This window comes from Mucilaginibacter gossypii (assembly GCF_900100945.1).
Lineage (GTDB): Bacteria > Bacteroidota > Bacteroidia > Sphingobacteriales > Sphingobacteriaceae > Mucilaginibacter > Mucilaginibacter gossypii.
Window position 1 is genome coordinate 230,686 of the sequence record NZ_FNCG01000006.1, and the last position, 57,671, is coordinate 288,356.

Below are 57,671 nucleotides of genomic sequence, written 5' to 3' on the forward strand. Positions count from 1 at the left end.
TCCATTTTCGTGGTCAAATAAGGGGTTACCTACGCCCTCTGCCATGCTTACATAATAACTTTCAGTGATTTTATGATTATTTAAAATAAAGCGGAGCTTATCAGTGAGTGATTTATTGAGCACCGAATGATCAAATAGATTTCCGTAATCGGGCGTGGGCTTAACCGCATTATTTATATCGGGTTTGCAATTATCACAAGCATTCACTTCACCAAACTTATCGGTCCACTGCTCAAGCAGCTGGTTTAATTCGCTATTATTCCGGGCTTTTATAACAGCGGGCATTACCCTAAAAAGCTCAGCATCCATATTATAACCCCCCTTTGCAACAGCGGGGTGGTGATATTTCAAAAAACCCCAAACCTGGCCAAGCAATCTTAAGCTATTGATTGTTTGTGGGTTAAGCGTAATGGTATTAATCCCCGAGCCATTTTTAAAAGCAGTATCCAAATCAGCCTTAACCCTGATTATCGCTTTAGGCACAGCATTTTCAATGGGTTTACCATCAATAAATAATTGCAGACCATCAATCCAAATTTTCCCTTTACCTACCAGAAGTGCACCGCCAACTACATTAATCGTCTTTTGGCTATTGTATGGCAATTTGATACTATATTGTTTCCAGCCATTTGTACCATGGATATTTTGGCGTTGCATATTATCAAAAGCAGAAGTACCGTCAATCCGAAGCCACAAACCCGCGAAGCCAGAGCCTACACCTTCCGTTTTCAGATACCCTTTTAGTTCAATCTCACTCCCTTCAAATCTTTTTGGAATAACAAAGCTGATAATACCATACCCGGCGGTATCTACCTCTGAGGCGATTGACAGTGCATATTTACCGTGCTGCGCAGCAATGCTATCTACTGCATATTTATAATCACGACCGTCAGAATGAGTCCAGCCTTCAGGATACTTATTTACCTGATTTATTTTTTCAAAGTCGCCATTTAATAAATCTTGTTGATTTTGGCCATTTGATTTATTACAGCTAAACAAGGATGTTATGAAGCACGAAAGCAGCAGGGCATTTTTCATTGATTTGGATAGGTTAAGTTTATAATGAAACCAAAACGCTATTTTTTATGATTTAATATACAGTAAATCATAAAAAATAGCGTGTACCTGATCTTACAAAAAAAATCCGGGATAAGTAGCTATTTTCCTTCCGTCCAGCTTTTAAAAATAGCAGCTTGCAATTTATCGGGGCCTGGCAAGGGTGTAATTTTAAATGTCTTTTCCCTCAGCCTACCCAAAACAATGGTTACATCTTTCTTTTCGCCGTTCTTTAACAAACCCAACGTTAAACTATCTCCAGTATTTTTTGTTTCGAAGGCCTTGTAAAGTACATCTTTTGTTGCAGGAGCGCCATCAACCGTAAGTATAACCGTGCGCCCCCTGATACCTTTATCCCAGGCGGGGGATTTATAGGCAACTGTATTGATCCTGAGCGTATCGCCCTGCTGCCGCACGTTAAGGCCAGCCCATGATTCCGATACCACTTTAGTAGCAGTATCAACAGCGAGTCCTCCGTAAGCGAAATATTTTGGATAATCAGGCGGCTTAACGGTCGATGCATATTCAAATACCTCTGTTAACGGCACACCCGCCATTTTCTCGCACTCATTCCTGAACTCCTGCTCTGTAAAGCCGCGATTTAGCTTTTTGTAATATTTGTAATAAAGCAATCGCATTACGTCGTCAAGCGTTTTTTTATTTTGTGTTACATGGCGGATGTTGAAATCAAGCATCAAGCCCAAAATCGGCCCTTTATCGTAGTATGAAATGGTTTTATTAAAATCATCGCCCTGCCTGCCGTTTGGCCCGTCATCCCATGTGTTATAACTGGCTTCTGTTGCCGATTGATACAAATGGCCGGGTTCATTTTCATAGTTACGCAGGTTATTCTGAAAATCGCCAAACATATCCTCGTTATTCATTAAACCCGCATGCCTGGTGATCATGTACTCGTAATAAACTGTAAATCCTTCGGATACCCAAAGCATATTAGTGTGGTTCTCCTTTGAGTAATCAAACGGGCCGAGCTCAACCGGCCTGATGCGTTTAACATTGTAATGGTGAAAATACTCATGCGCTATAAAGTTGTACAGCTTTTTACGGGCTTCGGGAGTATTAAACCCTTCACCTCCGCTAAAACTTAACGAGGTTGAGTTTAAGTGTTCGATACCGCCGCCGCCAGCGCCTATCGATAGAAATGTATAGTGTGTATAGGGGATTTCGCCTATGATGTTGCTGCCCGTCACTACTATCTTTTTCAGGTCGTCCATAAACGCCTGCCTGTCAAAAGCAGGCAACTTATAACCGATAAAGTTGTGTGGTTTATTCTGCACGCTGAAAGGTGGCAAAACTTCCAGCTCGCCCATTAAAAAAGGGCTGTCATAAAGCACATCAAAATCGGCGGCTTTGTAAACATGATATTGTCCCTTCAGGGTATCCAGCCCGGTTGCTACCAGATCGCTCCATTTGCTGTAAGGCTTCATTTGGATGGTGACTGGATGGCGTAATTCCTGGTCGAGGTACATGAACAGGCCTCCGGGGGTAATGTAGCCTCTTGTTTCGTCAAGATAAACGTTGCCTACAAACGGCACAACCGCTTTAACATCGTACGAGATCTTTACATCGCCGGCCGAAGGGTTAATAACTTTCCAGGTATCCTTAGTGGGCTTATCAAATTTAAGCGAATTGCCTTTTGCATCGGCAACAGTAAAATTTTGTACAGCTCCGGCAAAATTGATTAGTTGGTAATAGCCCGGCGTCCAAACGCACATCTTAAAATCAAGCGTTTTGAGGTGGGTTTTATTGGTCAACTCAACATGATACAAATGGTCGGCCGCCTTTTCCATCGACACCGAATATTGCATATTAACAGGTTGCTGGGCCCAAACACCGGCACAAAAAAACAGGCAAAATGATAGGGTTAAATTAGATAGTAATTTCATTATCTGCTTGGGTTTTGCCGAATATAATAAACAGCGATTTATTTATTTCACCAATCACCGGAAATTAGCCCAAAAAACACCTGTATTTATCCCCCGGAGATAAATTTCACCAAATGTTTTAGCCAAAGAAACACAGGTTATACTCAGCTTATTTCCCGGGTAAACTACTCCTTCGGCAGCCCATCTTCAAACCCACAATCGCCATTGCTCTCAGCTATATCCAGGTTCCAGGCCGGGGTTGGGAAATAGGGCGTTGTATCATCGGCATTTTTAGTGCTATAGGTGCACTTAATCACCCTGCTTTCGCCCGGTGCCAGTGAGATATAATTATCGCTGAAGATCACCGGTAAAATATCGTCACCACCTTGCTCTTTTAAAGCGCGCAGATGTACAAAAAACGCAATTGCAATACCGGTATTTTGATTATTACTCCCGTCGCCCCTGCACAAATACCCTTGTACTGAGCAGGACTATTACCGACATTAACAATATTTTTTTATGACAGATTAACTTCACTTCTGATAGTCGTAATACAAAGCAGCCGCACCTATGATACCGCTGTTTTCCAGTTCCGAGATCTCGATTTTTATATGTTCAAGCGTTTTTGAATAGGCAAAGGTTTTCACCTGCTGCCACATGGTGTCTTTAAAATACTCAAAGGCCTGGCTTACCGATCCGCCTAAAATAATCAGTTCGGGATCATAAGCATACATGATCATTTTCACGGCATTCCCTACATGGTTTCCTAATTCGGCATACAGCTCCAATGCCATCTCTTTGCCGGCCTGCGCATCTTTAAATACCTGTACGCCATTCAATCCGTACACATTGCCAAAGAATGAGCCGCTGCAATAATACTCAAGGACGTTATCGATATAGGGAAAAAGACCTATCTCCCCGGCGCCGCAATTGTGGCCTGCGTACAGTTTTCCATTGGTGATAATGCCAGTGCCAAGCCCGGTGCCCAGGGTTACGCCAACCATGCTATCGGCACCTTTACCCTTTCCAAAATATAACTCACCTACGGCAAAACAATTTGCGTCATTATTTACATATACAGGAATGTTGTATCGCTCCTGCATCAGTTTTTTCAGGTGTACTTCCTTCCATGAGGGAATATATTGCACATCATAAACAATACCTTCGGCTACATCAACCACGCTGGGCACGCCTATGCCTATGGCGCTGGCCTTATCGTTTTGCAGCAGGACATCAACAACAGCATAAATATCGTTCAGCACATCTTCTACACTGCCTTCGCTTTTTATCCGTTGCGATATGATATAACCGATGGTGTTATTATTAACCACCGCGCCGCGGATATTGGTAGCTCCCAGATCAATACCTATAACTTTTATATTGCTCATTTATTTATTATGCTTTATTATCAAAAATAGTTTTGTTGGTAACCAGCGGCTTAGCCCAAAAGCCGATACTAAGCATGTAGCCGAATGTAATGTACAGCAAAAACATCCCCTGCCTTAAGCCAAACAAGCTGCCCAAGCCACCTATCAGGAGCTTAACCATTGCGCCACCAATAATACCGTCACCCGGGATCCCGGCAAATGAACCGTGATCTTCAGCTATCGACCTCAACGCCAGCGAGAATATAATGAGATATATTACCGACATAAAGAAGCCAACTATTGAAAATGAATACAATGAGATGTAGTAGTTTTTCTTCATCAACTGAAGGGCTATGGTTTTTGGTTCGGTATGAACCTAAATATCGTTAAAAAATCCTTTGGAGGAATAATTTTACAACAGCTTGTTTAAGTTCTCACACTTTCATTTTAAAATATTTCAAAAAGAAAGTGTAACAATCAGTATCAATCTCTTTCATAATATCTTGTTAACTTAATTCAATCAAAACATTTAGAGTACATGAATGTGTTAATGGAACAAATACCTGCTATATGACCCCAAAAAAAGAGAAAGAGCTTACTTATATCGAAAAAGTATGGCACACTGTTGCTATTGTTGCCTTATTGGTTGTAGTAATACTGATAGCCCGGGTGGCTTTTAACGTACTGCTCATGGTACTTTCAGGCGCACTGATCGCGACTTATTTTCACGGCCTTGGCGACCTGATAGAGCGCAACACCAAAATGCCCAGGCGGTATGCCATGATCATTTCTGTAGTTGGTTCATTTTTAATTGTGGCGGGCTTGTTTTATTTGATGGGCACAACCATACAGCACCAGATAGCTTTACTTAAAGATACACTCCCGCATACGGTTAATAATTTTAAGGCTAAACTGGCTTCAAACCCAACGGGGCAGCAAATACTTGATTATTTTTCGGGCGATAATGACCCCGATAAAGTTGTGGTTACGGTACAACACTTTTTTAGTACCAGCTTTGGCGTGTTGGGGGATATTTATATCATCCTGTTCCTGAGTATTTTTTTTACCACCAATCCCGATGTTTACAAAAACGGCATTTTAATGCTGCTATCAGATCAAAAAAAACCATTGGGACAGGATATTATCGACAGGATCAGTCTTTCATTAAAAGGTTGGATTAAAGGGATGCTGCTCTCTATGGTATTATTGGGCTTGCTGCTTACCATGGGCTTAAGCATTATGGGAATTCCGGCAGCATTGATATTAGCCTTATTTGCAGGCATGTTAAAGATCATCCCTAACCTGGGTTCGGTTATAGCCATGATACCGGGTGTATTACTTGCACTCACCATGGGCACAAATACAGCTATCATAGTGGCGCTCATTTATATAATATCGCAAACCGTGGTGAGCAATATCGTAGTGCCTATAGTACAAAACCGTATGATCAACCTGCCTCCCGCGCTTACCATCATCAGCCAGGTGGTTATGGGAACGCTTTCGGGGGTACTGGGTATCATATTGGCAGTTCCTATTGTGGCCATCATTGTGATTTTGGTTGATGAATTGTATGTTAAAAAACTTGGCGATGCCGAGGTAATAGCGCATTAAGGAATATGCCCTCATCAAAAAAATCGATATATAGTGCACTTATTGCCAACCTGCTCATAGCAATAACCAAATTTATAGCGGGCGTTATAGGCCGAAGCGGATCTATGATCTCCGAAGGGATTCACTCGGTAGTGGATACTGCTAACGAATTGCTACTATTGCTTGGTCTGCACCGGGCACGCAAAGAACCCGATAAAACCCACCCTTTTGGCTACGGTAAGGAGCTGTATTTCTGGTCGTTCATTGTATCTATCATGATATTTGGCCTGGGCGGAGGATTATCCATTTACCAGGGCATATTACATATCCGCGAACCCAAACCCCTTGGCGATCCTACTATGAGTTATATAGTTTTGGGATTATCCGTCATATTTGAAGGCTCATCGCTCATCATCGCCCTGAAAGAATTTAACGCCATAAGGGGCGATCAAACCTGGTGGGACGCCGTAGTTAAAAGCAAAGACCCATCAAACTTTTTAGTGATGTTTGAGGATAGTGCAGCCGTTGCAGGCCTTTTTATTGTTGGCATTTGCATGTTCCTGAACCATCGTTACAACATTCCTGTGCTTGACGGTATAGCATCATTATTGGTTGGTTTAATTTTGGTTGGTGTTTCGGCCATATTAGCCCGCGAAAGCAGGAGTTTGCTTATGGGCGAGGGTATTTCGTCTGAATCGAAGACTAAGATAAGCACACTCGTTGAACAGGACAATGCTGTTTTAAAGGTGATGCACATGCTGTCAACTTATCAATCGCCCGATGAAATTATTTTGATGCTGATAGTAGCTTTTAAAGATGATCTGAATACCGAACAAATCAACGAAGCTATAGGCCGGATCCGGGATTGTATTAAGCAGGAGTTTAGTTTGGTGCGCTTTGTGTTGGTACAACCCGAAACATTTTCGGCAGAAATTACTGAAACAGGCAGCGTACTTTAATTGTATATTAGCTATTGATAACAAATACCTATCTCATGGAAGAACAAAAATTTCATTACGCAACGGTAACCGAAGCTATAACCAAATTAAAAGAACAGGGCTATACCCATGAATTTAGCCTGGAAGGTGACCATCTTAAAGCAGGCGCGGAAAACTTCCCGGTAAAAGAATTTGAAATAGTGGACCTATACCGCTACGAAGGCCCCTCCGACCCTGCCGATGAGGCTATTGTTTACGCCCTTGCTTCAGCGGAAGGTGTTAAAGGTACGCTGGTAACGGGCTACGGGATCTCGACAGATGAGGCTACTATCGAAACGCTAAAGAATTTACATTATAAGTATCAGAAGGGCCGGCAATAGTCTGGCCCTTTAATAGTACCAACTTCACTTCCAACGCACATTTCGGCCTTAGCTTTAAAGGAAGGCAGCCATCCGGGATAGCAAACTGACTGAAAGAAAAAAGGAATTATTTTAAATACTCTTCGTAATACTTTGTTATCAGCACCTGCTCATGAAATGTCGTTCGGATAATTTCGCGGCCATGCTTACGGATGTGATCTAATTTTTGCTTTGCAAGGTGAGCTTCGTTCAGCTTTTCGACAATGTCGACTGTATCTAATGTACAAACCCAACCCAGGTTATTTTCACCAACAAAATCGGAAAGACCTACATTTTCGGAAACTAAAACAGCAGTACCCATATGCAGCGATTCAACCACCACATTCGCGAAGTTTTCATTAAAGGAGGTGAGGACACACAGATCAGACTGGTTAAGCCGTTCAAATTTCTCATCCCGGTTCACCCAGCCTATCCAGTCAATTTTTGAAGCTATATTTAACTCAACTGCAAGTTGTTTCAATTGCTGTATATATGCTTCCTCGCCATCGCCGGCAATAACAAGTTTCAGGTTAAAAGAGAGCTTGCTTATAGCAATAAATAGTTTTTCAAGTCCTTTTTTATGATGAATGCGCGACATAAAAATAATCCTGAAGCACTCATTATAGGGTTCCTTTATTTCGATATCAGGTAATGATAAAATATTGGGTAATACAAAGCCCTGCCAGCCCGGAATCAACTTCCTGCACTCCATATATTCAGATTGGGCGGTAGCGTGCAGCACGCATTTCTTTAAAATTTTACGACCACCTAATTTATGGATCAATTTTTTGTAGCTGTTGTTCCCGCTTTCAAATACGTACCCGCTTAGCATGCCGCGGGGCGCCAAAATAACCTTGGCTTTACTGAACAAGGCGATCCGTGCAGCAATTACGTTTAAAATACTCCACCACGAATGAATATGGATCACATCATAGTGGTTGGCAGTTTTAACAAGCCTGCGCCATAATGCCGGACTAACGTGCGTATGATCACCGGTGATCCGTTTAAAATAAATCACATTAACCCCTTCAACATTCGTTTTAGCTCCGGGTATTACATCCAGTTCGGTTTTACCATTAGCGGTAGTGGTAAAAACGTCAACAACATGCCCATTAGCTGCTAATCCCTCGCAAAGCCGCGATACAGATTCAGTTGGACCTCCGTAGCCGTAAGCGGGTTTATAAGCAGGTATAATGTGCAGTATTTTCATAAAACATCATTAGCAATATGAGAATGCAAATATGCATCCCGCGGAGGGGTTATTTAGCCTGCTGCAATTTTAAACCTAAAATTATCGAGGTATAAACGGAGCAGGCAAATCCTGGACGAAACCAAAAGTACTAACTCCCAAAGATTAACTACGCCCCCCGGCAGCACGAAGTAAAAATAAAAAATGTTTAACGCCGCAACTCAATTAAAAGAAGCAGGGTTAAACATTTTTTGCCAGATCTTAATATTTTAACCGGCAACTTTGGTTTGGACGGGTTTAAAATTAACATCGTATAATACCATACTATCTTCTATCACCTGATGGCCGTAACTTACCCCCATCCAGCGTTCAACAGTTACATTTTTACCTTCCAAAACCTTGTAATCTTTAAAGAAACACTCTATCTCTTTAATTGTATGAGGTGGCAGTTCGCTTAAATCATTTATATAATTAACCGACATATCATTATTAGCAACGGCAATGATTTTGTCATCCTGTTCGCCATTGTCAACCATATGCATTACCCCTATCACCTTAGCTTCGATGACAGACAGCGGAAAAACATCAACCGAGCATAAAACTAAAATATCAAGCGGATCCTGATCATCACAATAGGTTTGAGGGATAAATCCATAATTGGCCGGATACATTACTGAAGAAAAAAGCACGCGGTCTAATTTTAAAAGTCCGGATTCTTTATCAATCTCATATTTAGCCTTTGAGCCCTTGGGAATTTCAATAACTGCGTTTACAACATAGGGAATTTTAGGCCCGGTTGAAACTTCATGCCATGGATGCTGTGTATTCATTGGTAGTAATTCAATATTTTGGTTATTTTTTTATGAAAGTACCAACAATTTACCGATTCAATTAAAACATTTTCATTTTATTTCAATCTACTTTATTACTCAAATGCTTCAAAAATCTAATTACCGTTCAGTTTCAAGGGTTTACGGCTTTTATTAAAACGCAGGCGGCATATATGCTCTTGGTACATACCTCAACTACAAACTAACATAATAAACCAGTAATAAATAAACCACAAGAGCCGGCTGGCGGGTTTAAATCAGTGATCTACCCATGCAAAAGCATGTAGTGATAAACCATTTTTATGCATTAACCGTTCTATTTGACAATCAACAACCAGCCTTTACCTTTTTCAACCGGAATCCTGTCGTTTAAGCCAAATGTTTTGCCAGGCTGATAACTTTTTATCTCAGGAGCAGTGATAGTTGCTTTGGCCGGGTCAATGCCTAAATTTTTCCAATCGATATTTAATTGAAAATCGGTATCAGCATCTTCCCAGCTGGCAACTGCTACCATGGCAGCACCATCTTTTTTGTAAACAGTTGCTATCACTTTGGCTTTATCGGTTTTCACCGGGTTATCATCAACCCAATAACCAATCATTTTTGTGCCTTTCATTCCAAAATTATCCCAGGCTTTCCAGATCGGGCGCGGATCGGCACCATCGCTCCACGGCATACGGTTAGTCATGCCGTAAACCATGCCACGCCATTTATTACCGCCGCCTTGCAGCATCTCGCCCATTAAACCAAACGGGATCCCACTCACTTCAGTCAGGAAGAAATCAGGATCATTTTTTTCATAGTCAAAATATTCACCAAACCATAAACGGTTCAGGTAAGGGAAATGCTCCATGTACAGGTTGGCACTGTTGTTAAAACCGTCGCTTTTATTGTACTGGTTAGCAGAGTGCAAGTCAATAATACCCGGGTGACCATCTTTGGTTAATACACGTTTGATACGTTTCATCGTAACTCGGTCAAAAGCCACATCATCCAGGTAAATACCGTCGATACCGACGTTTTGGGTTAACCAGTTCATGCCTTCCACGTAGTAATTATGCCAACGGTTCATGCCGCTGTTGATGATGGCTGCGTCTTTAATCTCAGGCACAAACCAGGCTGCTATATAATCATCCCCCACGTGCTCCTGCAACCAGCTGAAACCGCCGCCCTTGCCCGGCGAATAAATTTCATGCCCCAAACTACGCAATGCGAAAGTTTCATAAGCATGGTTTGATAACTCCCGGATAGTGTTATAGATCTTCACCTTTAACCCGGCCGCATGGGCCGAGTCATCATAGGCCTTCATTTTTTGCCATGCAATAAACGGGTAGTTAATAGTTGGATTTATTGCCGTTGCGTGGTGAATATTGACAAGCGTTGCTCCCGCTTTTTTTATAGTATCAATAGGTTTGTATGAGTGATAAAATCTTGTAGCCCACTGAAAATCGGTATTGATGGTATGGAAAGGCGTTATCAGCAGCGTGAAGTTGTAATAAAGTTCATCACCTTTTTTCAGGTCGCGCTCGCCGCTGTAATTATTGGCCAATACCGCTTTACCGTCAAATGCCACTTTAATACCACCTTTGTTATCGTTACCCCATGAAGTTGGTAACAACAAAGGCTTTTGCAAATAGAAATTAGTATTCAGCGGACGAACATATTTCTCATCCCTTAACGAATACTGCAAACCGCCGTTCACATTGCCTATCCAGGCTCCATCCTGATTTTTATAGGCTACATCCCATTTCCATTCAAAGTTTTCGGGGCGATAGCCGCCTTTTTGTCCCAGGCCCATCATATATTTTGCAAAATCCTTTTTAAAAGGGATGTGCATGGTAACATCTTTCAGACTAACATCCTGCAGGGCTTTTACTTTTACGGTGTAAGCCATAAAGCCATCAAACTCCAGCGAGGCCGTTACGTCCATTTGTAAACTATCATTGGCGCTTATTGCAATCCACTGAACTGTTCCTGCTTCTTTTTTGGTGAACTGTACGCCCTGGCTTTTCAGGTTTATCTTTTTTCCGGCGGCGTTGATAAAATGAAAGTGAATACCCTCGGTAAGCAGGTTATTGGGTGTTGCCGCGTACTCCGTCATCTCCGGGGTGAAATAAGTCTGGATCTGTTTTGGAAAACCATCTTTATTCACTTCCACCTTGCGGCCTAACAAGCTTATGGTATTGCCGCTAATTTCAAGTGGTGTATACGGCGCAATGACCGTATTTTGTTGTGCCATGGTTGAGTTTAACCAGCCCAGGCGGGTCATTTTATAAGGCTCGCTTACACCGCCATCTTTTGAAATTTTGCTATTTACTTTAACCGACAGAGCAATTGTTTTTGCCGGCTTACCGTTAATGCTGACAGTAGCCTTACCGGTATAAACCGAAGGTAATACGGCAGCAGGTACATCAACCCCGCACCATAAGGCCTGGATATCACCTTTGGCCACGTTCACAACCTTGGTAAGCGGCTTAGCATCATAAGTGGTACCGCCGGTATTAATGCAAAACAATGCTGAAGCCGGAATAACCTTACCGGTGACTGATTTAAGGTCACTGAATGTTACCTGTACATTTTCGATATCCTTCAAGGCGTAAATACCCAGTTGAAATGCAAAGTTTTCGCCGCGGGCAGCTTCACCTGTATATTTATTTTGCGGACCAAGTTCAATCCAGCGTTGTGGCAAATCTTTGGTCATGCGGATAGAGTTCATCCTATCTTCAGGGAAAACCAAAAATGCTTCGGATTTGTGCTTGCTCAGCAATGCTTCAGTTTCTGCGTTGGTAGCAATCACCTCCATTGGGTAAAAACTGTTAAAAGCATCTATCGACTGAAATTCTTTCACCGAGGCCAACGGGGCCTGCTTACCGTTTACGGCACTAAGCCACTCGGCCGAAGCTGTATTTTCGGGTTTAAGGTAAACACCTTTAGGATAGTTTGAGCGTCCCTCATTTTTATAAGGCATGTAATACACAAAGTAAGTGCCCTTACCCGATGTTGGCTCAAAATACAGTTCGCCGCTTTCACGGTTTACTGCGCCGATTTTTACATTAGTTATTTTTTGCTTGGTTTTAGCATCTTCAATAATGATCCGCTTGTTTTCGGGCTCATTATCCCTGCGTCTCCAATTAATTACTGCTTTAGCCACTTTACCTGTACCATTAAAGGTTAACACTACACGATGGTTACCTAATGAATCGGCCAGCCAGCATTTATCGCAATTGGTATAAGGTACTTTTTGTGCCGAAGCAGCAAAGCCCGATAAAAGGAAAGTGATAGCTAAAAATTGTTTTTTCATGAAATAAATTTAGTCAGTCTTTTTATAATGTTGTTTCAGAAATTATAATTCCTAAAACCGCCGCCGCTCGGCTCCGCCGAGTGGCAACTATTTCACGGCCTCCGGCCGCAGTGTCAAGCAGGCCAGAGGCCTGGAGATAGCGGTCACTCGGCTGGAGCCGAGCGACCGCATTTGTTATTTATTACTGATCAAATAGCCGGAGTAATCCCTTGCCCTTCCCAATAATCAATGATCGGTTTGTACGGCCCGTATTTATGCTGTTCTTCTGAGAAAGGATCTTTAAAAGGCCCTTTATCATAATCAATCGCTTTTTCTTCGTAATGCGGATAATCAACCTCCTTTGTGGTTTTAGGCAGCGGACGTTTGTGCTTTTTATCGTCATTAACAAAAGCAGCGATATCAAGCGCTTCAGCATCGGTTAAGAAAGGTTTACCTTCGGCTGTTTTATCATAAGGCATATTGCCCTTTAACCATTGCGCTAATTTAACCACGCGGTGCATACTTGAACCGGGACGATATGCCAACAATCCCCATACCGGCGGATATTCATAGGTTACCTTATCAAAACGCATTTTACCTTCACCATTTTTAGCATGGCAGCGCTCACAATTTTGAGCATATAAAACCTCCCCCCTGTCTGATGATGCAGCTACATTTGGGAGCTCAACTTCCATATTTTTTAAACCTTTAGTAGTTTTTGACACATTTGACGAATCACTCAAAAACTTGAGGTAAGCCATTATCGAGATCATTTCTTTTCCATCCAAAGGTAAAGGTTTACCCAGGTTAGGGCGCATTACACAATTGTTGATGCGTTCGGCCAAAGATAAAATCCTTCCCTCTCTTGCCCTGTATTGTGGATAATCACGAAACGATCTTATCAAGTTAAAGGCATACGGCCTGGTGCCTGCATCGCGATGGCAGTTGGTACAGTTCATTTTATTGCCGGTATAGTGTCCGTTAATACCTTCGGGGCCGATATAATATGCGGTATGCAGCATTAGTTCGCGGCCATAACGCACCGCATCGCCGTATTTACCGCCGGGCATTTTGGAGGTATCCACAGCAACCAGGTTATTCACAGCCGCTGAATCAGCTTTATTTGCCTCTTCGGCTTTGCTCCCGCTACATGACACTAACTGGGCAACACTCGCCAAAGCGACTAACAACATCAGCAAAGCTATATATTGATATTTCTTTTTCATTTTTAATGATCTATGGTTTTAAATATGGATCAAGCTGTTCGTATTTTATAAAACCTGCACGGTAAGTTGGCACCGATGTTTCCATCGTCCATTGCAGCACACCTTTATTATTTGCCAGCACCACAATGTGCCTTTTGGAGCAACATACCAATGTGGTTGTATCATTGATCATATAGGCACTGCCCATACGTCCGTTAAAAATTTCTTTAGGTAGTTTAATGTGCATGGCAATGGTCGAAGTTTGATTTTTCTCATCAATTTTCATTGCATACACGCCTGACTGGTGTTTCTCTACCCCGTTATCAAAAAACATCAAGTTGCCCTGTTTATTGACATGAGCTGCGTGGGCCTGGGTAAAGTTGCAATCGGCAGGCATGGCTATGGTACCGCCTTTACCAAACTTGTAGATAACCTTACCATCGCGCGAGTTAATTTTCCAGATCTGCCCGTTGTTGTAGAACGACATCAGGTAATTGCCGTCTGTATCATAGCTGAGACTGTTGGCATGCATCCAGTCTTTTTTGGTTTTCAGGATTTTAGGATCTTTCAGCGGATCCATTACATCAAACACACTCCATTTATAAAGCTGTTTGCCGGTTTTATCCATCACCATAATACCATCGCCATTAACCGTATCCTGTTTGCTCCCTCCAACTGATGTAAGGTCGATAATTCTGTTATCAACGAAAATGGTAACCAGTTGCCCTTTATCATTCTTCAGGATTTCGTGATGAATGGTTTGCTTGAAATCGCCTTGCCCTTTGGTGAGGTGTAGTAGCGTATCGCCAAGCATATTGACCTCCAGTATCTCGCTGCCGTAACTGGTAGGTTCGTCATTTCGGCCTAAAATAGAGAGCAGGGTTTTATCCTTTGTAAAATTGATCACCTTAAAACCCAACCTGTCAATCATGTGGTACCACCTGATTTGCCCTTTTGCATCAACCAAAAACGCCACCCCTGGTGCATAACGTTTATTGATAAGCATCAATCCATCATTAAACTGCGAAGGCAAAGTAGCTTTCGCGGCAATTTTTGCGTTGAACTGTTCCTGTAAAAACAACGGTAGCTGGTGCGATTTGAAGGTATGAGGTTTACCGACAACCGTATCCCCACCGTCAACAGTTACAATATGGTATGAGTAAGTAGTGTCGGGCAAAATATTGCAAAGTACAAGCTTATATGATGTGCCGTTACTGGTAGTAGTCGACCGGTATTTAACCGGCTGCTTGCCTTCTATCCAATACTCGGCATACAGATCAACAGGCTTGCTGGTCATAACATTAAGCTTAATTTTTAGCTCATTGTTATTATACAGGCTTATGTGAATTTCTTTTACCAAGTTTCCGCCCGAACAACCGCAGATGATCGAAACCAACAAACCTCCCGCTAAAACCTTAAACCAATCTTTCATCACTAAAATTTGTAACATCGGTTAAATAATAAAGAATATACAACCCATTGAAGGCTGTATACTCTTTACTAATATTTGAATTGTGTGCTTATTGTTGTCTGCCCGCATTATTCAGCTTAGGGTTAATATTAACCTGGTTAAGCGGATATGGGAAATATTCATCGCGCGGCAATTGAACAGTGTTGGTTTGGCCAATACGTTTCAGATAAGCGTTCACGATCACATCATATTTTCCAAAGCGTTTCAAATCGGCCCTTCTTTTGCCTTCGTAATATAGTTCCCAGCCACGTTCCTGTAACAATGCATCGCGGAAAGTTGCCTGGGTCAAATTAGCCTGCACCAATAATTTGGCATGTGAGCGGCCTTTAACCTGGTTTACTAATGAAACAGCCTCTGCGGTTGGACCATTCAATTCGTTTAAAGCTTCGGCGCGGCTTAACAATACATCGGCGTAACGCAAAACATCAACACTATGGCCATCGTAGTAGGTGTTGGCACCATTAGGATCTGCATATTTCATGGTTGCAACGTCCGGCATATACAATACACCATCCGGCGCTGTCGCACCTAATGAAGGAGCTTGTTTATGAGTTAAACCATCAACGCCCTGGTATTGGGTAAAGAACATTTTTTTACGATCGTCTTCATCGCCATAGCTGTTGTAAAAATCCCAGGTTACAGCGTAGTACTGCCACCTGTCGGTTAAAACCGGATGGCTCAACGGACCAAAGTGGTTCAATAATTCGGTGCCATTAACGTTAGCATCGCTTAATACCGAGAAGATATTTTCAGCACACCAGGTGTTTGATTCTTTAAACAAACCCTCATAAGTTGGATATAACTGGTAAATACCCAAATCCATTACCTGTTTTGTAAGGTCGGCCGCTTTTTGCCATTGGTGCTCACGCAGATAAACCTTAGCCAGCAGGAACATCGCCGCACCTTTGGTGGCCCGGCCAACATCGTTAGTTGTGTAGATATCACTTTTAGTGTAATCTTTAGGCAATACATTGACCGCATTTTGCAGATCGCTGATCATTAACGCGTCAACATCCGCAACAGAGCTTGGCGCGGTTTGAGCTTTGTAATCGGGATTGGCTACATCCTTTTCCGTATTCAGGATCACCGGGCCCCAGGCATCTGTAAGATCGGAGTAAGCTATAGCACGTAAGAATTTCATCTCAGCCAAAAACTGATTTTTCTGAGCATCTGTGATACTTTTCATCGCTGAAATATTATAGATAGCGTTGTTTGCGTTGGCCACCAATTTATAGATCTGCCTATAATCTTCAGCTATCAAACCGTTGGCCGAGTTCCATTGTACCAGTGATAATTGTCCCGGGTCGCCGGCGTAGCTGCAGTGGCCCACATCGGTGGTTAAGTCGGTAAGGGCGAAGTGCCTTACCGTCCAATAATCAAAATTGTCACCAACCGCCGGACCTTTTAAGCGGGCATAAACCGCGTTCACGGCTGCAATAGCATCTGATTTGGTTAAAAATGCATTTTGACTTGTTAAGCTGCTGTATATTTTAGGCTCGAGATTGGTTTTATTACACGAAAACTGTGTAACTACCGCGGCTGCTAAGAGTAGAATATTATATTTTTTCATTTTGACTAAAATTTTGTTGATCCCCTAAATGGATAATTTCATTAATGGATAGATGCTTTAATACCGAATGTTATGGTTCTGAATGCCGGGAACGAGTTAAAGTCTAAGCCGCCGCCGGTAGCACCAGAATGTACGTTAACTTCCGGGTCGGTACCTTTATAGCCCGTAATTGTCCATAAGTTTTGCGCTTCTGCATAAACCCTTATTCCCTGTAAAATTTTTAGGTGCTGAAACAACGATGCAGGGAAATTATAAGCCAGCGTAAGCGACTTTAAACGTACATAAGATGCATTTTCAACAAAACGTGAGTTTACGTAGCTACCATAAGTACTTAGATAATAACCTTCGCGCGGGATTGGGGTATTTTCGTTTTTGCCGACTACAAACCTGTTCAATGCAGCAGCACCTGTGGTTGACTCTAATACCATGGCGTTCATGTTATACAGGTAATAGTCAAATGCGCCCTGAAAAAATATACCCAGATCGATGCCTTTATAATGAAAATCGTTACCAAAACCGGCCATGTAATGCGGGTTAGAGTTGCCCAGGTAGGTGCGGTCGGCCGGGGTAATTACACCATCGCCATTAACGTCTTTATATTTAGGATCGCCTGCTTTTGAGTTTGGCTGAGGTGCATATTTTTCACCGGTTTTCACTACCCCTTCGTAAACATACCCATACAACTCACCTAATTCAATGCCAGGTACAACCCTTGTAAATTCCTGCCCCGAAACAGTACCGCTTGGGTTTGCAGTGTTGGTACTGATCACGGTTACTCCCGGACCTAAATCCAATGCCTTTTGCTTATTGTAGGCAAAAGTAACCGTGCTGTTCCACGACAAATCTTTACCACGCACATTGTTGGTATTTACCGAAAGCTCGATACCACGGTTTTGGATTGCGCCACCGTTTACATACTGATTACTGAACCCCCATTGCTGACCTATGGGGATCTGAATTAACAGGTCGGTTGTTTTTTTACTGTAATAGTCGATACTTGCATTAATACGGCCATTGGCGAAACCCATATCCAAACCAACATCAAACTGCCTGGTGCTTTCCCATTTTAGGTTAGGATTAGCCAATGTTTTTGGTTCTATCCCTGTTTGAAGATTACCGGTTTCATTCAGTACTACACCGTAAGGTCCAAATGTTGAAAGATATAAACTCGCAGGGATACGGTCATTACCAGTAACACCGTAACTAACACGTGCTTTTAAGTTTGAGAAGGTATTCAGATCTTTTATAAAATCATCATCGGTAAGTTTATAAGCTACTGCACCTGCGGGGAAAAAACCTGAACGCTTGTTTGAGCCGAAGTTTGACGAACGATCGTCACGATAAGAGAACGAGGCTAATAATTTATCCCTATATGCATAATTAAACCTTGTAAAATACGAGGTTAACATAGCCTCTGCCTTACTGCTGCCATAACCATTTACCAATGATCCGGCACCAAGGTTGTAGTACAAGAACGCATCGGTTGAGAAGCCTTTAGCACCGGCACTTAGTCCTTCGGTAACATCTTTTTGATTTGATGTACCTAATAAAACAGTGAAGTCATGATCCTTAGCGATGTTGAACTTATAGGTAAAGTAATTTTCAACTATCCATCTGAAAGCCGATGATGTTTGCTCACTGGCAACACCGCCCTGCTTAGCACCTGCGATGGTAGTAGTAGGCAGGTACTGGCCTGCTGTAGTTTGAGTGTATTCGGTACCGGCCGTAAGATGATAAGTTAAGCCGTTAATAATTTTATAATCTAACCCAATATTGGCATTTATCAATTTATTGCCACTGTTGTTTGTTGGTTCCAAAAGGCCGGCCAAAGCGTTGGTCTTTGTGCCCTGGGTAACGTAGTAATTATAAGTACCATCAGCATTATAAGGCTTTACATTAGGTGGTGCTGTCAATAAACTAAATAATGGCGCAGTTATGTCTCCAGAGTACGATTGCAATGTCGAACTTGAGCTGGCACCATAAAAATTAGCGCTGATCTTCAGGTTTTCATTCATTGTTTTCTCAGCACCTATCCTTGCAGTATATCTTTCAAAACCGGTATGCTGCAACACACCAACCTGTTTAATATGATTACCAGCAACATATATCTTTGAATTCTGATCACCTGAACTTAAACTGATGCTTTGATTTTGAACTGTTGCGTTGCGGGTTGCAAGCTTTAACCAATTGGTGTTGGCCACCTGGAAACTTGACGGGTATGGTTGTGGCTTACCATCTTCAATAGCTGTAGCGTTTTGGATATCGGTGTACTGCTGCCCGGTTAACAGGTCCGGCTTATACCTTAGATATTGTGTACCTCCTGATATATCCGCATCTAAAGAAACCTTGCCGTTTTTTCCTTTTTTGGTGGTGATCAAAACAACGCCGTTACCTCCCCTTGCTCCATAAATAGCTGTTGCAGAGGCATCCTTTAATACCTGGATATCTTCGACGTCGTTAGGGTTAACCTGGTTGCCATTATCGCTGATAAAACCGTCAACTACATATAAAGGAGAGGTAGAAGTATTGATAGAGTTACCACCCCTTACAGTGATATTAATCCCTGAGCCCGGTGCAAAACTGGTTTGTTGCACCTGAACACCGGCAGCTTTACCCTGAATGGCCTGCCCGATATTAGTAGTTGTACCACCAAGTGTAAGGTCATCACTTTTTATTGAACTAACCGATCCTGTTATATTTCCTTTTTTAACTGTACCGTAACCTACTACCACTACTTCGTTCAGTTTATTAAGGTCCTCCTGTAAAGTGATAGTAATGTCTGAGGAACCGCTAATTGATACTTCCTGTGGTTTATACCCTACATAAGAAACAACCAACACTGTTGAACTGCCCTTTAATGTAATTTTAAACTTACCATTGACATCAGTTGTGGTAGTATTTTTGACGCCTTTTTGAATAACGGTAGCGCCAATTACCGGGCCGTCTTTATCTTTTACGCTACCGCTGATTGTTGTTTGCGCGTTGGCAAGTACTGGCAATAATAGTAGCAGGCAACAGCATATCAATTTAAAAAGGCCATTGATCTGCCTTCCTAAATAAATGTGTTTGCTGAAGCCCCGATCGGGGTTTGAGTAAATTTTAATCATACGTGGTGGTGTTAGTATTAATTAATTGTTAGCTTTTTAATGTGATTTAGCTCTGTTTTTGAACATTGGAAATTAGAGATAGCGGATTTTGAAAGCAAAAATTCGCCCCTCCAAACACAGCGCAAACGTTTGTTTTGGGCAAAATCGGACCTACGCAAACGTTTGACTCAAAGTATTTTGCGGTGATAAAAATTGATTCTTGAAGGTTTTTGTGGTATTGAGCAGATCGCAACCGGGATGATTCAGGCGCCAATTTTATGGATTCTGCGTATTTGAGGACTAAGCTTGAATAATTTGATTATGAGTGGATTGGAATAAGATCTACAAACACAACCCCACTGTGGTATCAGCCGCCACCCAGCTCCAGCTATAGGCGTTAACTTAGACGGCAAAGGGGGTTAACAGGGTTAACAGATTTTTATTATTTAAACTTAAAAACCTAAAAATCAATAGCATAAACAAAGCATAGGGTTACACTAAAAGCCACTGCTTACCTGTAGCAGGGGTAGCTATACTACTTTAAAAAAAGTAAAGCCCGGCTTTTGGGCCGGGCTAAACATAAAACATGCAAAAAATATAAACGGTAATTAAAAGCCGCTATCATCAAGCGCGAAGGTATTCTTCCGCTCTTTCCATTTACCTTTGGTAAAATCAGGAAATGCCACGCTTGCGTTACCTTCTTTCAATGATTTTGTTGACAAGGGCGTAATTACACTCATGGTAACAGAATCATAAACATCTATAGGAGTTTGGCGTTTTTGCTTAACCGACTCTACGAAAGCATTAAACACAAACCAGTCCATACCACCGTGGCCGGCACCCTCGGCAAACTTTTCGTATTTTTTCCAAAGCGGATGGTCATATTTATCAAACCATTCCTTTGCCGGATCCCATGAATCATCTTCTTTTGATTTATGATCAATATAAACGCTTTTGTTTACATCCATCCATAAACCTTTAGTGCCCTGCACCCTGAAACCTAATGAATAAGGGCGTGGCAGGTGCGTATCATGGCTCAGTAACACCGTTTCACCATTGGCACAATTGATCATCGTAGTGGTAACATCGCCGTTTTTGTAATGGATCTTAGCATTCGGGTGACCGGGCGATAATTCTTCTACATAGGCAGCTAAACCCTTTGCCTTGGTGCTGAACGATACCAGGTTGGTAAAGCGGTTACCTGCATTAATATTAGCATAATGCATACATGGACCGGCGCCGTGGGTTGGGTAAATATCACCATCCACATCGATATTAAACTGCGTACGCCATTGAGCTTCGCTAAGGGCTTTGGGGCCATACTCAACGCCTCCGCCATAATATTGCTTACCGTTATTGAACAATACACCTCTTAAATTATGCTGATATCCGCCTTCCAAATGGATGATTTCGCCAAACAGGTCCTGGCGCACCATATTTAAGGCAGCCATCACATCACGACGATAGCAAACGTTTTCGAGCGTCATGTACGGGATACCTGTTTTTTCTGAAGTGTTAACGATATCCCAGTGATCTTCAACCGTAAGACCGGCAATTACCTCACAACCAACATACTTTCCGGCTTTCATAGCGTCAATAGCCTGTGGGTGGTGAAATTGCCATGGGGTAGCAATAATTACCGCATCGATATCTTTATGATCAAGCAATTTTTTGTAGGCATCCAGTCCGCCAGTGTATTCCTTTACGGGTGCATGGCCTTTTTTGGCGATGTATTCGCGGCAAATTTTCAGCGAGCTTTCCTGCGTATCGCAAATAGCTACGATCTCCACATCATCGCGAAGCAAACCTTCGGCAATATGGCTCATGCCACGGGCACCTACGCCTATGTAACCTAAACGGACTTTTGCAGGTGCCGATGCAAACAGCCTTCCTGACGGTAAAATGCTAAAACCTGCCGCTGCAATTGCGCTGGTTTTCAAAAATTGTCTTCTTTCCATATATAATATTGAGGTTTTTGGGGCTTATTTATTGGGTAATTTTTCAAAGTCAATTACAGGCTTCTTTCCTGTTGGTTTACGATCATAAGGGGTTTTGAGCTGGATATAATTATCAAAGAAACCTCCGTTTTGCAGAAAGAACTTATCACCTTCTTTTCCTCCGGCATAATCTTTACGATAATTAGCATTGGCTGTAGCATCACCAGTATATATGGCATGTGTAAGTTCCAGCCAGTTATTATCGCTATCCCCTATCCACTGGTTGGTAAAATACGCTTTGCGGATCTTATCGCCGTTGTCAGGTTCAAAATTCTCAACAAACGAATACAAATGCGTTAAGTAAGTAGCCTTTTGCGGGCGGGTAAAGCTGGCTATCAGAAACCATTTATCTGCAGCTACATCTTTAAAGTACGCAGTATAAGTGGTTGTATGCCTGGCATTATCAGGCTCGGCGCTAAGCAAAAAAGCGTAAGCTTGCCCGGCTTTCCAGGGGAAGCGCATATAGCTTTGTCCGCCCGAGCCTTCGTTGCCAAATTCGCCGATGTGTACATTACTGCCGCTTTTTACCAGTTTAATACGCATACTATCGGGAATACTTTTCGGATCCTCGGTATTAAAAGGACTCCACACAGAAAATAGCACACGGCGTTCGGTTGCCGAATTTACCTGCATACCAAAGTATCCCTCGCCAAAACCATCGGCCATAAAATAGGAGCCGATCACATCCTGTCCTTTGGGTACTATGATCTCATTATAAAACCATTTTACTTTATTCTCCTTATCGGCCGCAACAGGATAGCGTAAATGTACAGAAGGCCCCCTTCTGCCAAAATGATATGAGCTGCCTTTTGCAACATATGAAATATCATTATCCGGCTTTTGCAAAGTAACTACAAGGTCAGATACATCTGCATAAACAGTCCCGGTTTTACTGATGCCTTTTAAACTGATCTTTACATAACCCGGCCGACTGATGTGAACCTTCCCAAAACTGACAGTATCAAACCTGGTATTGCTTATTTTTTTGACGATCGCATTTTTTCCTACCGATAACAGCAGCGTACTGTTCCCCTGCGGCGCCCGTACCACCAGCGCAAGCTCAAGGTACTGTGCAACACTAACCCTGAAATAAATATTACAGGTTGATTTTATGCTTCTCAGGCCAATCAACCCTTCATCGGTTATGGTATCCGGCGCGTTTACCCAGGCATTACCGCCAAACGGGATAACGTGACGCAGCTTTGAAGCATCAATATGTACCGTCTGCGCAATGGCAGCTCTATTTCCTATGAAAATAAACAATATTGAAAGACAAATTATAGCGGTTTTCTTCATCATTGGGTTATAACACAAGTATCGTTTCATAAATGTACTCGCATTAGTGGCTTTAAGAAAAAATAAATGTTTCAATTTCAACGCAAACGTTTGAAAAATGGGCATAATTATCCCTTAACTGGCATTAATTGAAAAACAAATATTTATCAAACATTATGGGGTAACGACTTCGGCTTCTAAAATTGAAGGTAAATATGCCTGCTAAGCGATTATTTCTTTGTTGCAGATAAGCGGGGCTCTCTAAATAAAATTAAAGGGTACTGTATGCCTCCGCTAATGTTCAAATCTCCACTATACTTACCTGCCAACTTATGCAAACTGATGATTTAGCTACGCAAACGTTTGCAATGCAGTTAATACAAGCTATTTCATAATAATCGCTTAACTTTAACTATAAAAACAACATTAGCCCGTAATTAATGCAAACAAAGCCAACTACTATAAAAGAGATAGCGCAAATATTAGGCATCTCGGTTTCTACAGTTTCAAGGGCCTTGCATGATCATCCGAGCATAGGACTAACCACAAGGGCAAAAGTTAAAAAGCTGGCCGGTGAGTTAAACTATGAGCCTAACCAAACCGCTATTTTTTTGCAAAAGGGCAAAACGCTCACCATCGGAGTTATTTTACCCGAACTTTCGGAGGCTTTTTTCTCCTCGGCCATAAGCGCTATTGAAGATACTGCCTATAAAAAAAATTATACCGTATTGCTGGCACAATCACATGATGATGAGCAAAAGGAAAAACAGCTGGTTGAAAAAATGAAAAACCACCGGGTTGATGGCCTGCTTGTATCGGTAGGGAAAAATACCTCCTCGTACCAGCATTTTGAAAACTTAAAAAAATACAATATCCCGGTAGTCTATTTCGACAGGATCCCGGCCATACCCAACATCCATTATGTAGCCTGCAATATGGAAATCGGTACTATTGAGGCAGTGAGTTACCTGCTAAAAAAAGGTCACCGGGCAATAGGCATGATCAACGGGCCGCAAACCATGGTTGCTACCGGCGAGCGTAAAGAGGGATATATCAAAGCGATGACCAAAAACAGGCTTAAGTACGACCCTTCGCTTATAGTTTCGTGCGATTTGACCGAAGAAGGCACAAAAAAGGCATTAGATGAACTGCTGGCCAGCAAACGTAAACCAACCGCCATAGTAACCTTTAATGATTATGTAGCACTTTTTGCTATTAAACACGCCAGTAAATTAAACATCAAAATAAACAAGGACCTTGAATTTGTAAGCTATGCCAATTTACCGCTAATCAATTATATGGAGAATATTCCCGCCGCTTCTGTTGAACAATTCCCATATTTACAGGGGCAAAAAGCAACTGATATTTTGATGGACCTGCTGCATCACCAGGGTACCGGCGGCAATGAACCAAGTGCCTTTTACAAGGTGATTATTGAATCGCAACTGGTTGAAAACAAAAAATAAACCTAAACAAAAAACACTCAAACGTTTGCGCATGGCTATCGTTTATGAAATTAGCTATGTTTGATGAGTTAACGTCTATAATATGTTTGATGATATCCTAATAAATTTTGGATTAAACGTTTCTGAATACCATATCCGGCCCTTTGGCTCGGGTTTAATAAACTATACTTATAAAATAAGTGGTGCTAACCATTCCTATATTCTTCAGCAAATCAACGTTGCCGTTTTTAAAAGGCCCGATCATATCGACAGCAACCTTGTACTAATCAAAGAATATTTTGATAAACACAATCCAGGTTATTTATTTGTAGCCCCGTTAAAGAATCAAAAAGGGAAATCGATCATTCAAGCCGCCGACGGTAAGTTTTACCGGCTTTTTCCATTTATTGAAGGATCGCATACAGTAAACTTTTTGCAGGATACAAAGGAAGCCTATAGCGCTGCGGTGCAGTTTGGCCGGTTTACCCGTTTGTTAAATCATTTTGACATCAGCAAACTCGAATACACACTTACGGATTTTCATAATCTAAAATTACGGGTTGCACAGTTTGAACAGGCTTTAAAAACAGCCGAACCCCGAAAACTGGAACAGGCTGCTAAGGAAGTAAAAGCTGCTGATGATCATATCAACATATTGCATACCTATAACCTGTTTACAACTAATAACGAAATCCCGCTCCGGGTGATCCACCACGATACCAAAATAAATAACGTACTGTTCGACAAAGACCAAAACGCGCTATGTATTGTTGACCTTGATACAGTAATGCCCGGCTATTATTTAAGCGATGTTGGCGACATGATGCGCACCTATTTATCGCCCGCCAACGAAGAGGAAAAAGATCTGGATAAAATTATCATCAGGACAGATTTTTTCAGAGCGATATATAAAGGTTATATGAGCGAAATGAGCAACATCCTTACTGAAACTGAAAAACAGTATTTCACCTTTTCGGGCAAATTAATGATCTATATGCAGGGCCTCCGTTTTTTAACCGATTTTTTAAATAATGATATTTACTATGGTACCCAATATGAAGGGCATAATTTGATCAGGGCTAAAAACCAGTTTAAACTACTTGAAGGTTACATCAATGCCGAACCTGTATTTGCAGAAATAATTGCCGGTGTAGATAAAGAATTACTGACCACCGCCAACGGCATTTAACAGGTCATTCAATCTGTTGGGCCGCACAATGTTACCAACAAACCTTGCACAGGCCTCGCTAAATTCATACTTTCGACGCCCGTATTAGCAGCACCGGCCTAAACCGGGACACGGGAAACAACATTTATGAAAGTTATTATAGCCGAAAAACCATCTGTAGCCAGGGAAATTGCCAAAGTTTTTGGGGCAACTATAAAGAAAGACGGTTATATTGAAGGCAAGGGTTTCACCTTTACCTGGGCTTTCGGTCACCTGCTGCAGCTTGCCGCCCCGCAGGAGTATGGTTATTACGGCTGGAGCGTTCAGCACCTGCCTATGCTGCCTCAAAAGTTTAAGCTTTCCATTCGCAAGGTTAAAACCAAGGATGGTTTGGTGGATGATCCATCAGTAAAAAAACAGCTGGATACCATTCAAAAACTATTTGACGAAGCCACTGAGATCATTGTAGCAACGGATGCCGGGCGCGAAGGGGAACTCATCTTTCGCTATATTTACTATTACTTAAAATGCAAAAAGCCTTTTAAAAGGCTCTGGATCTCATCGCAAACTGATGAGGCTATCAAAGAGGGCTTCCGTAACCTGAAGCCCGGCAGCGATTATGATACACTGTTCAATTCGGCCCATTGCCGTTCCCAGTCGGACTGGCTGGTGGGTATGAACGCCACGCAGGCGCTTAGTCTTTCTTCGGGCATTCGCGGCGCTGTGCTTTCCTTAGGCAGAGTGCAAACCCCTACCCTTGCCATGATCTGTTCTCGGTACCTCGAAAACAAAAACTTCGTACCCGAAACCTTTTACCAGGTAAGTATCCATCCTGATAAAGACGGACAGGTATTTAAAGCGATATCTGCCGAAAATTATAAAACAAAAGAAGAAGCACAGGCCGTACTTGACAAGGTACAGGATGTTGAAGGCGGCTTTCCGCAGGGCGGCCATATTTTACAGGTGGAAGCCAAGCCGCGCAAAGAGCCACCTCCACTATTGCATGACTTGAGCAGCCTACAGCAGGAAGCCAACAAACGCAAAGGCTATACTGCTGATCAAACCCTTACCATTCTCCAAAACCTTTACGAAAACAAACTGGTTACCTATCCCCGTACCGGCAGCCGCTATATCGGCGACGATGTTTTTGCAGGCGTGCCTGCATTAATTGAAAAACTGGAACAACATCCGCTGTTTGGCAAACAAGCCATTGCGTTGGGCAGCGCTACGCTTAACAAACGAAGCGTAAATGCAAAAAAGGTAACAGATCACCATGCCGTGCTTACCACCGGCGAGAACCCGCACCAGCTTTCGCCCGATCAGCAGGCCGTTTATGATATGGTGGCCGGGCGTATGCTCGAAGCATTTCACCAGGATTGTATTAAGGAGGTTACCAAAATTGTGGTACAATCGGGCGCTAAATTCAACGCCAGCGGAACGGTGATCCATACTGCCGGCTGGCGTTCTGTATTTAACGACAAGGAAGACGACAAAAAGGACGAAGAGAACGCAACGCTGCCTAAAGTAACACAAGGCGAAAACCTCCCGATAACAGCCAAAGCCCTGCTCGAAAAGCAAACCAAACCCCGGCCACTATACAACGAAGCCACCCTGCTTAAAGCATTGGAAACAGCAGGCAAAGAGATTGACGACGAAGAGCTGCGTTATGCCATGAAAGACAGCGGCCTCGGTACGCCGGCAACAAGGGCAGCCATCATCGAAACCCTGCTTAAACGCAATTATATTATCAGGGAAAAGAAAAACCTGGTGCCCACAACTACCGGCATTGCCGTTTATGAGGTGGTAAAAAATCAGCAGATAGCCCAGGCCGAACTTACCGGAACATGGGAAAAACGTTTGGAAGAGATCCGCTCCGGAGCTTCGGTTACCGAATTCCAGAACGAGATCAAAACCTATACACGAGCCATCACTTCCGAATTACTGGCGCAGGGAAAATCATTGAAAATCCCGGCTGTGGAAGCAGTCGGGAGCAAAGTTACAGCATAAAGGATGGCGACATAAATAGCGCTATCGATAAGGATAACAGGACCTTAACTGCAACTACTCCGGCGCTGGTTAAAACGTTAAGTGTCGATTTTACTTTGGTAATACGATAAATTTGATATTTGTATGCATAAAAGCTTACATTCATTGCATTATGGATCTAATCACGCTTATTGTAATTACCATTATAGTTTTTATTATAGCATTTGCGGCTTTCAGGTTATTTGATGTTAAGAAGAAAAAGAAGAAACTTGAATTGGAGCGATCAGCAAGGATTTTACCGCTTTATAAAAAGGCGGAAGCGGCTGCAGGTTTAACCGCCGAAGATGTTTTGCCCTTTGCCAAAAACCTGCTTACCCGCTACGACACCTTTTTGTATTTAAAAGAACTTGAGGAATTACACTTGTTCCCGGAGGCATACCTTACGCTTATTAAAGGAGCGGAAAGCTCACTGGCCCAATGGCTGGAGTTCCCTACCGAATTGGATGCCTGCCCCGACGAAATTGAACATATTAAACGGGTTACCATTGATTTTGACGGCAGAAACAATTTTATCCACTACGAGGTGTTTAAATACTGTGTAAACCCACCCCACTGGGCTGCTAAAAACGGGTGGATGCTTGGCGTTGTCGGTCCGTTTTTTGACGATAGCAAACCTTATGATTTCCCCGGGGCTACTTTTAGCAGGGTAAACAGTACCATTGATAAAGTAACTCCGGAAGAAGAGGCCAAATGGGTGCACGAAAACATTGGTATGCGGAGGTAAGCGCAACAAGTTTTTGAACCAGACTTACGAAGTTTTAAAAACTTCGTAAGTCTTCAATTCTTAAACTCATTCATCATCCTTCAGTTCAATCCAAACCGGTGCGTGATCGCTTGTTTTTTCCCAGCCTCGTACATCCCGGTTTACACCTGCAGCTAAAAGACGTTTTTCCAGGTGAGGGCTCAGTAAAAAATGATCGATCCGTAAACCGGCGTTACGGCCGTAGGCATCGCGGAAATAATCGAAAAAGGTATAAATCACTTCGGTAGGATAAATTTTGCGGATAGCATCCGTCCAGCCCTGTTGTACCAGTGTTTTAAAGGCTTCGCGTGTTTCAGGGCGAAAGAGCGCATCATTTACCCATCGCTCCGGTTTATAAACGTCGAGCTCGGTAGGCATAACGTTATAATCGCCGGTTAATACAACAGGTTTATCGGCTGCAAGTAAACCGGCTGCGTGAATTTTAAGGCGTTCAAACCAGCCTAATTTATAATCAAATTTAGGACCGGGGGCCGGGTTTCCGTTGGGCAGGTACAGGCAGCCAATGGTAATACCATCAACAAGTGCTTCAATATAACGGCTATGCTCATCTTCCGGATCACCGGGAAGTGCCCGGCATACCTCAGTAATTTCCCGGTCTTTTGCCAGTATCGCAACGCCGTTCCAGCTTTTTTGGCCATGCCAGATGGCTTTATAACCTGCATCAAGTATAGCCTGCTCCGGAAAGTTTTCCTGTGGAGCTTTAAGTTCCTGTAGGCAGGCAACGTCAGGGGATGTTTCCTTTAACCAGCGGAGCAAAACAGGCAGGCGCCCATTTACACCATTTACGTTATACGTAGCTATTTTCATGATGCAATTTAAATAGTTTAGGTTATATCATGCATGTTCCAAAATATTAAAAGCACGGCCACCCATCGCAAGCAATTAGTTGCGATGGCTCATGAACAGTAAAGATCCCCTTACTTTTCAAACTCATCCGGGTCTACTTCAGGCTGGCTTGGCTCTGGATCGGGGATTTCATTCGGGATATTTTCCGGCGCTTCTTCGGGCATTTCCGGCTCTCCGGGGTCAGTAGGCTGCCTGATCTCCGGCCGCTCCGGGTTTACCGGCATTTCATCTGGCTCGTTTGGCATGGTTCTCTTCTTTGACATATCTTAATAACTGCTAAGGGAATGATTGGTTTTCAGAAAGATCTTTCTTAACCAAAATATCGCTTGCATTTTAAAAATGTTTAATTACATTTGCAGTGTACTACAACACTAATACACTATAAAATGATTCAAATAAGTAATTTGAATTTTAGCTATAACAGCAGGAAGCCGTTGTTCAAAAATCTGAACCTTTCGTTAAAGGCCGGCCACATTTATGGGCTGCTGGGTAAAAATGGTGCAGGGAAATCAACCCTGTTGAAAAATATCGCCGGTCTGGCTTTTCCGCAATCGGGGCACTGCCTTATTAACGGAACAAAAAGCTCAAAGCGACTGGTATCCACTTTACAAGACCTTTATTTTATTGCCGAAGAAGTTCACGTACCGGCACTAACTCCCGGCCAGTTTTTGGCCCGGACGGCAAGCTTCTACCCTGCCTTCAGCATTACCGACTTTTACAGTTATCTGAAAATATTGGATATTGATCCGGATCTGTTAATGACCAGAATGTCATACGGACAGCAAAAAAAGATGATCATCGCTTTCGGGCTGGCTACCAATACCAGTGTACTGATACTTGATGAACCCACCAACGGGCTTGATATTCCTTCAAAGGTTCAGTTCAGAAAATTGATAGCATCTGTTTTGAATGATGAGCGCTGCATTATTATTTCAACCCACCAGGTGAGGGATTTGGACAGTCTTATTGATACCGTGTTGATTTTGGACGATCACCGCATCGTAATTGAGAACTCGATAGATGAGCTTACTGAAAAGCTGTTCTTCGGTATTTTTAAAGAACTTACCGGGATGAATGTGCTGTACGAAGAAGAAACCCTCGTGGGCAAATACGCTATTGTACAAAACACCACCGGCAAGTACGGAAAAATGGACCTTGAGTTATTATTTAACGCAGCAACAACCAATAGCAGCAAATTACTAAACGCACTAAAACCAAGCACAAATCATGAATAATCACTTCAGTTTAAAGCGCTTTGGCCTGTTGTTTATGAAGCACACTGTTGAGCATTACCGCGCCTATTTGATGTCGGCAGCGGTTTTGGCGGGGGGATTTTTACTTGGCGGTTCGTTTGTGTTTTATATGATCCCGGGCCCGGTAGATGCCGGCTTTCAGATGGCTATGTTCGGGGTACTCATGATTATCGCTGGGCCATTATTTACAAGCACTGTTTTTACTGATCTGGGCGATAAGCGCCGGGCAGTTCCAATGTTAACCCTGCCTGCATCACAACTCGAGAAGTTTATGGTCGGCTGGGTTTATTCGTATGTTATATTCCTTTTGGTGTATACAGGCGTTTTTTACCTGGTATTATTTATCCTGATCAATCTCAAACCCTGGCCCGGGCATCAAATTGAAATACTCTCCCTGTTTCAGGATAAATTTGTACTGGTGATGATATTGTTTTCCTTGCTGCATGCCGTCACGATATATGGAGCAATCCGGTTCGAAAAATTACACTTTATAAAAACAGGTTTCAGTTTCTTTATTTTTTATGCCCTGCTAATCCTTGTGAATACAGTGTTCGTAAGATTTATTGTTGGCAGGCCAATCAAACCGGTAACGCCTTTTTCATTTCTCAATTTCCAGGATGGTATGAACTTTTACTCCATTGGTTTAAATGCGCAGCAATCTGCCTGGGCTTTTATTGTGGTTCCCATTATATCGCTGTTGATCTGGATAGCGGCATATTTTAGGTTTAAGGAGAAACAGGCTTAAAAAAGACGATAATGGAATTTAAAGATAACGAAGCGATATACCTCCAGATAGCAGCTTTTGTGAGCGATCAGATCCTGATGGGCAAATGGCCCGGCGGGCAAAAGATCCCATCAGTACGTGATATGGCGATTGAGCTGGAAGTAAACCCAAATACGGTTATGCGATCGTACGAATTTTTGCAGGGGCTCGAAATTATTTATAACAAACGCGGCCTCGGTTTATTTGTGGCTGATGACGGCTTTGACAAAGTAAAAGCTTATCGCAAAGAAAACTTTGTGCGTCAGAACCTACCCGAACTTTTTAAAAACATGTACCTGTTAGGTATATCGATAGATGAGATCAGCCTGCAATATCAACATTTCCAGGCGCAACAAAATAATGAATTAAACCAGGCAAGCAACGATGAAAACAAGCAATAAATTCTTACTTACCGCGGTATTGTTACTGATAGTTTCGGTTGGGATCCATGACTTTCAGCTAAAAGCAGAATATTTTAAAGGTGAGTATAAAAACCCCTATAATGGCTTTAACAACCTAAATTTCAGGAACTTCAAGGTTATTGAGCTTGGTTCATCAACGGCTATCAATATTATGCTGGTTCAAGGGCCATTCAAAGTACTTGCTGATCCTAACGCCATGGAGTTCATGAAAATTGAACAACGGCACGATTCGCTCTTTATTCGTGCCGCGTTTAAAGATAACTTTCATAATGTACAAGCCCCAAACGTTCTGTATATATCCATGCCGCAATTAAATGCGTTTTATGCCGATGCAAAATATAAAGCAGGCGACACTCAAATTGTCGATACCACTGCCGCACCAGACTTCAAATGGCGCGCTACTACCATCGGTGGTTTCAACGGGGATCAGCTCAATATTATCCAGGACCATGCCTCCACCGTCTTACTAAAAAACAACAAGTTTAACATAGTAAACGCCATTATCGGTAAAAGCAACAATAGTGCTTCAAATCTATCTATTGAAGCAGGCAACCAATTCAATAAAACCAACCTCGATATCCGGAATAAAAGCCGCTTATGGATCAAGGACGATAGCCTCAGCAACATAACCTATAAACTTGCCGACAGCGCTAAACTAATCCTGAACGGAAATACAAGGATGATCCGTAATAATAAATAACCAAAACTTAGCAAATCATGAAATTAGTAATCAACTCGCTATCAAAAACCTATGCCAACGGCGTACATGCTTTAAAAGATGTTTCGCTGACCCTGAATAATGGCATGTTTGGCCTGCTTGGCCCAAACGGCGCCGGTAAATCATCACTGATGCGTACCATAGCCACCCTACAGGAGGCCGATAAAGGCAGCATTTTTTTAGATGAGCTGGATGTATTGAAAAACAAAACCGAAGTAAGGCAGCTACTCGGGTACCTGCCACAGGAGTTTGGTGTTTACCCCAAAATATCGGCCGAACGAATGCTCGACCATATTGCCCAGCTCAAAGGGGTTGGCAACAACGCCGAACGCAAAGACCTTGTGCTTCAATTACTGGAAAACGTAAACCTTTATAAAGACCGGAAAAAGCACCTTGGCACCTACTCCGGCGGTATGAAACAGCGTTTTGGAATAGCACAGGCATTAATCGGTAACCCTAAACTTATTATTGTTGACGAACCCACAGCGGGCCTTGACCCGGCTGAGCGAAACCGTTTTTACAACTTGCTTAGTCGTCTGGGTGAAAATACCATCGTAATCCTGTCGACCCATATTGTTGAGGATGTAAGTACGCTTTGCGCCAATTTTGCCATTATTTGCCAGGGCGAGGTTTTATACGCAGGTGACCCGGAAAGCGCGGTAAATGAACTGAACGGAAAAATTTACAGCAAGGTGATCACCCAATCAGAACTGGGCTTTTACAAAGATGATTACCAGGTGATATCAACGCAGCTTAAAACCGGCAAACTCCATATCCGCATTATAAACGAAGCCGACCCCGGCAATGGTTTTATCAGCAGCACGCCAAACCTGGAAGATGTGTACTTCAGCAACATCGCCACACGTATAGATGTAGATACTATTTAAAACTACTATAAACCAATAGTTTATGTTTCTTAAAATATTTCTGTTCGAGATCCGGAATCGGGTCCGCAGGCCAGCCGTTTACCTTTATTTTTTGGCAGCACTGATATTTACAGTGTTCACTTTTTCAACAGGCTCGTTACCATTAGGCGAAAAAGAGCACATCAACGCGCCTTATGTACTTGCGTTGTGGTGTTCGGGCATCACCATGATGATGACGCTTGTGAGTTCATCAATTATGGGCACTGCCTTATACCGCGACATTGAATACAACACAAAAGATTATTACCTAACCTACCCTATCACCAAAGCAGGCTATTTCTGGGGCCGTTACCTGGGCTCGTTCGTTTTCATGGTCCTGATCTCAACAGCGGTTATCATTGGCGCCTTCATAGGCACCAAACTGGGCCCTGCTATGGGATGGACGGATGCAAAGCAATACGGCCCCAATAGCCTCATTTACTATCTGCACCCGTTTTTCACAATCGGGCTGCCTAACGTTTTGTTCACCTCTTCATTGTTTTTTGGACTTGTAGCCATCACCCGCAATGTAAAGGTTATTTACTTTGGCGGTATCCTGCTGTTCCTTTTTTACTTCATCGCGTTGTTTTTCCTTAACCACATTAACAACCCCACGGTAATAAACCTCAGCGATCCCTTTGGGCTTAACGGTATCAGGATGCAAACCAGTTCTTCAAGCACCATTGAGCAAAATACTACCTTATTCCCGGTTACCGGTACGTTTATGCTCAACCGTGTATTATGGGGCGGTATTGGGATAGTTATTGTGCTTTTCACTTATTTCAGGTTTAGCTTTGAGCGTTTCTTTAGCGGCAGGCGTGATAAGGCTGCTATTGACGAGGCAGGCACAAAAACTAAAACCCAGGTAACTATTAAACCAGTTGTTAGCTTTACAGGCAAATACAACAGGAATACCTTATACAACCTGGTAAAAGTTGAATTGCTGAATATTATCCGCGATAACTACTTCTGGATCATATTAATCGCTGGCAGCTTATTCCTCGGTTTTGTATTCTGGCTTGGCGATAACAGGAATGGCGTACCTGATTTTCCGCGTACGGTTACCTTGCTCGCAATCTTTAATGAAGCTTTTCCATTCTTTATTTTCTTCATCCTGATATTTTATACCGGCGAAACCCTGCACCGCGACAGGACTACCCGCTATGCATTTATCAATGATTCCCTCCCGCCTCCAAACTGGATCCTGAACGGATCGAAGCTAATCACCTTATTGCTTATTGGCACCGGCTTATCCATCCTACCCATATTAACCGGGGTTATCGTTCAATTATTAAAGGGTTATCACACATTGAATCTATCAGTGTACTTTCTCTACATAGCCTACATATTGCTGCCCGCTTTGCTGCAGATGGTTGTTTTTTGCTATGTTGTGCACGTTGTTATCAACAACAAATTTGCAGCCCATGGCATAGGCGTGTTTTTATGGGTGATTGTTTTCTTTTTGCGCAAAACCGGCACTTTTGATTATAATCTGCTGCTGTACTCGTACACCCCATCTTCGGGAATATCTGATATGACCGGCATAGGGCATATGGCAGCGCCCATTAGCTGGTTCAACCTGTACTGGATGCTATTTGCGGGTTTGCTGATCATTGTTTCGGGATTATTTTATTACCGGGGGGTAACCTCATCTTTTAAAGAGCGATTACGTTTATTGCCCCAGCGTTTTAACAGCAGCACAGCTTTGATCACCGTAATAGTGACTATAGCTTTTTTAGCTGTTGGTGGGTGGAATTATTATAACGTAAGTTTTTTAAACAGCTACCTTATCAAAAGCGAAAACACAGCCAGGGCAGTGATGTATGAAAAAACCTTGAAAAAATATGAGCACCTTCCCCTGCCTAAAGTAACCAGCATAAAAATGCAGGTAGAGCTTTACCCGGATAAACAACAGGTAGCCACACACGCATGGGTAACCATCACCAATAAAAATAAAGCTGCCATATTACAGATACTGCTCGACGGCGATGAGCTCACCAATTATTCGCTTAAAACCAATGGCACATTAGTTCCGTTTACTACCCCGCTTCTTTATCCCCGTGGATTTTTCAACTGGTTCAGGCCGAAAACTGACACTGCCGAATTTCGGTTATACAAGTTCATAAAACCGCTAATGCCGGGCGATTCATTAACGTTAGAGATCAACTCAGAAATAGTTCATAAAGGATTTACCAATGGCATGTATGCTGCGGCTCTCATTAACAACGGCACATTTTTTAACGGTGGATTGCCGGGCCTTGGGTATGATGAAGATGATGAGCTAAGCAGCCCTTACGAACGCAAAAAAGCAGGTTTGCCCGAAAAAAAGGAAGAGGAAACGCAGCAAAATGATCCCGAGGGCATAAGCACCTTAAAAGCAGGAAGAGCTGCTGACCTTTTGAAACTGGATGTAACTGTTAGCACCCTGGCCGATCAAACCGCTATCGTACCCGGCCGGCTCGTAAAACAATGGCAGCAAAACGGTCGTAATTACTTTCACTATGTGCAGGATAAACCGGGTATGTACATGCCGTTGGGCATTATATCAGAGAGACTCGCCGTAAAAAAAGCGACCGTTCAACTGGACCATACCATAAATATCGAGGTATATTATAATCCTGAACACAGCACCAATATCGACAGGTATATTGCGGCTTATAAAGATGGCTTAACTTATTACAGCAAGGTTTATGGTGCCTATCCGTTTAATGATATCCGACTGGTGGAGACGTCTGTTTACGGTCCGCAGGATGCCTCCATGACAACGCTGGACACTTACGCAGAATACTTTGGATGGAATGCCGATTTCAGGGATCCTAACAGTTTTGATTATTGTTACGCCAATACAACCAGACTGTTATCACAACAATGGTGGCGTTTTCAAACAGCACCAAACAGCACTGTTGGCAGCCTGGTGATCCCCGAAGGCCTTTCAAACTACGATCAGCTGGTAATGTCAGAACATAAATATGGCAAGGATAACATGCGCTATATTGTTTTAGATCAGTTATGGTATTACCTTTTTATCAGGAGGCACCTTAATGAAAACGAACATCCTTTAATAAAAGCCAACAATTGGTTTTTATGGGGAGGCAAGGCAAGCGTGGCACTGTATGGCCTGCGCGACCTGATTGGTGAAGACAGCCTGAACGTAGCCCTGCGCGAATTTAAAAAGACCTATACTTTTAAAAAAGATGGCCCGTTTGCCGGTGCCAATAACCTTTACCAATGTCTCCAAAAGCATGTACCCGATTCGCTGCAGTACTACCTTACCGATACCTGGCAAAAGATCACACTATATGATAACAGGGTGGTTGAAGCAAGCAGTCAATCCACAGGTAATAAAAATGAATATAAAGTTACGTTGAAGCTTGATATTGATAAAGTTTGGAAAGACGCCAAAAACAACGATATCCCGGCCATAAACATGAACGATTATATTGATATCGGAATCTTCGGCAAGCAGGTTCAAGGTGCCGGTAACCGCATGGTGAGTAACACCTTATACCTTAAAAAGTATAAGCTTAAACACGGGTTACAGCAATTTAGTGTTATTGTTAAGGGTAAGCCTGCCTCTGTAGGAATTGATCCCTTCAGTAAACTCATTGACAGAAATCCTAACGATAATATTAAAGACCTTTAAAACTAAAACGGGGTTACGCAAAACATAACCCCGTTTTTCATGATCTTGAAAGCTGTTAAAAAACATTAATTGCCGTTGGTTTTAACCAACGGTAAAAGACAAAAAAGTTCTGGCTTTAGCCCAATTATACACGCGGGTTTGGGCTGAAGCCCTCTTATCACTACTCATTATTCCGTTGGTTAAAACCAACGGCAATGAAGTTTTATCTACCTATAAACGATAGTTTTTGAATGTAGAGACGCATAATTGCGTCTCACGCTTGCAATTTACCGCAGTTGAGACGCTTTTGAAATCGCCTTGTCCTTCGGAAGACGCAATTATGCGTCTCTACAAAAATTCTTTCTTCCATTTTCAAACAGCATCTCACCAAATATTACTGCTTAAATAATTTGTTCTCCCCTTCTATTTCAACATTAGCCTGTTCAACTACGGCCTTGTATTCGTAATCGGCTTTTAGTGGGAGTATTGCTTCAAATGTGCCATCAGTCTTAATATTTACCCAGGTGCCGGCTGTCCACTTACCTGCATATAAAGTTTCTACCTGCCCATGGTAAGGGCGATAATCAAACCTCGCCCTTTTTGCCGAAATACTTTTGTAATTCAGAATTTTACCTTTTAAAACTGCACCGGCCTTTGTTTTTGAACTTGCTCCTGTTTCAACAATGGCGGCTTCTTTAAAAACAGGGGCAACATTTTCCAGTTTAATCACTACAGGATTAGGCCAGCGGTGATCATCATAAATACGCTGAGCCTTTACAACAGATACTTCAAGCCCCCTATCGGTTTGCTTATACCTGCAGCTTACATCATCGGTTTTATATTCAATCACCTTACTATTTTGCCCTAATACACTAACCTGAGTTTTAATAGTGGCGATGGCCGAACGGATCAGAAAAATTTTGCGGGCCCCCTCCTTCCAGCCGGCAGCGTTTGTAACAATAGCGTAAAGTGTATGCCCGTTTTTAGCGGTAAACCAGGTGTCGCCCTCCTTGCTAATCACCCAGCTTCGCACGCTATCAATACATTCACGGTTAACAAAATACCATGCCGACATTTCCCTTAGCCGCTCTTCCTGCTCAATGGGCAAAGCGCCATCTGGCTTCGGGCCAACGTTTAGCAACAGCGATCCACCTTTGGCCCTTGCCTCAATCAGCAATCCTATCAGTTGATTGCCCGATTTATACCGTTCATTAGTTGGCTGATATCCCCAGGCCGTGCCCATAGTGATGCATGACAACCATGGTTCGTTGATCATAGCGCCGGGCATGATCTGCTCAGGCGTTTTAATGGCCCCTCGGGTTATCAGCAAATCGGGCTGCAATTTCCAACAGGTTTGCTTTACCACTTCTTTCGGATCGCCGTCAATAAAAAGTACATCTATTTTACCGTAATTGGTCATCAGCTCTTCGCATTGCTTCCGGGTGTATTCGTCATATTCATGGCGGGTTTGTGCATCCATCTTAACATCGGTACGACTAATAGGGATATGATGGTCACGGAGAAAGTTAAAATCCTCGGGCGAAAAATAAAATCCTACCTGCAATCCCGCCTCGCGAGTGGCATTCACAAATTCCTTTAACAGGTCTTTTTTGTATGGTGTATGGGTTATGTTAAACCCAGTGGTTTTGGTATCCCACATACAAAAACCCGAGTGATGCTTGGTGGTGAATACGATGTATTTCATGCCCGCCAGTTTTGCCAGCGTTGCTATCTGGTGCGGATCGAACTTCGAGGGATCAAAAGTTTTGGGCAGCTCATTAAAATAACGGTTTACGTAATCGTCACTTGCCCCAACCAGCGAGTGACTGATCACCACACCCAGCTGGCTATCCATACTAAAATGTATAAACAAACCCAACCCTGTATTTTTAAGCCATAGCTCGCGTTCGGGCTTGTTCAGGTTATAATTACTGGCGTTATCATCTTTAACCAGATCATTTTGTGCTGACGCAGTTTGGATTCCACACAGTACCAAGAGAAAAAAAAGGTATTTCTTATACATCAAAAAGCCGTTTAAAAAAATCAGGGAAGGCCCCACGCCCTCCCCGATACAACATCAATTAATCAAACTTAAACACTATTGTTTATCCCACCATATCCTGGTTAAAAAATCATCCGAACCTTGCCGTGCAAGGGCAGCAGCGTATGATGCCGCGTTAAGGTTTTGCTCGCCAACTGGATACAACATCCGCCTGAATATTTTACCGCCTGTAGCATTGCCAACGTAATTATTAGGTACAAGTGCGGGGTAGCCCGTACGCCTGTAGCTTGCAAAAACCTCCTGCGCATCAGGAAATATACCAACCCAAAACTGGGTATAGATCTGCTCCATTTTTTGATCAAGCGTGCCAGCTGTATTGAACGGGTGCGCATTGATGTATGAGTTGATCTGGGTAGTTGTTATAGTACCTGCGCTGCCTGCAATGATGCTCCATTGGCGCATAGAAGCAGCAATACCATTTTGGTATAATGACTCGGCGGTAGCGGTTGTATACCATCCCCTTGCCGCAGCTTCAGATAACAGGAAGTAGCTTTCGGCAGCTGTAAAAACCAATCGCGGAGAATTTAGCAGCAATAGGGTTTTAGGATTTGGTTCCGAATAGGTCACAAAATCCGCAGGTTTGGCATTCAATCCTGATGACATACCTTTTTGAATAGCCGAGATCAGCCACACCACCGTTCCATACTACAGATACCACAGCCAAACGCGGGTCCTTATTGGCTTTCAGATAATTAATAAACACATCCTGGTATTTACCGCCTTCAGTGTTAGTGCTGCCGTTACCTGCTATGTAGTCATTATTATAAAGGTCAAGCGCCAAAGGGTTTTTGTTGATATCCTGACCTGCGCCCACATACACTACTTTGGCCACATCTGCATCATCCGTAATAACGCCGCCGGCTATTGCTTTTGTGGCCCAGCTTTGAGCCTGGGCAATATCAACTTTGGTCATGCGCATGGCACACCTGAGCATGAGTGAATAGGCAAACTTTTTCCATTTTACGGTATTGCCACCGTAAATTAAATCAGCCGAACCAAAGGTTGCTTTGGTTGCATCAAGGCTTTGGGCTGCCTGGTCAAGCTCTTTCAATAAATCGGCATAGATGTCTTTTTGTGCATCGTAAGCAGGCTTATATATAGCCTGGTTATAACCCTGTGCAGCTTGCGAATATGGGATATCACCATACAAGTCGGTAAGTCTGCTAAAGCAATATACTTTCCAGATCCTCGCTTCGGCCTGCAGGTTTACGAGCGAAGCATCGGTGCCAATGGCCTTTAAAACCTCAACTAATTCGTTGATTTCATTTGGGTAAGCATTAGTGAAAGCTGCTGCCGACTGCGGGCTCTGGCTCAACACATATTTTGAACCGAAGCCGGCCACATCATTAAAGCTGGTAGTGTACTGCATAGTACCCAGCAACAAATCAAGCATGCGGGCCGTGCCATCATACTGGGCTTTGGTAAAAATGTATTGTGGTACCGCCTTTGATGAGGCATCCGGGTTAACATTAAGCGTATCAAAATTTTTGGTACACGATTGCGTGGTGATAATGCCGAGAATTACCAGGGAACAATAAATATATTTGGTTAAATGTCTTTTCATCGTTTTCAATTTAAAGTATTAAAACTTAACAGCCAGGTTTACACCAAGTGAGCGGGTACGTGGTAAACCGATAGACTCGAAGCCCTGTGCATTACTGTTGGTAAAACTTTGCTCCGGATCAAAATTGTCTGTTTGCTTATAAATAGTCCAAAGGTTTCGGGCCACAAAGGAGATGCTGGCCGACTGGATCTTAACTTTGTTTAAAAGACTTGTTGGAAGCGCGTATGACAGGATAACCTGGCGAAGTTTAACAAAGCTGCCATCGTGTAAAAACAAGTCGGAATACGTTTTATAATTATCATAGTATGATCTTAACCCGCTCACCGGCACCGTACGGGTATAAGGCGCGCCGGTTTGATCAACACCGTTCAATACTAAGCCGTTTTCGCGACCCGGCAACGTTGATTTCATCAAGCCCAAACGGGTGGCGTAAACCTCCATAACCGAAAACACCTTGTTACCAAATTTGCCATCAACCAGGAAGTTTAACGAGAACCGTTTATACCTGAATTCGTTGGTTAAACCCATGGTAAGCGGGGCAACGCTTTTACCCAATTGCTGTAGTGGGGTTTGTACCGGTAAGCCCGTGGTAGCGTTAAACACTACATTACCATTAGCATCCTTTTGCATACGGGTACCCACGATCATACCAAAGGATTTACCTTCAATATTATCTAAAATACCCCAGTTGCCTACCGAAGTAGCCAGCTGAATAGTATTAAGGCCTGGCGCCAGTTTAACTACTTTGTTATCATTATAGGCTACGTTATAGCTTGTAGTCCAGGTAAAGCTGCTTGTTTTTACAGGTGTACCGTTCAATAATACCTCAATACCTCTATTACTTACCTCGCCAACGTTCAGGATTACGTTATTGTAGCCCGATGTTGAAGAAATAGCTGTATTTACGATATCATTAGTAGTTTTACGATCATACAAGGTAACGTCCAAACCTAAACGGCTCTTAAGCATCTGCAACTCAAAGCCGCCTTCAAACGTTGTTGACGTGTATGGTTTAAGATTGCTATTAGTAATGTTATTGCTGGTTACATTTTGCAGTGGCTGCCCCGCGCTTGGTACGTTACTGTAAGTAAGGTTGATAACATATGGATCGGGAGCGCCGCCACCTACCTGCGCCCATGAACCGCGCAGTTTAGCAAGGTTAAAAAACTCAGGGAGTTTAACCGCGTCAGACAGGATAAAACTGCCGCCTACGCTTGGATAAAATATGCTGTTGCTTTTCGGGCTCAGTGTTGAAAACCAATCCTTCCTCCCTGTGAATGATAAGAAGAACAAACTCTTGTAATCAAAATCGGCCGAACCAAAAACCGAATTGGTTACAATTTTGGCATTATATGGTGTAGTTGATGAAACCGCAAGATTGGTGAAGCTGTAAAAATATGGAATGGTAAATTGCGAACCATTAAGCGTTAGCTGATTGGTTGTGTATTTACGGCTGTTTACGCCACCCAGAACATTTACATTTAAATCACTGATGATCTTTGTTTTATAACTAACGGTCGCTAATTCATTAGTTTCAGATACATCTGATTTGATACCGGCGTACTGGCCATTAGGGATATATAATGTACCTGTTGGCAATATGTTGGTATAATTATAGTTAAAAAAGTCGCGGCTGATGGTGGCTTTGAAAGTAAGGTTTTTTACGGGAGAGTAAATAACCGACCCCTGGCCAATAAAACGGTTCTTCACATCATCTTCCTTGTATTTATTAATCACAAAATATCCGTTTGACGCAATGGATGCGTCATTCCAGATCTGCTCGTTGCCCAAAGCATCGTAACCCGGCTTAAGCCAGCGTACATCAACGGTATTGGCAACCTCAAGCGGTGTCCAGTTGGGGTTACCCAATGCATCGCCTGCGCCGGTACGATTATGGCCAGTTTCAACGTTGTACTGGGCCAACGCTTCAATAGATAGCTTGTCGCTCAGTTTACCGTTCAGGGCAAGGTTAAAAGTTTTACGATCATAGGTTGTACCCGGTAAAATACCTTTACTATTCAGATCGGCAGCCGAAAATCTGTAGGTGAAAGCCTCATTACCACCTAAAAATGCAAGGCTGTTGGTATAAGTGCTTCCTGTTTGATAGTAATTTCTAAGGTTATTTTTCTGTGCAACATAAGGATGGGTAAGCCCGTCGACAGCTACATAATCGGTTGAGCCGTCAATTTTTGAACCCCACGAGCGTCTTCCGCTTGCCTGTGCTGCAGCCAGGGTAGTTGGCTTTACACCGCCGTCGCCCTGCCCGTATTCGTACTGGTAATCTGGGAATACAGCCACATTATCGTAGGTGGCCGTCGAGTTAAATTCTACGCCCACACCTTTTTGTATGCGGCCTTTTTTTGTTGTAATTAAAATAACGCCATTTGCTGCACGCGAGCCATAAAGCGCCGCAGCCGTACCGCCTTTAAGTACACTTATCGACTCAATATCGTCGGGATTTATTGCAGCTATACCATCGCCGCGGTCAACATTGTTGGTAATACCATTAACCGTAGCAGGGCCACCGGGTACGCTGTTATCAATCGGCATACCGTTCACCACATATAACGGCTGGTTATCACCTGCAAGGCCACCGTTACCCCTGATCACCACGCGGCTTGAACCACCCGGACCGGTTGATAAGCCCGCCGCGTTAACACCGGCTACTTTACCGGTAAGCGCGTTGGCTACGTTATTTTCACGGGCCTGAGTAAATTCGGTACCCTTAACCTCAGTCACCGAATAGCCCAATGATTTTTTTTGCTTGCTGATACCAAGGGCAGTAACCACAACCTCATTAAGAGCTTTGTTATTTTGCACCAGTTTAATTTGCAAAGGCGACACCGGATCGCTTACAGGCACTTCTTCCTGGTTATATCCTACATAGGCAACCACCAGGGTTAAAGGCTTGCCCGCATATTTATCAGGCACCACCAGTTTGAAACTACCCGTAACATCTGTAATTGCGCCTACCTTGTTATCTATTTTTAAATAAACCGATGCGCCAACAACCGGCTGACCATCGCCTGCATCCACTACCTTACCTGTTAATGTAACTGCTGCAACAGATACGTTGTTCAGGGTAAGGTCCTTCACTGTAAAAATCGAGATTTGGTTATCATTTATCTTGCGATATGTTAACTGGAAGGCCGATAATAATTGTTTCAAATTATCGTCAAGCGTAAACTGACTGATATTACTTGTTAAATTGGTGGGCACAAACTTGTTATCAAGCAAACCTTCCTGGTAAGCTATCTGAACATTGAATTGTTTTTTCAGGTTTTCAAGTGCGTCTTTCAAAAGCACCTTACTTTCGGTAACCTGCGATATCGGGTAACTAAAGTTTCGTGCATGTAACCTGTTGTTATTGGTCAATGACATTTGAGCGTAACCATACGCCGACTGGCCGAGCAAAACCATCAGGAAACAGCAACATCTTAAAAAATTGGATGAGTCGAGTTTTTGCATAAGTTATTCGTTTAGGGGTTTAATTTTGTTATAGTAATATTTTTGTCTGTTCGGGTAATTTTCACCGGGAGTGTGGTAGCTATAGTTTCAATCAGTTCCTCAACACTGGGAACGTTGATCTCGCCCTCTATTTTGAGATTGGCTAAATCCGGGTTTAAAAAATCTACATGATAGCCGTAATCATCGGTCATGATCTCGCTGATCTGCGCAAGGGAGGCATCATTAAATAAAAGCTGGTGCTTTGTCCATTTGGTAATTTTTTCAGGAACCGGCAGGATCATACGGGTAAGGGTTTTTCTATAAGCATGTTGTACATAATCGCCCGGTTTCATAATAAGCGATAGTTTTCCGGATGCTGCATCAACATAGTCAAGCCTGATCTTTCCCTGTACTAATCCTACATTAGTTTTATTGTGCCTGCTTCTTACATTAAAAGTTGTACCCAACACCTCAATATCCATATCAGAGCAATGCACTATAAATCTTTCAGTAGGTTTGATATTGCGGGGATCTTTATTGATATGTTTTACATTGAATAGCCCCTCTCCACTTATCCAAACCTCCCTCGATTTTTCATCCCAGTTACCGGAGTAAGTTAACTTTGAATTACCATTAAGCACCACGGTTGAGCCATCGGGTAATGTAACAGTGCGCAGCTCACCAAAAGTGGTATCAATTTCGTTTTGTCTGCCTTTGACGAGCCATAAGGAAATGCCGATAGACGACACCAGCAATAACATTGCAGCGATACGGAGGAACCTGCTTAGTGTGAATATCTTTGGCTTAGCCTGGTCTATTTGCAGTGTTGATTCAATCCTGAGCCAAACTTTTGATTGATTAGCCTCATTGGTAAAAACATCCTGTTTACGGTATGCTTTAATAATTTTTGAAGCTTCGGCTATTATTTCTTTCTGCTGCGGATATTCTGCTGCAACTTGCTGCCAAAAAACAGTGTCGTTATGTGAGGGGTTAATCACAAAACGGAGAAAATCATCGTCCTCTAAAAAATCCGGCAGGGTATAATTACTGTATTTGGCTATCTGCATTGTTTATAAGGTGTTATTTACTCCTTATAGACAGCACCCTGCCCCAATTATCCCTACAAACTGAAAAAAAAATTATTTTTTAATAATTGTTTATGCAGAAGCACGAATACAAGGCTAAAACAATAGCCAATTTTGAAGTTTTTAGCACATCCTGAAGGTTATCAAAAGCTTTATAGATCAGTTTATAGGCCGAACTAATGTTTATTTCCATAATATCGGCAATTTCATCATAACCTAAACCCTCATAAAAACGCAGGTATATAATTTCCTGCTGCCGTGCCGGCAAAGCTTTTACATGAAATTTAATTTTCTTCTGCAATTCCTGTTCTTCCTCATCGGCCATGAGCTGCTGGTCGAATGAAATTTCAAAGGGAAAGTTATGTTCAGCTTCATCTTCAAGGTCAACAAAGCGCGATTTTGATTGCAGCTTGCGGAAAATAATACTGCGCAATGATTTGAATAGGTAGTTTTTTACTGAAGCTGGATTGCCAAGCCCGGCCCTGTTTGTCCAAAGCCTGATAAAAAGATCATGTATGGCATCTTCAATTACGTTAACGTCCCTGGTAAATTTGTGCCCGTAATTATTGAGGATTTTAAAATACTGGTTATACAGTTGCGTGTAGGCATCCCAATTGCCTTCTTTAAAAGCAAGCCAGACAGCAGTATTATGATCGTCATGAACAATTTGTTCGTGAGACATAGCTTAACCAGGGGATAAAACGTTTTACAATTGAAATCAGGTACAATGTAATAATTATAACAATAAATTTACACCTAATTAAAAATCAATAATACAATTAAATTGATATAAAATTGCTTTTGCCGGAATTGAAGAAGTTATCGCCAAAAAGTCACACCCTTTTGACAATGGTAAACACTCAAATATTTCAATTTTTAAAATAACTTAGCCCATATCAATATTGCCTGATATTTAAAAACCGATTGCCACGCTAAATTATGTTTGAATCAGTTACTATTAAGGATATTGCCAAGGCTTTGGGTGTGTCAACATCAACGGTATCAAGGGCGCTGAACGGAAGCTACGAAATAGGTACCGAAACCAAAAAGCTTGTCCTTGAGTACGCTGAAAAAATTAACTATCGGCCCAACCCTATCGCTTTAAGCCTTAAAGAGCAAAAAAGCCACTCCATAGGCGTGGTGGTTTGCGAGGTGGCAAATGATTATTTTTCGCAGGCTATTAATGGCATCGAATCTATTGCTTATAACCGTGGATACCATGTTATCATTACCCAAACGCATGAGTCATTTGACAGGGAAAGTGCCAATGTAAAACACCTGCTCTCAAGGCATGTGGATGGATTGCTGGTGTCACTATCAGCCCAAACAACTGATACTTCCCAATATAAATACCTGCTGGATAAGGGTTTTCCTATTGTATTTTTTGACAGGGCGGCGCCTGACCTGAACACTCACAAAGTGATAGCCAATAATTTTCAGGGATCATTTAACGGCACCGAAGCTTTGATCAATTCGGGTTTTAGCAAAATAGCACACCTCACCAATTCAAATAATCTGCTTATAAGCCATGAGCGCTTTGAAGGCTATAACGCTGCACTTGATAAACACGGTATCGAGTTTAGGCCCGAATACCTTAAACATTGCAACCATGGCGGCATGATCCACGATGAAGTGGAGCTCGTGCTGAAAGAATTGCTGGCATTGGACGATAAGCCGGAGGCTATTTTTAGTGGCAGCGACAGGCTCACCATCAGCAGTATATCGATATTAAAAAAATGGGGCTTAAAAGTTCCGGGAGATATCGCGATAGCAGGCTTTACCAATTCGGATGTTGTTGACCTGTTCGACCCACCATTAACTGTTGTACGTCAGCCTGCCTTTCAGATTGGACAAATGGCTACGGAGATGCTTATTAAAACCATAGAAAGCAAATGGCCGGTTGAAGAGTTTACTACCGAAAAGGTGGAAACGCAATTGATTGTGCGGTCGTCGTCGGTGAGGTATTGAGAAGATGAAGAACAACTTAAAATGTTGATGTTTAAACCCCATGTCATTGCGAGGAGCGGCGCGGGCAAAAGCATCTGGGGCGACGTGGCAATCTCGTAGCTACTCAAATCGGATATGCATTGGCTACAAGATTGCTGCGCTCGCAATGATATCCTTTCCAACACAAAGACAAAGCTTAACCATTTATACAACCGTTACCTTCACCCCCTTTTCTTCCAGCATATTGAGCATTGCCGGGCTTATACCGCTATCAGTAATAATTTCATTGATTTGATCAAGCGCACAGATTTTGGCCAGGCCCCGCTTACCAAATTTGGTGCTATCGGCCAACACAATGGTAGTTTGAGCAGCATTGATCATTTTTTGATTGAGCCTGGCTTCGGATAAATTTGTGGTAGTCAATCCTATGTCAGGATCGATACCATCTACTCCTAAAAACAATACGCCACATAACATATCATCCAGCATCAGTTCGGCATAATTACCGGTTACCGATGAGGAGGTGTTTCGCATTTGCCCGCCCAATTGAACAATATCAACCTGCGGATGCTGCAAAAGTTCAAGCGCTACCGGCAAAGCTGCGGTGACTACCGTAAGATGCTTATTGGGCTGCATGGCACGGGCAAGGGCAAGCATTGTAGTACCGGAGGCTATGATAACTGAATCATTGGTATCTATCCTTATCGCTGCTTCTGCGGCAATTTTTCTTTTTTCGGGGCCGTTCAGTTTCTCCTTCTCGGCCACCGGCCTGTCATTAGCATAAGGGTTTGTTTTACTTGCACCACCATGCGTTCTGAAAAGCAGGTTTTTATCTTCCAAAAGTTTCAGGTCCTTTCGGATAGTAACTTCCGAAACACTTAACTGGGTACTCAGATCCTGTACATTCACAAAGCCGTCGGTATCAACTTTTTGCAGGATAAACTTATGCCGGTCTGTGTTTTTACTCATAATCGCTAAATTAAACAGAAAAATTGACTGTAATGTTTTGCAAAGCTCACTGTGCTCCGTGTTAGTCAAATGTAACCAAATAAAATTATTTTCAATTTCGTTTAGTTTTATTTTATTTCGATTTTATATATTTGAATAAATATCGAAATAAAATGAACTCATTTACCAGAGAGGCCAATCTCAACCATCTTAATGATACCGAAAAGATCTGGGACCTGATTATTATAGGAGGTGGGGCTACCGGACTTGGCGCGGCTGTAGATGCAGCTTCGCGTGGCTTCTCTATATTATTACTTGAACAGGCCGATTTTGCCAAAGGAACCTCGAGTCGTGCTACTAAACTGGTTCATGGCGGCGTACGCTATTTAGCACAAGGCGATATAGGCCTGGTACGTGAAGCCTTGCGCGAACGGGGACTATTATTGAACAACGCTCCACATCTTGTAAAAAACGAAAGTTTCATTATCCCCAATTACTCCTGGTGGGACGGTGTTTTTTATACTATCGGCCTCAGCCTTTATGATTTGCTCGCCGGTAAACTAAGCTTTGGCAGAGCAAAGCATATTTCAAAAAAAGACACCATTAAACGTTTGCCCGGCATACAGGAAAAAGGACTTCACGGAGGCGTTATTTATCATGACGGGCAATTTGACGATTCTCGGCTGGCAATTAACCTGGCGCAAACCGCCATTGAACAGAGCGCAACCCTGCTCAATTACTTTAAAGTAACCGGATTAATCAAAGATACTACTAATAAAATCATAGGCGTAAAAGCCACTGATACAGAGACTGGCGCCGGGTATCAATTAAAAGCCAAAACGGTGATCAATGCTACCGGCGTATTTGTTGATGACGTACTAAAAATGGATACGCCGGAGAAAAAACCGATGGTTAGGCCAAGCCAGGGTGTGCACCTTGTACTCGACCGTTCATTTTTACCGGCAGAAGATGCCCTAATGATTCCCAAAACAGAAGACGGACGTGTGCTTTTCGCTGTCCCGTGGCACGAGAAACTATTGATTGGCACTACGGATACCCCTATTAACTCGCACAGCCTGGAGCCGGTAGCGCTGGATGAAGAAGTAGACTTTATATTAAGAACAGCCGGTAAATACCTCACCAAAGCCCCAACCCGTGCAGATGTACTAAGCGTTTTTGCAGGCTTAAGGCCACTTGCCGCCCCACAGGATGGAGCCTCAAAAACAAAAGAAATTTCGCGGAGCCATAAACTGATTGTTTCCGCATCAGGTTTAATTACTATAACCGGCGGTAAGTGGACTACCTACCGCAAAATGGCAGAAGATATTGTTGATAAAACAATTGAGGTTGGCGGACTAAATAATATACCGTGTAAAACTGCCTCCTTATCTATCCATGGCAGTCGCCCCAATCCCGACCGCACAAACCCAATGTTTGTTTATGGTGCCGATATTGAAAACGTTTTGGCTTTGTACAAAGAGAATCCGAACTGGAAAAACCTTGTTCATGCCGAATGTAGCTACACTAAGGGCGAAGTGATCTGGTCGGTAAGAAATGAAATGGCGCGCACCGTTGAAGATATACTGGCCCGCCGTACCCGTGTGCTTTTTTTAGATGCCCGTTTAGCTATTGAAATGGCTCCCGAAGTAGCACACCTCATGGCCGGCGAATTGGGGAAAGATGCTGAATGGGAGACGGCACAGGTTAAAGCATTTAACGAAACAGCAAAAAATTATATACTAACACCACATTAAAATAAAATTTAATGTGATATTCAACAAATAAACCAAGGTAAACCAAACCAAATTATGCAGGAATACATTTTAGCGCTCGACCAGGGTACTACCAGCTCACGGGCCATAATTTTTGATCATGCAGGCAAAATTATTGCTTCGGCACAAAAAGAATTTAAGCAGTATTTTCCCAAACCCGGCTGGGTTGAGCATGACCCTAACGAGATTTGGGCTGGGCAGATAGCAGTAGCCGTGGAGGCCATCGCGAAAGCAGGCCTGGGTGGCGGCAATATCAAAGCTATAGGCATAACTAACCAACGCGAAACCACCATAGTATGGAACCGCAAAACCGGCGACCCCATCCACAATGCCATTGTTTGGCAGGACAGGCGCACTGCTGCCTTTTGCGATGAGCTAAAACAAAACGGTCATAGCGAAATGATCCGCGATAAAACCGGCCTGGTAATCGATGCTTATTTTTCCGGCTCAAAAGTTAAATGGATCCTGGATAATGTGGAAGGTGCAAGAGCGCAGGCAGAAGCCGGCGAACTGGCCTTTGGAACGGTTGACAGCTGGCTCATCTGGCAGTTAACCCGCAGCGAAGTACACGCCACCGATGTAACCAATGCCGGCCGTACCATGCTGTTCAATATCCGCACCCAACAGTGGGACGAGGAGTTGTTACAACTGTTCAACATCCCAAAAAGTATCTTGCCCGAAGTAAAACAGTCAAGCGAGCTGTACGGACAAACCGCCAATAATCTGTTTGCGCAACGGATCCCGATAGCAGGCATAGCAGGAGATCAGCATGCGGCTTTATTCGGGCAAATGTGTATTGATAAAGCCATGGTTAAAAATACTTATGGCACCGGCTGTTTTATGCTGATGAATATCGGGCACGAGTTTATCAAATCAAAAAACAACCTGCTTACCACCATCGCCTGGAAAATAAACGGCGAGATCACCTACGCCTTTGAGGGCAGCATTTTTATAGGAGGCGCAGTTGTTCAGTGGCTGCGCGATGGGCTGGGCATTATCAAAACGTCGGCAGATGTTGAAAAGCTGGCTACCTCAGTAAAAGATACCGCGGGCGTTTACTTTGTACCCGCGTTTGCAGGTTTGGGCGCTCCCTACTGGGACCCGGAAGTTCGGGGGGCTATAGTTGGTTTAACCAGGGGTGCTACAGCAGCCCACATTTCAAGGGCCGCATTATCATCAATAGCCTACCAAACCATGGATGTGCTTAAAGCGATGGAAGCTGATGCAGGCATGGAGATAAAAGAACTACGTGTAGATGGCGGCGCAACAGCCAATAACCTGCTGATGCAGTTTCAATCAGACGTATTAAACTGTAAAGTGATCCGGCCCGAGGTTACCGAAACTACAGCACTTGGTGTAGCCTATATGGCCGGACTGGCTGTAGGATATTGGAAAGATATAGCCGAAATTCAGCACTTGTGGGCCGCCGAAGCGGAATTTACTCCGGCTGACGATCTTGATGAAGTCAAATCGGGCATTGCGGGTTGGAAACGTGCGGTAAGCACGGCTCAATGCTGGTCAAATTCCGGGCATCCTGTAACAGTTATTTAATATCCATCTTTTAAATATTTTAACATGTCTCCATTTGTAGCCGAGCTGATAGGCACCATGCTCCTGATATTGTTGGGTGATGGTGTAGTGGCCAACGTAGTTTTAAAAGATACCAAGGGAAATAACAGCGGATGGATAGTAATTACCACTGCCTGGGGATTAGCCGTTTTTGTAGGGGTAGTTGTTGCCGGTCCGTATAGCGGCGCGCACCTTAACCCTGCTGTAACCATAGCCCTCGCCATTGCGGGTAAGTTTGCCTGGGCAAACGTTGTGCCCTACATTATCGCACAGTTTGCGGGCGCTTGTATCGGTGCATTTTTAGTTTGGATCATGTATTACGATCATTTTAAACGCACAAATGATCCGGCTTCTATTTTGGCCGTATTTTGCACCGGGCCAGCCGTACGTAATTACATATCAAACATTGCCAGCGAAATAATTGGTGCTTTTGTATTGCTCTTCACCATTTTCTACATAGCCGGTGCCGAAATCACGCCCGCTAAAACCCCTATTGGCCTGGGCTCAGTAGGCGCTATCCCGGTAGCATTACTGGTTTGGGTAATCGGTTTGTCATTAGGAGGCACTACCGGCTATGCTATCAACCCGGCCCGTGATCTTGGGCCGCGCTTTATGCATATGCTATTACCGATAAAAGGCAAAGGAACGAGCGATTGGGCTTATGCATGGATCCCGATTATCGGCCCATTGGTTGGGGCTTCCATTGCTGCTGTATTGTATCTTTCAATTAAGCTATAAATATCATCAAAACAGCATTAGCCTAACGAAGTTTTAAAGGCTTCGTTAGGCTTTAAAAGCTCTGTTAAGCTACGGCAGCTATCAATGTGCTACTACTGCAACAACGACTTAATCTTGTTAAAGATCTCGGTATTGCTGTAAACTCCTCTGAAATCCAGCGAATGCGGGCCGTAGCTAAATACCGGAACCGGGGTACCGGTATGATCATTGGTGCTAAAATCGCCCCATACGTAACCATCGTTGATACTGCCGTCAAGCAGGGTTAAGCCGCCTGTTTCATGATCGGCAGTTACAATTACCAGGGTTTCGCCATCTTCGTCGGCAAATTTCAGAGCATCGCCAACAACACGGTCAAAGTCGCTATTTTCGGTGATCACCTGTTTTAAGTTGTTAGCGTGACCGCCATGGTCAATCTGCGAACCCTCAATCATCATAAAGAAACCATTAGGGGCATTTTTGAACGTTTGGGTTACTTTATTGAATGCCAGCGGCAGATAATTCCCCCTACCCTCCATTTTCGGGCGGGTTACGCTATCATCCATCAAACCCAGGATTTTCGGGGCCGAGCTATTCAAAAACTCATCAAAGTTGCGGATCACCGTGTATCCCCTCTTCTTCATTTTATCAACCGGGCTTTCGCCATTAACCGGCCAGATAAAATCTTTATATGACGAGCCTAAGAAAATATCAATAGGTGATGACGTAATTTGATTAGCGATAGCAGTAGAATGGCTTCGCTCCGAATCATGCGCGTAGAACGCAGCCGGAGTTGCATCTGTAAGCTCGCAGGCAACAATATCAGCAGTCTTTTTACCTGCTGCCGCGCTGTAGTCAGCTAATGATTTCAACGGTTTACCTGAGGGATCAACACCTACTGCCCTGTCGTTAGTTTTTTGGCCTGATGCAAAAGCGGTGGCTCCTGCAGCCGAATCAGTGATATAAGCATCGGCAGAATTAGTTACTGAAAAGCCAATGTTGAGCATCTGGAAAATATTCAACTGGCCGCGGTTGGCGGTATAGGTTGAATAGATCTGCGATAAGCCCATGCCATCGCCGATACACAAAATGATGTTTTTTACTTTCTTAACCGTACCGTCCGATTTATACGTTGGCTTATAAATGCCATACTCTTGTGGCGCGGTGTACTCACTTGCTGGCTTCTTGTTCAGAAAATCGCCAAGCTCTTCTATTTTATCGGTGCCAATTACATCAACACCTAAACGGATCAGCGCCAGCCAACTGCTTTTGGTATCAGGAGTTTCCCAAAAACGGACCTTTTTACCGGAGTTATGTACGCTATCGATCCCTGCTTTTATCCTCGAGATCTCTTCGTTATTCAATACACCTTTACCATTCCAGTGCATATATTTACCAAACGGAAAGCTTACCATGCCAATCTTTTTCCATTGCGCCGGAGTAAAACCGTTCATATGGTCAACATCAAAAGAGATCCAGGCCGGATAATTGGTCATCTCTGCCGCAGGGGGCACTGCTCCTGTCAACACTATCGATAACCTCCCCGGGTGACCTTCATAATCAAAATATTGTTCTAACGGTTTCAGTTCTTTGATCACCAAGGGCAATACCGCCTTATGATCTTCCTTAATTTCGATGAGCAGCCTTAAATGGCGCTGCGGATCTCGTTTAAATTTTTCAATCAGCGGATCGATGTACAAGATTTTCAACGACCGTTTAGCGTCAATCTCTTTTTTATCATGAGCCACCATCAGCTGCCCATTAACTGCATAACAGTCGGCCTCGATAGAACCGAAACCTTTTTCATAGGCCCGGTAAAAAGGGATGTTGTTTTTGTAATCGTTATGGGAGTGCGCGTCGGCTACGGTGTAGTTTTTAACCTGCGCATTGGCCGTGAGGCCGGCGTTTGCCAGCAACGCTGCCAGCGTAATTAGGGTAGTACTTTTTTTCATTTGGTATAGATATAGCAAAACCGGGCTGTGCCCGGTTTTGTAAGTTTCAATATGTCAATTACCAGCCGGCATTCTGTTTCAGCTGGCCCTGGCTTATCTGGATATCTTTTGGCGGAATTGGCCAAACGTTATCCCTCGCCGGGTCAAAGTTACGAGCTTTCCACACAACTAAGCCATCCGAACCGTGTAACGGTTTTGCGTAAATTGCCTGTGCATCGCCCCAGCGTACCAGGTCAAAGTTACGATCACTCCACTCACCAGCCAATTCAACGCGGCGTTCGTGTTTGAGGTTTGCCATTGTGGCATTAGTAATCGGGGGCAATCCTGCACGTACACGCACCTGGTTAAGCGCGGCATCACCGTTTTTACCCTGCATGATCTGCGCTTCGGCTTTAATCAGCAAGATCTCGGCATAACGCAATAATGGCACGTTTAAATCTGTAGATGGTTCATCGCCGTTAGGGCTTACGTGAATACCACCTGCATAGCTAAACGGTTCCATATATTTATTAAACTGGTAGCCGGTTAAGCTGTTGCTTTTACCACCAATTGGGTAAGTATAAGTTTGACCGAAATACTGGAAGCTATCGCCTTTTTGCAGGATAGTAGCCGGAAGCCTTTTATCGCCTGCTTCAAACTCATCAACCAATTCTTTGGTTGGCTGATAATAACCGAAGCCGTTATATAAACCCCAGCCTTTGTTCTCCAACATAGCACCAGGCAAAATGCTCTGACCATTCAGGTTACTTGCAACCGACCAGATATACTCAGAGCTATAGTTATTAGCGATCTTGAACACATCCGCATAATTACTTAGCAAAGCATGTTTTCCGCTAAGGATAACCGAGTCGGCATATTTTTCGGCATTAGCGTAATCCTTAGCATGCAGGTAAGTTTTAGCCAAATAAGCATAAGCAGCAGTTTTATGAGCGCGGCCTTTATCGGCAGCAGCCAGTTTATCGAAATAAGGCAATAAAGAAGCTGCCTTTTTCAAATCAGCCTCGATATAAGCGTAGTTATCTTTAACTGAGGGCAATTGCGCCGGGAACGCTAATGGATTAGCGCGATTTTGCAAAGGAGCACCTTGTTTGTCCGATCCGTACAGATCGGCAATTTCCAGGTGCATTACAGCATGAATAAAGTAAGCCTGGCCCAAAATAAAGTTTTTGGTAGCTGCGTCCATGTTGATGTTCGGCACGTTGTTGATGACGTCATTAGCACGTTTCATCACTACAAAATGCAGTTGCCATGGAGCGTAAATACTGCTTTCGTTGCCGGTACAGATAAAGTTTTTGATATTTTCCCTATCGGCAGATGTACGGCCAACAACCATGTCATCGCTGGCATTAATGAACCAAAAGAAACCGCGACCGTAAAGATCTTCGCTGTTACTTTGTTTCTCATACAAACCATTGGCCGCTGCCTGGGCATCGGCAGCAGTTTTCCAGAAGTTTGTACTGGTTGGCGTACCGGTTGGTTTAATATTATCTAAAGTGCCTTTTTTACAGCTTTGGGCCAGTGCAATAACCATTGCACCCATTAAGCCTTTGCTAATTATATTTTTGAATTTCATCTCTATATCTTCTTAATTGTGGTTCCTGATTAATTATAAGCCTACGTTAACACCTATTAAAATAATCCTTGCCTGTGGGTACAAGCCTAAATCAACGCCGTTTTGGTTGATACCAACTTCGGGGTCAAGACCTCTGTATTTGGTAAATGTGGCCAGGTTTTGCGCGTTGGCAAAAATGCGGGCGCTGCGTACACCAATTTTAGTCATCAGCGCTTTTGGCAGTGTGTAACCAAGCGTTACGTTTTTGATACGCATGTATGAACCGTTCTCAACATAAAAGTCAGATACGTTACCAAAGTTGCCGTTTGCATCACTTGCAGATAAGCGCGGGATATTGGTGTTTGTATGGGTTGGTGTCCAGGCATTTTTAGCGTCGGCCAGCAGGTTATAGTTTTGGATAGATGCATTTAAACCTGTGTATTTAACAGCATTGAAAAGTTTATTACCTGCGACACCTTGCAAAAATACGCTCATATCAAACGGGCCATAGTTAAAGTTTGCCGTAAAACCATAGCTAATTTTAGGGAAAGGTGTACCCAGGTAAGTTTTGTCGGCCTCGGTTATTTTACCGTCATTATTAAGGTCCTGGAATTTGATATCGCCTGGTTTTGCATTTGGTTGAATAAGCGTACCCGAGGATCCTTTATAATTATTTACCTCATCCTGCGATTGGAATAAGCCCGCGGTTTTGTATCCAAAGAACGAATACAAAGAATACCCCTGTTGTAACCACACAGGCACCAGGTTATCTCTTACTGTTGGACCAGAAAGGATGGTTTGCTGACCTGGAAGTATGTTATCAATTTTATTTTTGATGTATGATCCGTTAGCTGCTAAATTATAATGGAATTCACCAACGCTACCCTGGTATTTAACTGCTAACTCAATACCTTTATTGGTGATCTGACCACCGTTAACAAACGGAGGGTTTGACACGCCATAAACAGCTGCAACCGGTGGCTGGAACAGGAAACGGGTATTTCTTTTCTGAAACACATCAGCAGTAACATTGATCTTACCGTTCATCAGGCCTAAATCAACACCAATATCGGTTTGTGTAGCTTTTTCCCATTTAAGATTAAGGTTAGCCAAGCCATCAACAGCCGAACCTGTAATAGCTGTAGCCGGGCTACCTAAATAACCGGCAGTTTTGGTTAACGAAACTGAAGTTGGGAAGCTTGGTAAACCTGCAAGGTTACCCGACTGACCGTAACTTGCCCTTAACTTAGCAAATGATACCAGAGCATCGGTAGGAAAAAATGATTCCTTGCTAATTAACCAACCAGCCGATACGCCAGGATAAACTTCAGCACGGTTGCTGCTTGATAATAATGAGGTAGCATCACGACGGATGATACCGTTGACAAAGTATTTACCGGCATAATCATAACCGATCCTGCCCAGGTATGAGATCAAAGCAGATTCGTTCTTGTTGCCTTGTAGCGGTACGCCTGTTGGGTTAAGACTACCGTTGATGATATAACGATAAGCAGGATCTTCGCTCAGGTAGTTATCTGTGTTAACGCTAAAAAACTCCTGGGTATCATTCTGATAAGTATAACCTGCCAAAGCACTTACGTGATGATTACAAAAAGTCCTGTCGAAGTTTAAAGTTTGCTCGGCCAGGATAGTGCGTGTATTGTTTTGCTCCTGGAAAAGGAAGTTATCAAAAAACTTTTTACCGGGCTCCAATACCCTTGTGCTAAAGTTTTTAATGGTTTCAGAGTTCTTAGTAACCCCCAGATTTGAGCGAAATTTTAAACCTTTAATCAGGTTAATTTCAACATAAGGGTTGACATTAAAGCTATTTACAGCATCGCTGTTGTCCAAACGTTTTAAATAAGCAACCGGGTTAATTACGTCACCATATGAACCTGCATATTGGGCGGGCACACCACCAAAGCTGCCATCGGCATTATAGATAGAAGCGTTTGGAGGGTAAAATATAGCTG

At 43.0% G+C, this 57,671-nt stretch carries 43 protein-coding genes (2 of these 43 only partly in view); 17 read left to right on the top strand and 26 right to left on the bottom strand.

Translation table 11 applies throughout. The annotated features are described in order from the left end of the window. From BLS28_RS14150 to BLS28_RS14170, 5 genes are all read right to left on the bottom strand, one after another. Nucleotides 1-1,038, bottom strand: partial view of a S41 family peptidase gene (locus BLS28_RS14150; RefSeq protein ID WP_091168119.1) — the 5' end (the start) only. 1,197 nt of this gene lie to the left of the window's left edge; 1,038 of the gene's 2,235 nt are visible here — the first part of the coding sequence; it begins with the start codon at nucleotides 1,036-1,038; the stop codon falls past the left edge of the window. A gap of 119 nt (nucleotides 1,039-1,157) precedes the next feature. After that, nucleotides 1,158-2,960: a M61 family metallopeptidase gene (locus BLS28_RS14155; RefSeq protein WP_091168123.1), complete on the bottom strand. Its 1,803-nt coding sequence runs from the start codon at nucleotides 2,958-2,960 to the stop codon at nucleotides 1,158-1,160. Nucleotides 2,961-3,124: 164 nt separating this feature from the next. Beyond that, nucleotides 3,125-3,409, bottom strand: coding sequence for a glycoside hydrolase family 2 protein (locus tag BLS28_RS14160; protein ID WP_091168126.1), 285 nt, complete (start codon nucleotides 3,407-3,409; stop codon nucleotides 3,125-3,127). A 63-nt stretch (nucleotides 3,410-3,472) separates the two neighbouring features. Next, nucleotides 3,473-4,327: an ROK family protein gene (locus BLS28_RS14165; RefSeq protein WP_091168129.1), complete on the bottom strand. Its 855-nt coding sequence runs from the start codon at nucleotides 4,325-4,327 to the stop codon at nucleotides 3,473-3,475. Nucleotides 4,328-4,334: 7 nt separating this feature from the next. Beyond that, nucleotides 4,335-4,646 carry a sugar MFS transporter gene (locus BLS28_RS14170; protein ID WP_143020759.1) on the bottom strand — a complete coding sequence of 104 codons (312 nt, stop codon included), beginning with the start codon at nucleotides 4,644-4,646 and terminating at the stop codon, nucleotides 4,335-4,337. A 230-nt stretch (nucleotides 4,647-4,876) separates the two neighbouring features. Between BLS28_RS14170 and BLS28_RS14175 the strand changes: the two genes are divergently transcribed. The 3 genes from BLS28_RS14175 to BLS28_RS14185 are packed head-to-tail and all read left to right on the top strand — an operon-like array spanning nucleotide 4,877 to nucleotide 7,214. Further along, the gene (locus BLS28_RS14175) at nucleotides 4,877-5,917 is read left to right on the top strand and encodes an AI-2E family transporter (RefSeq protein ID WP_091168137.1); all 1,041 of its coding nucleotides are present in this window, start codon (nucleotides 4,877-4,879) and stop codon (nucleotides 5,915-5,917) included. Nucleotides 5,918-5,922: 5 nt separating this feature from the next. Further along, a complete protein-coding gene (locus BLS28_RS14180) occupies nucleotides 5,923-6,855 on the top strand; it encodes a cation diffusion facilitator family transporter (protein ID WP_091168141.1) in 933 nt (310 codons plus the stop codon). A gap of 35 nt (nucleotides 6,856-6,890) precedes the next feature. Continuing rightward, complete coding sequence (locus BLS28_RS14185; RefSeq protein ID WP_091168146.1) at nucleotides 6,891-7,214, top strand: hypothetical protein; 324 nt, start codon at nucleotides 6,891-6,893, stop codon at nucleotides 7,212-7,214. Between the two features lie 106 nt (nucleotides 7,215-7,320). Here the strand turns inward: BLS28_RS14185 and BLS28_RS14190 are convergent, their stop codons facing one another. From BLS28_RS14190 to BLS28_RS14230, 9 genes are all read right to left on the bottom strand, one after another. Next, entirely contained in the window at nucleotides 7,321-8,442 is a 1,122-nt protein-coding gene (locus tag BLS28_RS14190) for an XrtY-associated glycosyltransferase XYAG1 (RefSeq protein WP_091168149.1), read from the bottom strand. A gap of 248 nt (nucleotides 8,443-8,690) precedes the next feature. Further along, the gene (locus BLS28_RS14195; protein WP_091168153.1) at nucleotides 8,691-9,251 is read right to left on the bottom strand and encodes an inorganic diphosphatase; all 561 of its coding nucleotides are present in this window, start codon (nucleotides 9,249-9,251) and stop codon (nucleotides 8,691-8,693) included. A gap of 316 nt (nucleotides 9,252-9,567) precedes the next feature. Beyond that, nucleotides 9,568-12,552 (bottom strand): glycoside hydrolase domain-containing protein, encoded by a 2,985-nt coding sequence (locus BLS28_RS14200; RefSeq protein ID WP_091168156.1) that lies wholly within the window; start codon nucleotides 12,550-12,552, stop codon nucleotides 9,568-9,570. Between the two features lie 188 nt (nucleotides 12,553-12,740). Further along, a complete protein-coding gene (locus BLS28_RS14205; protein ID WP_218134414.1) occupies nucleotides 12,741-13,757 on the bottom strand; it encodes a c-type cytochrome in 1,017 nt (338 codons plus the stop codon). A 10-nt stretch (nucleotides 13,758-13,767) separates the two neighbouring features. Further along, nucleotides 13,768-15,186, bottom strand: a complete 1,419-nt coding sequence (locus BLS28_RS14210) for an aryl-sulfate sulfotransferase (protein ID WP_091168160.1) — start codon at nucleotides 15,184-15,186, stop codon at nucleotides 13,768-13,770. Between the two features lie 70 nt (nucleotides 15,187-15,256). Continuing rightward, nucleotides 15,257-16,777, bottom strand: coding sequence for a RagB/SusD family nutrient uptake outer membrane protein (locus BLS28_RS14215; protein ID WP_091168163.1), 1,521 nt, complete (start codon nucleotides 16,775-16,777; stop codon nucleotides 15,257-15,259). Nucleotides 16,778-16,818: 41 nt separating this feature from the next. After that, nucleotides 16,819-19,884: a SusC/RagA family TonB-linked outer membrane protein gene (locus BLS28_RS14220; RefSeq protein WP_091168166.1), complete on the bottom strand. Its 3,066-nt coding sequence runs from the start codon at nucleotides 19,882-19,884 to the stop codon at nucleotides 16,819-16,821. 587 nt (nucleotides 19,885-20,471) lie between these two features. Next, nucleotides 20,472-21,821 carry a Gfo/Idh/MocA family protein gene (locus BLS28_RS14225; protein WP_091168170.1) on the bottom strand — a complete coding sequence of 450 codons (1,350 nt, stop codon included), beginning with the start codon at nucleotides 21,819-21,821 and terminating at the stop codon, nucleotides 20,472-20,474. 24 nt (nucleotides 21,822-21,845) lie between these two features. Continuing rightward, nucleotides 21,846-23,159, bottom strand: a complete 1,314-nt coding sequence (locus BLS28_RS14230; RefSeq protein ID WP_176844463.1) for a DUF3472 domain-containing protein — start codon at nucleotides 23,157-23,159, stop codon at nucleotides 21,846-21,848. Nucleotides 23,160-23,575: 416 nt separating this feature from the next. Between BLS28_RS14230 and BLS28_RS14235 the strand changes: the two genes are divergently transcribed. The 4 genes from BLS28_RS14235 to BLS28_RS14250 all read left to right on the top strand — a co-directional run bounded on the left by BLS28_RS14235 (nucleotide 23,576) and on the right by BLS28_RS14250 (nucleotide 28,518). Beyond that, nucleotides 23,576-24,601 (top strand): LacI family DNA-binding transcriptional regulator, encoded by a 1,026-nt coding sequence (locus BLS28_RS14235; RefSeq protein WP_091168176.1) that lies wholly within the window; start codon nucleotides 23,576-23,578, stop codon nucleotides 24,599-24,601. 82 nt (nucleotides 24,602-24,683) lie between these two features. Continuing rightward, nucleotides 24,684-25,769, top strand: coding sequence for a phosphotransferase enzyme family protein (locus BLS28_RS14240; protein WP_091168178.1), 1,086 nt, complete (start codon nucleotides 24,684-24,686; stop codon nucleotides 25,767-25,769). A gap of 126 nt (nucleotides 25,770-25,895) precedes the next feature. Continuing rightward, the gene (gene topB / locus BLS28_RS14245) at nucleotides 25,896-27,755 is read left to right on the top strand and encodes a DNA topoisomerase III (RefSeq protein WP_091168181.1); all 1,860 of its coding nucleotides are present in this window, start codon (nucleotides 25,896-25,898) and stop codon (nucleotides 27,753-27,755) included. 151 nt (nucleotides 27,756-27,906) lie between these two features. After that, the gene (locus tag BLS28_RS14250; protein WP_091168183.1) at nucleotides 27,907-28,518 is read left to right on the top strand and encodes a hypothetical protein; all 612 of its coding nucleotides are present in this window, start codon (nucleotides 27,907-27,909) and stop codon (nucleotides 28,516-28,518) included. A gap of 66 nt (nucleotides 28,519-28,584) precedes the next feature. Here the strand turns inward: BLS28_RS14250 and xth are convergent, their stop codons facing one another. Together xth and BLS28_RS30525 are read right to left on the bottom strand one after the other, a co-directional pair. After that, on the bottom strand, nucleotides 28,585-29,364 hold the full coding sequence (xth, locus tag BLS28_RS14255; RefSeq protein WP_091168186.1) for an exodeoxyribonuclease III: 780 nt from the start codon (nucleotides 29,362-29,364) through the stop codon (nucleotides 28,585-28,587). A 110-nt stretch (nucleotides 29,365-29,474) separates the two neighbouring features. Further along, a complete protein-coding gene (locus tag BLS28_RS30525; RefSeq protein WP_143020760.1) occupies nucleotides 29,475-29,666 on the bottom strand; it encodes a hypothetical protein in 192 nt (63 codons plus the stop codon). Nucleotides 29,667-29,789: 123 nt separating this feature from the next. On the opposite strand from BLS28_RS30525, the gene BLS28_RS14260 reads away from it, so the two are divergent. The 6 genes from BLS28_RS14260 to BLS28_RS14285 all read left to right on the top strand — a co-directional run bounded on the left by BLS28_RS14260 (nucleotide 29,790) and on the right by BLS28_RS14285 (nucleotide 37,107). Further along, nucleotides 29,790-30,638, top strand: coding sequence for an ABC transporter ATP-binding protein (locus tag BLS28_RS14260; RefSeq protein ID WP_091168190.1), 849 nt, complete (start codon nucleotides 29,790-29,792; stop codon nucleotides 30,636-30,638). After that, nucleotides 30,631-31,401 carry a hypothetical protein gene (locus tag BLS28_RS14265; protein ID WP_091168194.1) on the top strand — a complete coding sequence of 257 codons (771 nt, stop codon included), beginning with the start codon at nucleotides 30,631-30,633 and terminating at the stop codon, nucleotides 31,399-31,401. The genes BLS28_RS14260 and BLS28_RS14265 overlap by 8 nt, the downstream gene beginning before the upstream one ends. 11 nt (nucleotides 31,402-31,412) lie before the next feature. Beyond that, the gene (locus BLS28_RS14270; protein ID WP_091168198.1) at nucleotides 31,413-31,820 is read left to right on the top strand and encodes a GntR family transcriptional regulator; all 408 of its coding nucleotides are present in this window, start codon (nucleotides 31,413-31,415) and stop codon (nucleotides 31,818-31,820) included. Next, the gene (locus BLS28_RS14275) at nucleotides 31,804-32,541 is read left to right on the top strand and encodes a hypothetical protein (RefSeq protein ID WP_091168200.1); all 738 of its coding nucleotides are present in this window, start codon (nucleotides 31,804-31,806) and stop codon (nucleotides 32,539-32,541) included. The genes BLS28_RS14270 and BLS28_RS14275 overlap by 17 nt, the downstream gene beginning before the upstream one ends. A 17-nt stretch (nucleotides 32,542-32,558) precedes the next feature. After that, on the top strand, nucleotides 32,559-33,446 hold the full coding sequence (locus BLS28_RS14280) for an ABC transporter ATP-binding protein (protein ID WP_091168203.1): 888 nt from the start codon (nucleotides 32,559-32,561) through the stop codon (nucleotides 33,444-33,446). A gap of 91 nt (nucleotides 33,447-33,537) precedes the next feature. Then, on the top strand, nucleotides 33,538-37,107 hold the full coding sequence (locus BLS28_RS14285; RefSeq protein ID WP_143020761.1) for a hypothetical protein: 3,570 nt from the start codon (nucleotides 33,538-33,540) through the stop codon (nucleotides 37,105-37,107). 373 nt (nucleotides 37,108-37,480) lie between these two features. Here the strand turns inward: BLS28_RS14285 and BLS28_RS14290 are convergent, their stop codons facing one another. From BLS28_RS14290 to BLS28_RS14310, 6 genes are all read right to left on the bottom strand, one after another. Further along, nucleotides 37,481-39,109 carry an alpha-L-fucosidase gene (locus BLS28_RS14290; protein ID WP_091168333.1) on the bottom strand — a complete coding sequence of 543 codons (1,629 nt, stop codon included), beginning with the start codon at nucleotides 39,107-39,109 and terminating at the stop codon, nucleotides 37,481-37,483. Nucleotides 39,110-39,184: 75 nt separating this feature from the next. Continuing rightward, nucleotides 39,185-39,715, bottom strand: a complete 531-nt coding sequence (locus BLS28_RS31330; RefSeq protein WP_256337421.1) for a SusD/RagB family nutrient-binding outer membrane lipoprotein — start codon at nucleotides 39,713-39,715, stop codon at nucleotides 39,185-39,187. Next, the gene (locus BLS28_RS14295; RefSeq protein WP_256337422.1) at nucleotides 39,690-40,712 is read right to left on the bottom strand and encodes a SusD/RagB family nutrient-binding outer membrane lipoprotein; all 1,023 of its coding nucleotides are present in this window, start codon (nucleotides 40,710-40,712) and stop codon (nucleotides 39,690-39,692) included. The genes BLS28_RS31330 and BLS28_RS14295 overlap by 26 nt, the downstream gene beginning before the upstream one ends. Before the next feature lie 18 nt (nucleotides 40,713-40,730). After that, nucleotides 40,731-44,180 (bottom strand): SusC/RagA family TonB-linked outer membrane protein, encoded by a 3,450-nt coding sequence (locus BLS28_RS14300; protein WP_091168210.1) that lies wholly within the window; start codon nucleotides 44,178-44,180, stop codon nucleotides 40,731-40,733. A gap of 11 nt (nucleotides 44,181-44,191) precedes the next feature. Beyond that, a complete protein-coding gene (locus tag BLS28_RS14305) occupies nucleotides 44,192-45,226 on the bottom strand; it encodes a FecR family protein (protein WP_091168214.1) in 1,035 nt (344 codons plus the stop codon). 79 nt (nucleotides 45,227-45,305) lie between these two features. Further along, complete coding sequence (locus tag BLS28_RS14310) at nucleotides 45,306-45,926, bottom strand: RNA polymerase sigma factor (protein ID WP_091168218.1); 621 nt, start codon at nucleotides 45,924-45,926, stop codon at nucleotides 45,306-45,308. A 257-nt stretch (nucleotides 45,927-46,183) separates the two neighbouring features. Between BLS28_RS14310 and BLS28_RS14315 the strand changes: the two genes are divergently transcribed. Continuing rightward, entirely contained in the window at nucleotides 46,184-47,212 is a 1,029-nt protein-coding gene (locus BLS28_RS14315) for a LacI family DNA-binding transcriptional regulator (RefSeq protein WP_091168222.1), read from the top strand. Nucleotides 47,213-47,395: 183 nt separating this feature from the next. On the opposite strand, the gene BLS28_RS14320 is transcribed toward BLS28_RS14315, so the two are convergent. Continuing rightward, on the bottom strand, nucleotides 47,396-48,160 hold the full coding sequence (locus tag BLS28_RS14320) for a DeoR/GlpR family DNA-binding transcription regulator (protein ID WP_091168226.1): 765 nt from the start codon (nucleotides 48,158-48,160) through the stop codon (nucleotides 47,396-47,398). Nucleotides 48,161-48,312: 152 nt separating this feature from the next. On the opposite strand from BLS28_RS14320, the gene BLS28_RS14325 reads away from it, so the two are divergent. The 3 genes from BLS28_RS14325 to BLS28_RS14335 are packed head-to-tail and all read left to right on the top strand — an operon-like array spanning nucleotide 48,313 to nucleotide 52,218. Further along, complete coding sequence (locus BLS28_RS14325) at nucleotides 48,313-49,893, top strand: glycerol-3-phosphate dehydrogenase/oxidase (RefSeq protein ID WP_091168230.1); 1,581 nt, start codon at nucleotides 48,313-48,315, stop codon at nucleotides 49,891-49,893. A gap of 54 nt (nucleotides 49,894-49,947) precedes the next feature. Then, nucleotides 49,948-51,462: a glycerol kinase GlpK gene (gene glpK, locus BLS28_RS14330; protein WP_091168233.1), complete on the top strand. Its 1,515-nt coding sequence runs from the start codon at nucleotides 49,948-49,950 to the stop codon at nucleotides 51,460-51,462. A 24-nt stretch (nucleotides 51,463-51,486) separates the two neighbouring features. Then, complete coding sequence (locus BLS28_RS14335; protein ID WP_091168235.1) at nucleotides 51,487-52,218, top strand: MIP/aquaporin family protein; 732 nt, start codon at nucleotides 51,487-51,489, stop codon at nucleotides 52,216-52,218. Between the two features lie 92 nt (nucleotides 52,219-52,310). Here BLS28_RS14335 and BLS28_RS14340 read toward each other — a convergent pair whose 3' ends face one another. The 3 genes in view from BLS28_RS14340 to BLS28_RS14350 are tightly spaced (at most 58 nt apart) and all read right to left on the bottom strand, a layout consistent with a single transcriptional unit that may run on beyond the window. Beyond that, the gene (locus BLS28_RS14340; protein ID WP_091168238.1) at nucleotides 52,311-54,146 is read right to left on the bottom strand and encodes an alkaline phosphatase; all 1,836 of its coding nucleotides are present in this window, start codon (nucleotides 54,144-54,146) and stop codon (nucleotides 52,311-52,313) included. Between the two features lie 58 nt (nucleotides 54,147-54,204). Next, nucleotides 54,205-55,719, bottom strand: a complete 1,515-nt coding sequence (locus BLS28_RS14345) for a RagB/SusD family nutrient uptake outer membrane protein (protein ID WP_091168240.1) — start codon at nucleotides 55,717-55,719, stop codon at nucleotides 54,205-54,207. A 33-nt stretch (nucleotides 55,720-55,752) separates the two neighbouring features. Next, nucleotides 55,753-57,671 carry the 3' portion of a SusC/RagA family TonB-linked outer membrane protein gene (locus tag BLS28_RS14350; protein ID WP_091168243.1) on the bottom strand. It continues 1,435 nt past the right edge of the window, so the window shows 1,919 of its 3,354 coding nt (coding positions 1,436-3,354); the start codon falls outside the window, past its right edge — the gene reads right to left on this strand; the stop codon is at nucleotides 55,753-55,755.

What these genes read in the sequence shown, in the direction of transcription:
- BLS28_RS14155 (WP_091168123.1), bottom strand. Translation starts at nt 2,960, where the DNA reads ATGAAATTACTATCTAATTTAACCCTATCATTTTGCCTGTTTTTTTGT.
- BLS28_RS14165 (WP_091168129.1), bottom strand. Translation starts at nt 4,327, where the DNA reads ATGAGCAATATAAAAGTTATAGGTATTGATCTGGGAGCTACCAATATC.
- BLS28_RS14170 (WP_143020759.1), bottom strand. Translation starts at nt 4,646, where the DNA reads ATGAAGAAAAACTACTACATCTCATTGTATTCATTTTCAATAGTTGGC.
- BLS28_RS14175 (WP_091168137.1), top strand. Translation starts at nt 4,877, where the DNA reads ATGACCCCAAAAAAAGAGAAAGAGCTTACTTATATCGAAAAAGTATGG.
- BLS28_RS14180 (WP_091168141.1), top strand. Translation starts at nt 5,923, where the DNA reads ATGCCCTCATCAAAAAAATCGATATATAGTGCACTTATTGCCAACCTG.
- BLS28_RS14185 (WP_091168146.1), top strand. Translation starts at nt 6,891, where the DNA reads ATGGAAGAACAAAAATTTCATTACGCAACGGTAACCGAAGCTATAACC.
- BLS28_RS14190 (WP_091168149.1), bottom strand. Translation starts at nt 8,442, where the DNA reads ATGAAAATACTGCACATTATACCTGCTTATAAACCCGCTTACGGCTAC.
- BLS28_RS14195 (WP_091168153.1), bottom strand. Translation starts at nt 9,251, where the DNA reads ATGAATACACAGCATCCATGGCATGAAGTTTCAACCGGGCCTAAAATT.
- BLS28_RS14200 (WP_091168156.1), bottom strand. Translation starts at nt 12,552, where the DNA reads ATGAAAAAACAATTTTTAGCTATCACTTTCCTTTTATCGGGCTTTGCT.
- BLS28_RS14205 (WP_218134414.1), bottom strand. Translation starts at nt 13,757, where the DNA reads ATGAAAAAGAAATATCAATATATAGCTTTGCTGATGTTGTTAGTCGCT.
- BLS28_RS14210 (WP_091168160.1), bottom strand. Translation starts at nt 15,186, where the DNA reads ATGTTACAAATTTTAGTGATGAAAGATTGGTTTAAGGTTTTAGCGGGA.
- BLS28_RS14215 (WP_091168163.1), bottom strand. Translation starts at nt 16,777, where the DNA reads ATGAAAAAATATAATATTCTACTCTTAGCAGCCGCGGTAGTTACACAG.
- BLS28_RS14220 (WP_091168166.1), bottom strand. Translation starts at nt 19,884, where the DNA reads ATGATTAAAATTTACTCAAACCCCGATCGGGGCTTCAGCAAACACATT.
- BLS28_RS14225 (WP_091168170.1), bottom strand. Translation starts at nt 21,821, where the DNA reads ATGGAAAGAAGACAATTTTTGAAAACCAGCGCAATTGCAGCGGCAGGT.
- BLS28_RS14230 (WP_176844463.1), bottom strand. Translation starts at nt 23,159, where the DNA reads ATGATGAAGAAAACCGCTATAATTTGTCTTTCAATATTGTTTATTTTC.
- BLS28_RS14235 (WP_091168176.1), top strand. Translation starts at nt 23,576, where the DNA reads ATGCAAACAAAGCCAACTACTATAAAAGAGATAGCGCAAATATTAGGC.
- BLS28_RS14240 (WP_091168178.1), top strand. Translation starts at nt 24,684, where the DNA reads ATGTTTGATGATATCCTAATAAATTTTGGATTAAACGTTTCTGAATAC.
- topB (WP_091168181.1), top strand. Translation starts at nt 25,896, where the DNA reads ATGAAAGTTATTATAGCCGAAAAACCATCTGTAGCCAGGGAAATTGCC.
- BLS28_RS14250 (WP_091168183.1), top strand. Translation starts at nt 27,907, where the DNA reads ATGGATCTAATCACGCTTATTGTAATTACCATTATAGTTTTTATTATA.
- xth (WP_091168186.1), bottom strand. Translation starts at nt 29,364, where the DNA reads ATGAAAATAGCTACGTATAACGTAAATGGTGTAAATGGGCGCCTGCCT.
- BLS28_RS30525 (WP_143020760.1), bottom strand. Translation starts at nt 29,666, where the DNA reads ATGTCAAAGAAGAGAACCATGCCAAACGAGCCAGATGAAATGCCGGTA.
- BLS28_RS14260 (WP_091168190.1), top strand. Translation starts at nt 29,790, where the DNA reads ATGATTCAAATAAGTAATTTGAATTTTAGCTATAACAGCAGGAAGCCG.
- BLS28_RS14265 (WP_091168194.1), top strand. Translation starts at nt 30,631, where the DNA reads ATGAATAATCACTTCAGTTTAAAGCGCTTTGGCCTGTTGTTTATGAAG.
- BLS28_RS14270 (WP_091168198.1), top strand. Translation starts at nt 31,413, where the DNA reads ATGGAATTTAAAGATAACGAAGCGATATACCTCCAGATAGCAGCTTTT.
- BLS28_RS14275 (WP_091168200.1), top strand. Translation starts at nt 31,804, where the DNA reads ATGAAAACAAGCAATAAATTCTTACTTACCGCGGTATTGTTACTGATA.
- BLS28_RS14280 (WP_091168203.1), top strand. Translation starts at nt 32,559, where the DNA reads ATGAAATTAGTAATCAACTCGCTATCAAAAACCTATGCCAACGGCGTA.
- BLS28_RS14290 (WP_091168333.1), bottom strand. Translation starts at nt 39,109, where the DNA reads ATGTATAAGAAATACCTTTTTTTTCTCTTGGTACTGTGTGGAATCCAA.
- BLS28_RS14295 (WP_256337422.1), bottom strand. Translation starts at nt 40,712, where the DNA reads ATGAAAAGACATTTAACCAAATATATTTATTGTTCCCTGGTAATTCTC.
- BLS28_RS14300 (WP_091168210.1), bottom strand. Translation starts at nt 44,180, where the DNA reads ATGCAAAAACTCGACTCATCCAATTTTTTAAGATGTTGCTGTTTCCTG.
- BLS28_RS14305 (WP_091168214.1), bottom strand. Translation starts at nt 45,226, where the DNA reads ATGCAGATAGCCAAATACAGTAATTATACCCTGCCGGATTTTTTAGAG.
- BLS28_RS14310 (WP_091168218.1), bottom strand. Translation starts at nt 45,926, where the DNA reads ATGTCTCACGAACAAATTGTTCATGACGATCATAATACTGCTGTCTGG.
- BLS28_RS14315 (WP_091168222.1), top strand. Translation starts at nt 46,184, where the DNA reads ATGTTTGAATCAGTTACTATTAAGGATATTGCCAAGGCTTTGGGTGTG.
- BLS28_RS14320 (WP_091168226.1), bottom strand. Translation starts at nt 48,160, where the DNA reads ATGAGTAAAAACACAGACCGGCATAAGTTTATCCTGCAAAAAGTTGAT.
- BLS28_RS14325 (WP_091168230.1), top strand. Translation starts at nt 48,313, where the DNA reads ATGAACTCATTTACCAGAGAGGCCAATCTCAACCATCTTAATGATACC.
- glpK (WP_091168233.1), top strand. Translation starts at nt 49,948, where the DNA reads ATGCAGGAATACATTTTAGCGCTCGACCAGGGTACTACCAGCTCACGG.
- BLS28_RS14335 (WP_091168235.1), top strand. Translation starts at nt 51,487, where the DNA reads ATGTCTCCATTTGTAGCCGAGCTGATAGGCACCATGCTCCTGATATTG.
- BLS28_RS14340 (WP_091168238.1), bottom strand. Translation starts at nt 54,146, where the DNA reads ATGAAAAAAAGTACTACCCTAATTACGCTGGCAGCGTTGCTGGCAAAC.
- BLS28_RS14345 (WP_091168240.1), bottom strand. Translation starts at nt 55,719, where the DNA reads ATGAAATTCAAAAATATAATTAGCAAAGGCTTAATGGGTGCAATGGTT.